Consider the following 56754-nt stretch of genomic DNA (forward strand, 5'->3'; position numbering starts at 1 on the left):
CCTACGAGGCGCGAAACTATGCCGGCGTCCAGCCCGTCGACAAGGATCCCGTCGGCTACGTCCGCGCGGCGGAGAAAAAGCTCCGGACCGCCGCGACCGGCTCACTGAGTGTCGGCAGCATGAAGCGGACCTGACTCGAAAGACCGGCCGCAGCGCAGATATCCGCCAAACCGCTACAACGACCCGTCCCCCACCGATCGACGACCGCGTGTGCCGACCGCATAGGCGGCCCTGCTGATCTGGCGCGACCGGCGCAACAACCCGCGGCAGCAGGAGAACACACAGGCTCAGGTCGAGAACGGAATCACCTTGCGGTATTGCACCAATTCGCCGTGGGGGTCGGGGGTTCCGGCGGGCAGGGTGGCCAGCTCGCCACGACCACGTAGCGCGCGCCGTCGCGCAGCAGCGGCAGGAACGCGTCGAGCATCCGTCGTGTGCCGTGGTTGTTGGTGTCGACGAAGCCGCGCACCTGGGCGGCGTTGTCGAGATCGGGGGAAATGCGCGCCGCCGCATTGGAGATGACGATATCGATGCCGCCGTGCCGCGCGGCGATTCGTTCCGCCGTCGAACGCCTCGGCAATTCGCACCGCGATGCCGCCTAGGGTGACCACCATGAACAGCTGCGCGGTCACCCAGGACTACCCCGGCTTCGTCCAGTGCAGTCTGGGCGAGGGATCCTCGTCGCTCACCCTCTACGAATGGGACGCGGCGGCCCAGGACGCCGGCGTCTCCCCGGAGGGCTCCGGATTCCGCGGTTCCTCGTTCCACTTCATCACCGACTCCCGCGACGCGGTGGACGAAGTCATGCGCGCGGCGGTGGCCGCGGGCGGCGCCGTCGTCCAAGAGGCGAGCGCCGCGGAGTGGGGTGGGTATTCGGGGTACTTCAGCGACCCCGACGGCTACTTGTGGAAGGTCGCCACCGCCGCCTGACCGGATGGCGCCTGCCCGGCAACCGTCACGGGAGTGAGAATGGCAGCGCGCCCACGGATCTGGTGTGATCGGTGTCAGGGAGGAGTTCGCGATGCCGAGTTCTGTGTGTGACCGCCGGTGGATTCTCGGCGTGGTCGGTGCCGCCGTAGTCGCCGCGACGGCGACCGCATGCGACACCAGCGGTAGTCCGAGCCCGTCGGCGAGCGCTCCCACCACGTCGCCGGTCGCGCCGCCGCCGTGGCCCCTGACCGATCTCACCTACCATCCGTGCAGCGTGCTCGGCCCGGACGAGATCGCCCGCTTCGTGCTCGAGCCGAGCGGCAAGCAGGCGACGCCGCCGAGGGAGCTGCCGAGCTGCTCCTGGTCGTCCATCCAGACCGGGCAGTCCGGCGGCTTCACCCTCCGATTCGCCCCGGCGACAAGCGATCTCAGCGATCTCGACCAGCGGAGGGTTCGCGATCCGCTCGAACGGACGATCACCATCGCGGGCCGCCGAGCCGCGCTGACACCGACCCTGCGGCCCGACGGGCGCAACGGCAGCTGCTCGCTGTACGCGTCCGTGCCTTCCGGCGGATCCTTCTACCTGGGCATCGCCGTCTCGGGCATCGCCACCGGCGTGGACTGGGACGTCTGCGCGAAAACCATCGACGTCGCTACCGTCATCGCCGCCCGCCTACGCTGAGCTGGGCAGTGACCACCGACCCATCTCCCTGGCGACCGGTCGAAGGATGTTGTCCACGTTCATCTCCTGATCGCGGGCGCCAGGTGGCGGTGCTTCAGAGGGCGAGCTCCCGGCCGATCAGCTCCTTCATGATCTCGTTGGAGCCCGCCCAGATCTTGGTCACGCGGGCATCCATCCACGCGCGCGCGACGCGATATTCGCGCATGTAGCCGTATCCGCCGTGCAACTGGACGCAATGGTCGAGGACCTCGTTCTGCACCTGCGCCGACCACCACTTCGCCTTCGCGGCGTCGACCGCCGTCAGGGCCCCTTCCGCGTGCGCCACCACGGCGGCATCGACATACGCCTGCGCGACCTCGATCTTCGTGACGAGTTCGGCGAGCAGGAATTTGTTGTGCTGGAACGACCCGATCGACGCACCGAAGGCCTTGCGCTCCTTGGTGTACTCGATCGTCTCCTGGAGAATCTGTTTCGCGTGCGCGACGTTGCAGACGGCCGCTCCGATCCGCTCCTGCGGCAGCCGCTCCATCATGTACGCGAATCCCCGATCGACTTCGCCGAGGATCGCGTCGGCCGGGAGCCGCACGTTGTCGAAGAACAGCTCGGCGGTGTCGGCTTCGGGCTGTCCGACCTTGTCCAGCTTGCGGCCGCGTTCGAATCCCGGCGCCGAAGCATCGACGAGGAACAGGCTGATTCCCTTGGCGCGCTGCTCCGGATTCGTCCGCGCCGCGACGACCACGAGGTCCGCGGTGTAGCCGTTGGTGATGAACGTCTTCGAACCGTTCAGGATCCAGTCCGAACCGTCACGGACCGCGGTGGTCTTCAGGTTGGCCAGGTCCGAACCAGCCGACGGCTCGGTCATCCCGATAGCACTGACCACCTCACCGGTGCAGAAACGGGGCAGCCACTGCTGCTTCTGCTCCGCCGAGGCCAGGTCGACCAGGTACGGCGCCACCACGTCGAAGTGGATGCTGAGGCTCGAGGCCAACGCCATCGAGACACCGGCCAACTCCTCGATGGCGACCGCGTTGAAACGGTAGTCACCCGCTTCGCCGCCGCCGTAGACCTCGGGAATCTCCAGCCCGAGCAGACCCTGCTTGCCCGCCTCCTGCCATACGGCGCGGGAAATGAGCTTGTTCTCGATGTACTCCTCCGCGTTCGGAACGACATCACGAGCAAGGAAGTCACGGACCGACTTGCGGAATTCCTGATGGTCTTCGGTGAACGCCGAACGCAGCATATCGATCCTCTCGAGCGCGGGTGGTGCTAAGCGATTGCTTACTATCGTGGACATCATGCGAAGATGTCAAGAAATTCTCGGACGGGAAGGTGGCCGGCTTGACGATGTCCACGACTACGCGGGGCGGCGGGGCCGACGCCGCTTCGACACCCCGCGAGCCCGCGGTCCAGCGACTGCTCGACGCCGCCCGTGACGCGTTCGCCGAGAAGGGGTATCACGGCACCTCCACGCGCGAGATCGCCACTCGCGCCGGCATGAGCCCGGCCGCGATGTACGTCCATTTCGAATCGAAACAGGACATACTGCTACACCTCACGACCGCGGGTCACACCGCGGCGCTCGCCGTGCTCGAGGAGGCGTCCGCGAGCCCGGGTAGTCCGACGAAACGGCTGCGAGCAGCGGTGTACGCCTTCGCGTACTGGCATGCCGAGCACCACACCACGGCCCGGATCGTGCAACACGAGTGGCACGCGTTGAGCGAGCAGTGCCGCGCCGAAGTGACGAAGTTGCGTCACCGGACCGTGGCGACGGTGCGCGACATCATCGCGGCGGGCGTACGCACGGGCGAGTTCGCGGTGGACAACATCGATACGACCACGCTGGCCGTGCTGTCGCTGTGCATCGACACGATGCGCTGGTACCCATCCCGCGAACTCCACACGCCCGCGAGCGTGGGATCGGCGTTCGCGAGTCTCGCGGAACGGATGGTCAAGGCCTCCGACTAAGCGATTGCTTATCTCCTTAGGTTTGCGAACCATGCCGGGGTCCTCGCCCCCGCCCGCAGAAGCGTTCGATGACCGGCGCCAGTTCGGCGGCATTGGTGATGAGATCGACGTGACCGCCGGGGTGGAGATGCACGGTGGGGTGCGGGAGAAGTCGTCGCATGATGCGGGGATTGGCGAGGGGAATGATCGGATCGTCGGTGCCCGCGATGATCAAGGTGGGCTGGCGGATCAATGGTAGGGCGGGGAGGCTGGTCCAGACCGAACCGGCGAGCAACTGGTGCAGGTAGCCGACATGGGATCCGGCCATGAGCTGACGGTCGAGCAGCCGCGCGATGACGCGTGGGTTGTCCCGCGCGCTGCCGCCGTAGATCTCGGCGGCGATCCGCGCGGCGTATTCGTGGTCCAGAAACCGCCGTGGGGTCAGCATTTTCAACAGGACCCTCGGCTTGCCGGGGACCATGAGAATGCCGGTGCCGGTGGCGACCAGGACGAGACGGCGGCAGCGGCGCGGGTTCTGGAAGGCGAACTGCTGGGCCAGTGCGCCGCCCCAAGAAAGGCCGAGGATATCGACCTGTCCGGGTAGGCCGATCTTGCGCAGCAGCTGGCCTACGACGGTCGCCAGATACGGAAACCCGTACGGCAGCGGAGAATTCGGCGACCCGCCGGTGCCGGGGACATCGAGGCGGACGACGGTGGTATCCGGATCCAGGTGCGCGACAAGCGGGTCGAGCACCTCCAAGCTGGCGCCGATGCCGTTGCACAACACGAGCGGAACGCCGGTTCCCCAGCGCACGTCGACCCGGATCTGTTGTCCCAGAACGGCGACCAGACGTTGCTCGCGCGGCCGCCCGGCGCCGGAACCCTCAGCGCTCGAGCACATAGGTTCCCGGCGCCTCTACGAGCGGAGGAAATTCGGCACTGCCCAGCGCGCTGGGCGCGTCGACTTCCGGACCGCTGCGCTCGGCGAGCCATGCGGCGTAGTTCGGCCACCACGAACCCTGTTGCGGCGCATGGGCTTCGGCCCATTCGCCGGGTTCGATCCGGTCGGTGGATCCGACGCGGAAGGACGCACGGGGGTTTCCCGGCGGATTCACCAGGGCGGCGATGTGACCGCTGGTGGACAGCACGAAGCGCAGATCCTTGCTGCCGAGCAGCCGTGCGCTGCGGTAGCAGGCTTGCCACGGCGAGATGTGATCGGCGATCCCGGCCACGACGTACGCGTCGACCGGCAGCATCGAGAGATCGACCTGGGTGCCGAGCATGGTCGCCTGGTTCGGCGCTGCCAACGTGTTGTGCACGCCCATCATGACCATGTCGCGATGCAGCGCGGCGGGCATCCGGGTGGTGTCGGCGTTCCAGAACAGCACGTCGAAGGGTTCGGGTCGGCGACCCTGCAGGTAGTTGTTGATCCAGTACCGCCACACCAGATCGGTCGGCCGCAAGAACGCGAACACCTCGGCCAGCGACCGCCCGTCGAGGTAGCCCTGCCTGGCCGACATCGCGATCGCGACATTCGCGGTGTCCTCGTCGAGCGCGGCCGCGGCCAGACCGGCGCGATGCTGATCGAGAACGGTCACCAGCAGCGTCAGCCCGGCCAGCCGCTCGACCTGATCGGTGGCCGCCAGATGGGCCGCGGTCATGGCGGCGAGGATCCCGCCGGAGCAGGACGCCTGCACGTGGGCGCGGTCGGATCCACTGATCCGCTCGACCGCGTCCAGCGCGTCGAGGACGGCCTGCCCGTAGTTGTCGAGACCCCAATCCCTTTGCTGGGCAGTGGGATTGCGCCAGGAGATGGTGAAGACCTGCTGGCCGCCGCGCACCAGGTATTCGATCATGCTGCGGTCCGGACTGATATCGAGGATGTAGAACTTGTTGATCATCGGCGGCACGATCAACAGCGGCACCGCCCGCACCTGATCGGTCTGCGGCGCGTATTGGATCAGCTCGAACATCTCCGTGCGGGCCACCACCGAACCCGGAGTGAGCGCGACGGTCTCGCCCACGGTGAACGCGTCCGGCGCCACCGTCGAGGGCACCCGCGGCGCGTCCGAGAAGTCGTCGAGGAAGTGTCGGAAGCCGCGGATGGCGCTCAGTCCGCCGGTGTCCACCAAGGCTTTCCAGGCCGGTGGGCTGAACAGCGGATTATTGCTCGGTGCGAGGGCCTCGAGGATGTTGTCCACCACGAACCGCATCCATTCGGCGTCGCGCCAGTCCAGATCGGCTTCGGCAAGCAGGGCGTGCACGGTGTCGTCGGCGGCGAGCCAGGTCTGCATGGCCCGCCGGAACAGTGGATTGGTCTGCCAGGCCGGATCGGCGAATCGCTTGTCCGCCTTGGCCGGTGCGCGGGTGCTCGCACCGCGCACGATGGCCGCCAGTTCGTCGCCGAGACCGCCCAGCTTGTCGACGACGAAGCGGGGGCGTTTGGCCAAGTCCAACGCGAGCCTGGACCATGAGCTGTTCGGCAGCATGCGGCGGCCCATACCCAGCGCGGAACCGGTCAGCAGCAGATCCAACGGCACGGCGTGCTCGTCGGAGAAAGCCGAATTGTCGACGACCATAGTTGATCTCCCCTTGTCGGCCGATGCCGACGGTTCAGTTTGTCGTGCGGTGTGGGGATCGGCGCGGCATCGGGTGGCGCCGCTCCGGTCCGAAGCTCGACGAGCGGCGACGGTCGTCGGGGAAACATGTCGGATGTCGCGAAAGTAGCCCGTGCACAGCACTGCGTCTTTGTCTTGCGAAGACAAACCCCGGCACGCGAATTGTCGATCGCGCGGCGGGGCGATTTCAGGTCACCGCGTCGGGCGCAGCACGGCCGACCCGTACCAGTGGCACGTCAGAAGTGCCAGTTCCACGTCGAGCCGGTCGTCCCCGATCGGCCGTCCGCGGCGCACGACGGCACGGCCGACGCGGTATTTGACCGTGTTGAAGTGCAGGTCCAGCTCGGCGGCGGCGGCCTTGTAACTGGACCCGGTGCGCAGGAAGACCCGCAGCGTCTCGCGCAGGCGGGCGTCGTTCTTGTTGTCACCGGACAGATCGCCGAGAACCTCGCACACCCACTCCCGGGTTTCGGCGAGATCGGCGCCAAGCAGCGCCGCGGTCGCCAGCCCGGGATCACTCGCGGCGACAACGGTCGCGGAAGGCAGTCCGCGCGCCAGCGCGACCGTGCGAGCGCGTTGGGCGCTGCGGTGCGAGCGACGGAATCCGTCGAGGCCGATCCCGAAGGTGCCGATGGCGATATCCGGCGCGTCCTGACGGGCGGCCACGAATTTCCGGATACCGCTGATCAGGTCGCCGGGCTGGGCCCGGTACGGCAGCCACGCCCATGCGCTGACCTGATCCGCCGCGACGATGAGCGGTTTCGCTGCGGTACAGGCCTTTTCGGCAAGTTCGCGCACCAGTCGCTGCAGGCGAGGTAGGGCGTCGCCGTCGGTCTCCGAGTCCGGATACCAGAGCACCAGCGCGAGGTGATGCCAGCGCAGCGGATACCGGATGACCTCGGTGACCGCGTCGACGTCGAGGTTCTTGCGACCACCGAGCACCTCGCGGACCCGCACCGCGCGGATGCTGTTCTGGTTCTCCAGCCAGCGGGCACGCTCAGCGTCGTAGATGGCCATGCCCTGTTCGGTGATGCGGTCGATGTACTCGGACATGATCGCCGTGATTCGCTCGATTACGGGAATGCGATCCGCCGGCGGGACCGTCGGCGTATGCAGTTCGGCGAAGACCAGCTCGGTCATGCGGCGCTGCCCGAGGCGGTAGCCCTGGATCAGCGCCATGGCCGGAATCCCTTGCCTGGCGGCTCGTTTGGAGTACTCCGCGGCGGCGTGGGGAACCTGAATGCCCGCGACCGACAGGCTGTAACGCAGGGCGTTCAGGATGGCGCCGACATTGGCTTCGATACTGGCGCAGAGCAACTCGTCGGTGCGTGGGTCGCCCCGAAGTTGGGCGATGTCGTCTTCCAGAGAGCTGCGGATGATCGCGCAGACGTCGGCCGCCCGTTCGGTCAGCCGGGCGGCGATCGCCGCGATGTAGCGGTCCGCGTCGATGTCGTCGTGACGCACGTTCGTCACACCTCCAAATGTGGACGTATGCCCACTTCGGGGCGAGATTTCGGTCAGCTGTTCTCCGGCGACAATGCCACTCTCTGACTACACGACCACCTCCGCGTGCACTTCGTCCGGATCCGCATCGCCGTCGACATCGCACGACGACGACCGATCGAGGAATTCGCACACCGCGTCGATCGCCCGCCCGGTCTGGGCGAACACACCGACCTCGGTGAAGAAGCCGTGGAACACCCCGTCGTAACGGATGACGGTGGCCGGGACCCCTTCCGCCTCGAGCCGCGCGGCATACGCCTCGGCATCGTCGCGGATCGGGTCGACCTCCGCCGTGACGACCAGTGCGGGCGGCAGGCCGCGCAGCGATTCCGCTCGCATCGGGGCGGCGAGAACGTCAGCGGGCACGCGTCGATCGGCTCCGACGTACTGCTCGTAGGACCACTTCGCGTCGGCGGCGGTGAGCAGCGGCGCGTCGGCGAATTCCGTCCAGGAGTCGCGCGCGAACCGATCGTCCACGGCGGGATAAGCGAGGACCTGTGCCGCGGGCATCGGCCCGCCGCCGTCCCGCTGCACGAGACACAGTGCGGCCGCGAGGTTTCCGCCCGCGGAGTCGCCGCCGACGGCGATCGTGCCGGGATCGATCCCGAGGCCGGTCGCCGACTCGTGGAGCCAGGCGAAGGCGTCGACGGCGTCCTCGAGCGCCGCGGGGTACGGGTTCTCGGGGGCGAGGCGGTATTCGAGCGAGAGCACGGCCCACCCGGATCGCGCGGCGATCGCGCGACACAACTCGTCGACGCCGTCCAGCGTGCCGAGCACGAATCCCCCGCCGTGCAGGTACAGCAGTGCGGGTGCGAGGCCGGACGGGTTCCGGCGGTACAGACGAGCGCCGATCTCACCCGCCCGTGTCGGAATCCGCATCGGTTCGACCACGTCGATCGGGGTGATCGGCTGGTCCGCCGGTCGCGTCGCGAGCAGGGTCCGAGCCAGATCCGGCCCGAGTTCGCGGAGCGAGGCGGGGACCGCCGCGGCGATCGCCGTCGCCACCGCTCGGGCGAGGTCGTCCAGGAGGTCCCAGCAGCGGGGAGTGCCGTCGGTCATCGCGGTGCGCCTTTCCAGACATTGACAAAGTGTGATCCGTACCTCACGATCATAGTCATATGACCCAGTCGGATGACTGCGAACGAGCGCGTCCGACACGAGATCCACCGCAGCCGGTCCGCGGCGCACGCGATCTTGCCGATACGAAAGGACTGGAGATGACCGAAACCATCGCGCCCGCGGTGCCGAGCGCCCGCGTGGCCGGAGACGTCGACATACGGATCGAGGACGACGCGAGCCCGATCGTCCGACTGATCGGCCGCGCGCTGCGCGATTCGGTTCGCGCGGGCCACGCCCTCTCCGCTTTGCGGGGCACGAACGCCGTGGCGGCTCTTCGTTCCCACGACACACCGCAGGCCGCGACCCTCGCCTTCGCGGACGGGGTGATCACGGTGTCGAGCGGCGTGTTCGTCGAGCCCGACGTCACGCTCACGGTCGACCTGAACGCGCGCTTCGCCCTCGCGGGCGAACCGGCGGGCGCCGCCGACCTGGCCACCGCCGTCTTGGACGCGCTCAACCCGCCGGTTCCGGACTGGCGCGAGGCAGCCAAGGGATTCTGGACCGCCGTGCGCTCGGTGCGCGGCATTCCCGACGTGCTGATCGCGGTCGCCGCCGACGAGTCGGGCGGTGTCGAGCCGCTGGTGCTCGGCGAGGGCGACACCCAGTACCTGATCGCCGGGCCCCCGGAGGTGCTTGCCGGGATCTTCAGCGGCGCCGACGATCTGCTCGCCGTGCTGTCCTCCGGCGTGATCGGCCTGCGCGGCACCATGTCCCACCTGTCGGTCATGGCCGGCGCTTCCTGGAAGGTTCGTTACGATGTCTGACCTGCTCACCGCCGCGACCGGCAACACCGTCCGGTCCTACCGCCTCGAGTCCACCAACCACGACGGCGCCTTTCACGGCAAGATCGTGGCGCCGAAGAAGTTCGAGGCGGGCGTGGACGCGGGTTTCGCCTTCGCCGATCTGCTGTTCGGGCTCGACCTGGGCAATATCCCCCACTTCGGGTACGCCTACCCGCAGTGGCGCGGCCACCTCGAGGACATCTACCTGCGCCCGGACCTGTCGACCGAGGTCGAGTGGAGCCAAGGCGTCCATTCGTTGATCGGCGACTTCTGGCTGAAAACCGGTGAGCCGGTTGGCATCTGCCCGCGCAACCTGGTCCGCAAGACGGTCGACCGGCTGGCCGGACTCGGCTACACCGCGACCATCGCCGTCGAGATCGAGATGACCCTGTTCGAGGAATCGATCCACGAGGCGCGCGCCAAGGGCTACCGCGACCTGACCCCGCTCGGCGGGACCGCGGGCACCGCGCTCAACCTGTCCCGGTCCTCGGACTGGGTCGACTACATGACCGCGGTCCAGCACCGTCTCGACGAGATCGGGATCGAGTGGGAGGCGTGGAGCGACGAGGACGCGCCGGGTCAGTCCGAGCTCAATCTCGTTCCCGGGTCACCGATCTCGGTCTGTGACGCGTGGGCCCGCGCCCGCCAGGTGCTGCGCGAGGTCGCGTTCGAGCAGGGCCACACGGTGACCTTCATGGCCAAGCCGACCGCGGGCTACGGCCAGGCCTCGCACATCAACCTGTCGCTGCGGCGCGACGGCGTGAACGCCTTCTTCGCCGAGGACGGCCCGTCGGAAACCATGCGGCACGCCATCGGCGGCCTGCTCCAGACGATGCCGGGCAACACCTCGATCGCCCTGCCACAGATCACCTCCTACCGGCGTCTTGTCGACCTGAGCGGCCCGCCGACCACCATCTCCTGGGGCATCAGCAACAAGACCACCTCGGTGCGCGCGGTCTGCGGGCACCCGAAGTACTCGCGCCTGGAATACCGCCTGCCGGGCGCCGACGCCAATCTCTACCTGGCCGTCGCCGGCGTGCTTGCCGGGGTGATCGCCGGACTGGAACGGCGGATCGAGCCGCCGGAGCCGGTGACCGACATGGCGTGGTGCCTGCCGCCGGGACTGGGTATCGAACGAATCCCCGACACCATGTCCAAGGCGGCCGACGCGCTCGAGGCCGATCCCCTCCTGCGCGAGATCCTCGGCGAGGAGTTCGTCGACTACTGGGTCGGTTCGCGCCGCTGGGAATGGATGCAGTTCCACACCGGAGGCGGCGACCCGTTCGCCGAGCTCTCGGAGTGGGAGTCCACCCGCTACTTCGAATTCCCGTGACCGCCACAGCTACCCGGGCGAAACCGCTGATCGGGCTCACCGGACGCCGGTTCCGGATGGAGCTGATCAGCGGCAGCCACCCGGGATACGGCCACCGCCTCACCGACAGCTTCATGTCCGATTTCGCGGAGCGGATCGCGCGCGCGGGCGGCGTGCCGGTGATGCTGCCGTACGACGCCGACCCAGAGGCACTGTGCGACTGGCTGTCCGGCGTGCTGATCACCGGCGGTCAGGACATGCATCCCAGCTGCTGGGGCGGGGACGAGTCGGTGGTCCGCGACATCGATCCACTGTCGGATCCGTCGGTCCATCACCCCGCAAGGGACGCGTTCGAGATCGCGCTGACCCGGGCCGCGCTGGACCGGGAGATCCCGCTGCTCGGTGTGTGCCGCGGCATGCAGGTACTCAATGTGACGCTCGGCGGAACGCTGATCCCCGACCTGCCCGCCGGGCCGGTGCGGCACCTCATGTCGACGGGGCCGCTGTCGGACGGCGGGCCGGATCACGTGGTCACCTTCGATACGGGGACGATCGCCCAGAAGGTGTTCGGCGATCGGCTGGTGACCAACTCGTGGCACCACCAGGCGGTCGACGTCTGCGGGAAGGGGCTCGTCGTCACCGGTCGTACGGACGACGGCGTCGCCGAGTCCATCGAATTCCCCGGGGCCGCGGTGCTCGGGGTCCAGTGGCACCCCGAGTGGATGGAGAGCGACGACGGCGCGCTGCGCTGGCTCGTCGAAGCGGCCGCCGAGAAGCGCGGTATCAGCCCCTGCCCACCCAGGACACGAGCGACCGCATAGCCGGCTCGGGCGCGACCTCCGCGGCACGGACCGACCGCCCCGCGACTTTGCCGAGATTGGTGGACATCCAGGCGTCGAGCACGCCGAGGGTGAGTTCGATCTGCGACATCGCCGCGGGGCGGTCGGTGAACACCAGCCAGTTGAGCGCGAATCCGTCGGACAGTGCGGACACGATGTAGGTCAGTTCGTCGATCGTGTCCGGGTCGACCGACTGACTCGCAGCGGCCGCGTTGGCCGCGAGGATCGTGCGCATGGTCGCGAACGCCTCGTTGTACACGACCTCGGCCTGCTTGTCCTCTTGCCGCTGGCCCCAGCTGATCAGCTCGATGATCGCCGCGCCGACGTCCGGATTCTCCCGGTACCACTCCATCACGCCGCGCAGCAAGGCCCGCGCGGTGGTTGCCACGTCGCCGTGGACATCGCTGCGCGTCAACACTTCTCGATACTGCGCGGCGACGTGCTCGAAGACCGCCGCGAAGAGCGCCTCCTTCGTGGCGAAGCAGTAGTGCAGCGTGGCGAGCGGAGCGTTCGCCTCCTCCGCGATGCGGCGCGTTGTGGCGCCGTCCACCCCGTGGGCGGCGATCACACGCACGGCCGCTGCCACCAATTCGGCGCGGCGTTCAGCGGCGGGTATGCGAGCCATGCGCTCCTCCAGTCGAACCAGTCATGAACGATTGATCAAGTCAATTCCAAACACTACCAGCCGGTCAGGCACACGAAAGCCACATGGAGCGGCCGCCTACTCGTCTTCATAGTCATTTGCCTTGATCATATGACCCAGATCCGTTATCGTTATGACTGGCATCACAGGCCGACCCGCGTAGCGGCTGCACTCCAACCCCCGCGGCGTTGCCAACGGCCCACCGAGGAAAGGCACGCCACGACGGCGTCAGGACGACCCGTCCGAAGCGCGACGACGACGCGTCGATCGACGAAGGCCTCCCCACCACAGTCTGAGAAAACCGCGAAGAGGACGACATGACCGAAGTCGAATCAGTCCACCCGGACCGCGCGATCGCACTCGATCGCATGGCCATGGACCCGCCGATCGACACCCTGATCGGCCTCCTGGCGAATCGGGCCGTGCGCTCCCCCGACCGCGAGTTCCTCCGGTTCGCGGAAGGGTCGTGGACCTTCGGCGAGATCGACGACTGGACCTCGCGCCTGGCGCGGCGACTGGTCGCCGACGACGGGGTCCGCGCGGGTGATCGGGTCGCGATCATGCTGCCCAACGTGGTGCAGTGGCCGATCGCCTGGCTCGCGATCCTCGGGGCAGGCGGCGTCGCGGTGCCGGTGAACTCGTCGTACCAGCGCGCCGACCTGGAATTCGTGCTCCGGGACTCCGGCGCTCGGGTGATGTTCACCGACGCCGAGCACGCCCCGCTCGTCGAAGAGGTGCGCGCCGCGAACGACGATCTGGCGGATCTCCGCATCGTCGAAGTCGCCTCGCGCGCCGAACTCGCGCACTACCCGGCGGACCTGCCGGATGTCGACATCTCCGGCGAGACGCTCGCGAACCTCCAATACACCTCGGGCACAACGGGTTTCCCGAAAGCGTGCATGTTGACCCACGACTACTGGGTCAGGCTGGGATCGATCTGCGCTGGCGCGGCGGGCCTCGGCTCCGACGACGTGGTACTCACCTCGCAGCCGTTCTCCTACATGGACCCCCAGTGGAACACCGCGCTGTGTCTGACGATCGGCGCCCCGCTGGTGGTGCTGCCCCGGTTCTCCGCCTCGGGTTTCATGGCGGACGTCCGCCGCCACCGGGCCACGTTCTGCTATGTGCTCGGCTCGATGCCAACGCTGCTGTTCAAGCAGCCGCCGCGCCCGGAGGACCGGGACAACGATCTGCGCCTCGTGCTGTGCTCGGCGATCCCCGTCGCGTTGCACGCCGAGCTCGAAAAGCGGTGGGGCGCACCGTGGCGGGAGATCTTCGGAATGACCGAAAGCGGGGCCGACCTGGTCAGCCTCCCCGAGCGCACGGCCGACGTCGGCAGCGGACGGCTTGGACAGCCGGTTCCCACCAAGCAGGTCCGGGTGGTCGACCCGGAGGGCCGGGAAGTGGCCGAGGGAGAACCGGGCGAGCTGATCACCTCGGGCAAACCGATGATGCTCGGCTACTGGAATCGCCCCGAGGACACCGCGAAGGTCCTGCGCGACGGCTGGCTGCATACCGGCGATGTTGCGGTCCGCGACGCGGACGGCTACCGCCTGGTCGGCCGGATCAAGGACATGGTCCGCCGCGGCGGGGAGAACATCGCCAGCGCCGAGGTCGAGCGCGTCCTCGAACGCGACGACACCGTCGTCGCCGCGGCGGTGGTCGGGGTCCCGGACGAACTGTTCGGCGAGGAGGTCAAGGCCTACGTGCAGCCGGCCCCCGGCGTCGAGCAGAGCCGCGCGACCGCGGAGCGGATCATCGGCGCCGCGCGAAACCAGTTGGCGCGCTTCAAGGTTCCGCGCTACGTCGAGTTCGTCGCCGATTTCCCGCGGACCCCGTCCGAGCGCATCGCCAAGCCCGCGCTGCAGGCGCGCGCCGCCGAGCATCCAGGCATCACCTACGACCTGCAGCCGTCGCGCACCGTCGGCAACGGCAACTGAGGAGTCAGACATGACCGACAACCATCTGGACGTGCACATCGCCGACGACGTCGCGGTGCTCACGCTGAACCGCCCGGAGAAGCTGAACGCGATGGACGTCGCCACGCGGGTGCGGCTGGCGCAGACGATCCGCCAGTTCGGGACGGGTGATCCGGTCCGCGGGATCGTGCTCACCGGCACCGGACGTGCCTTCTCGGCGGGCGAGGACCTGCAGACGGTGCCGACCTCGTACGCCGAGATCCGCGAGGCCTTCGCGACCTTCCACGACATCACCCGGGCGATTCTCGAGACGAAGGTTCCGGTGATCGCGGCGGTGAACGGGATCGCGGTCGGCGGCGCGTCGGAGATCACCCTGTGCTGCGACTCGCGGATCGGCTCCCCCGCCGCCGAGTACTACCAGCCGGAGAATCACCGCGGGATCATCATCTCGAACGCATCGAGCTTCCTCATGGGCCGCCTTGTCGGCAACCACGCGATGCGAATCATCTTGGGCTCGCAGCGGATCGACGCGGACGAGGCCCTGCGGATCGGGCTGCTCGACGAGATCGTGGCCACCGAGACACTGCTGGACCGCGCGGTCGAGGTGATCGCGCAGTGGAACTCCGATCCCCGCACCACCGCGCTGCACCTGGGCCTGCTGCGGCCGCGCCCCGAAGACATCGAGGCCGCGTTCACCCGGGAAGACGACGCCGCCCGCGAGTCGTGGGAGTCCGGCGCCTTCACCGAGGGGATCGCCGGCTTCTGGGCATCGAAGAACGCGGCGCCGACGGCGCCCGCGACGAGCAACTGAGATCGGAGACGATGTGATCACCACCGAAGCAGCACTTCTCACCGCGGTGAACGAGCCGCTGGAATTCACCGAGATCCTGGTCGACGATCCGGAGCCGAACGAGGTCCGCGTCGCGGTCTCGAACGTGGGCCTGTGCCACAGCGACCTGCACTATATGACCGGCACCGTGCACGCCGACCTGCCCGTGGTGGTCGGCCACGAGGTGGCGGGCGTCGTCGAGGCGGTCGGCTCCGCCGTGACCTCGTTGCGCCAGGGCGACCGCGTCGTCGGCGCGCTCACACCCTCGTGCGGGTTGTGCCGCAACTGCGCGGCGGGCCACTCGACGCAGTGCCAGCGCGTCGGGCAGATCCGGCAGCGGCCCCGGCCCGCGTTCCAGTTGCCCGACGGCCAGGTCGTCCATCGGCTCGGTGACATCGGCGCGTTCTCCCGCCACATCCTGATGCGCGAGAACTCGCTGGTGCGGGTGCCCGACGAGGTGGGGCTGCACGTCGGGTGTCTGCTCTCGTGCTGCATCGTCACCGGCGTCGGCGCCGTGTTCCGCGGCGCGAAGGTGCGCCCGGGCGCCACCGTGGCCGTAATCGGTTGCGGCGGAGTCGGATCGGCGATCATCCAGGGCGCGCGGCTCGCGGGCGCCTCGGCGATCGTCGCCGTCGATCTCGACGACGCCCGGCTCACGGCGGCCCGCGCGTACGGCGCAACGCACATCGTGAACGGCGCGGCCGATGTCCCCGCCGAGATCAGGGCGCTGCTCGGCGACGGCGTGGACTACTCGTTCGAGGCCGTCGGTTCCGCGCGCACCGCGGCTACCGCGCTGTCGGTTCTGCGCGCCACCGGTACCGCGTGCCTGGTGGGCATCGCACCGGACGGCACCGACCTCACGCTGCCCGCCTCGGACTTCTTCTTCGGCGAGAAGCGCCTCATCGGCTCGTACATGGGCTCGGGTCAGGCGCACGAGGACATCGCCCAGTTCGCGCGCCTCTACCTCCATGGCCGCCTGCTGCTCGACGAGATGGTCACCGACGTGATCCCGTTCCGCGAGGTCGACAAGGGCTTCGAGGCGATGAAGTCGGGCGAGGTCACCCGCATCGTCGCCGACCTCACCGTGTGATCACGCCGAATCCATCCACCTGCTCACGAAAGGGGCCGCAGATGACGAATACGCAACTGCCCCAACCGATCAACTACATCGCCGACGAGTGGTCCGAGTGCCGGACGGTTCCGGACACCTGGAATCTCGATCCCAACACGGGGCAACCCGTCCACCGCGCCGTCACCACCGGCCCCGACGACATCGAACGCGCCCTGCGGCATGCCGAGCGGTCGTACGGTTTCGAGCGCTGGGACGACGCCGCGAGCGAGGAACGCGCGGCGGCCATCGAGCGCGCGGCCGACCTCGTCGAGACCAGGATCGACGACATCGCCCGGACCGACGCCCTCACCAGCGGCGTCCCGATCACGACGACTCGGATGGCCGCGGCGTTCCTTCCGCACCGGATCCGCTCTGCCGCGGCGGACCTCCGCGCCACCCCGCGTCGCAAGGCGCTGGCGGCCGGTGGTCGCGACGTTCGGCTGTACAAGGTCCCGTGGGGCCCCGCGGCCATCCTCACCCCGTGGAACGGCCCCAGCTTCATCCCCGCCGCGAAGATGGTCAGCGCCCTCGCCGCAGGCTGCCCCGTCGTTCTCAAGCCGTCGGAACACGCGCCGAGCAGCGCCCAGATCATCGTCGAGTGCTTCGTCAAGGCCGGGTTGCCCGACGGTGCGCTGCAGCTCGTCCACGGCGCGGGTGACGTGGGCGCCGCGATCACCGGCGATCACCGGGTGAAGATCGTCTCCTTCACCGGCGGCCCGAACGCGGGTCGCGCGATCGCACGCGCGGCCGCGGAGGATTTCAAGGTGCTCCAGCTCGAGCTCGGCGGCAACAACCCGGCCCTCGTGCTCGGCGACGCCGACATCGACGTGGCGGCCGACGGGATCTTCGAGGGGATGACCAAGCTCAACGGTCAGTGGTGCGAGGGCCCCGGAAAGGTGCTGGCGCACAAGAGCCTCGTCGAGCCGTTGCTCGAGGCGCTGGTCGATCGCATCTCGCGCATCGACATCGGGCATTCGCTCGACGAGCAGACGCAGCTGGGCCCGATCTCGAACGCCCCGCATTTCGCCACGCTGCGGAGCCGGATCGAGGGGCTGCGGGCCCACGGCGCGACGATCCATCAGCCCGCGCGGCTTCCCGAGCTCGACGGGTTCTTCCTATCTCCCGCTGTCGCTTCGGGAGTCGACGCGTCGGTGGCGACCGCCGAGCTGTTCGGGCCGCTCGTCAGCCTGCACGCCGTGGAGTCCGACGAAGAGGCGCTGCGCGCGGCCAACGCCAATCCGTCGGGCCTCGATGCGTACGTATTCGGCGGCGATCTGGACCGCGCCATCGAGATCGGCTCCCGGGTGCTGTCGGGCGAGGTGCGCGTGAACGGCGCCAAGCTCGCCGATCTCGGCGACGATTCGGCGCAAAGCTTCTGGGGCACTTCCGGAATCGGCGGTCACGGGCCCGGCGAGTCCGTCCGGGTGTTCTGCGGTGACCGCGTGGTCGGCGTCGATTCCCCCGACCTTCCGCTGTAGCGACCGCGACATTCCTCGACCGGCAAGGGGACCACTCGTCTCCACTAACTGGGTCAGATGACCCAGTCTTCCGATCAAGACAACGAAAGCGAACAAGCAATGCACTCTCCTTCCACCGCGGACGCCGCGGTCGTCGACGTCATCGGCGTCGGCGCCGGCTTCACCGGCCTCTACCTCGCGCACCGGCTCACAACCGCCGGTTGGACCTTCGCGGGTTTCGAGGCCGGACCAAGCGTCGGCGGCACCTGGTTCTGGAACACCTACCCGGGCGCCCGCTGCGACGTCGAGAGCATCTACTACTCGTACTCGTTCGACGAGCAGCTCCAGCAGGACTGGACGTGGAGCCAGCGGTTCGCGCCGCAGGCCGAGATCCTCAGCTACATCGAACACGTCGCCGACCGCTTCGACCTGCGTAAGCACTTCACGTTCAACACCCGGGTCGTCGGCGCGAAATGGAACGCGGCCGACCGGCTCTGGGAGGTGCGGCTGGACAATGGCGAGACGCGCGGCTGCCGCTACCTGATCTCGGGTGCGGGCGGGCTGTCCACCCCCAAGGACTTCGACGTACCCGGCCTGTCGAACTTCGCCGGAATCCAGGTCTCCACCAGCCGGTGGAACATCTCGCTCGACGACCTCGCGGGCAAGCGCGTCGCCGTGATCGGAACCGGATCGTCCGGCGTGCAAGCCATTCCACTGATCGCCGAGGTCGCCGAACACCTCACGGTGTTCCAGCGCACCCCGAACTACGTGATGCCCGCGCGTAACAAGGAACTCTCCCCGGAGCAGGTCGAGGCGATCAAGGCCGACTACCCGACGATCCGTGAGGAGTGCAGGCACTCCCCCGGCGGCATCCCCGACCGGCCAGTGACGGACAAGGCATTCGACGTGTCGGCGGAGGAGCGTCAGCGGCGCTACGAGGAGGCCTACGAGCGCAGCGGCTTCCTCGGTGTCGGCGCCGAGTTCGCCGACCTGATCACCGACGCCGAGGCGAACCGGACCGCGTCGGAATTCATCCACGACAAGATCCGCGAGATCGTGAAGGATCCGGCCACCGCCGAGCTGCTGGTGCCCAAGTACCACCCGCTCGGCGCCAAGCGCAGCTGCTTCGGAACGGACTACTACGAGACCTTCAACCGGCCCAACGTGTCGCTGGTGTCGCTGCGCGAGGAGCCGATCGAGACGATGACCGCGAACGCGATCGTCACCTCGAAAGGCACGTACGAGGTGGACGCCGTGGTGCTCGCCATCGGGTTCGACGCCTTCACCGGCCCGCTGTACGGGCTCAACCTCACCGGCGCGTCCGGCAAGAAGCTGCAGGAGGCCTGGCGTGATGGCATCCGGTCCTACCTGGGGATCATGGCCGCGGACTTCCCCAACTTCTTCATGGTGGGCGGCCCGCTGAGCCCCGCGCTGGTCAGCAACGTGGTGGTGACGATCGAGCAGGCCGTCGACTGGATCGCCGACCTCATCGAACACGCCCGCGACACCGGCGCCACGCTGATCGAGGCCACCGCCGAGGCCGAGAACGAGTGGGTGGACATCACCGAGGCGACCGTCGCCCCCACGCTGTTCGCCACGACCGACTCCTGGTACCGCGGCTCCAACATCGAGGGCAAACCCAACACGTTCATGGGCTATGTGGGCGGTGTCGGCAAGTACCGCCGCATGTGCACCGAGATCGCCAAGCGCGGCTACCCCGGCGTCGCGATCGACGGCGAAGCGGAGTCCCGCAACCTCGGCCCGATCCACCTGGAGATCTCATGAGCAAGGCAGTACACCGGCGCTATGTCGCGTTCTCCGACGCCCACTACGCCGGAAACCTGGTCGACGGCGCCTTCGCCCTGAAGCTGTTCGGCGACGTCGGCACGAACCTATCGATCGAGATCGACGGCCACGAGGGGCTGTTCGCCGGCTACTCGTCGGTCGAGTTCCTCGCCCCGGTGCGCGGCGGCGACGTCGTGGAGGCCGAGGCCCGACTGGTGAAGAAGGGAAACCGCAGCCGCACAGTCGATTTCGAGCTCCGCGTGCTCTGCCGCGCGGGCGACGACTCCGGCCGCTCCCGGGTTCTCGAATCGCCGCTGGTCGCGGTGCGCGCCCGTGGCACCGCCGTCATCCCCGCCGAAGAGACGTGACCGCCATGGAACTGATCCACGAAACCGGCTGGGCCGCACCGCCCGCCACCGTCGAACAGCCGCTGAACGACGAGATCACCTGCGATGTCGTGGTGATCGGCGGCGGCGCTGGCGGCATGTCGGCCGCCCTCCGCGCGGCCGAGAACGGCGCCGACGTGGTCCTGCTCGAAGCGCGGACCCTCGGGTGGGGCGCCAGCTCCCGCAACGCCGGATACGTCACCAACTCCATCGCCGCCGATCCGGAGATGCTCGGACTGCTGCTGAAGCGCGAGCGCCTGCGCGACCTCTACCGGTACGCCGAGAACTCGGTGCACTTCGCCGAGGACGCGATCTCCCACCACGGGATCGAGTGCGACTATCAGCGGGCCGGAATCGTGATGGCCGCCGTGTCCAAGGGACAGCTGCGCCACGCGCGCCGCAACGCGAAGGTGATGGCCGCGGCCGGGTCGTCGGCCGAATTCGTCGACGGCCGGGAGGCGGGCCTTCCGGAAGGGTTCCTCGGCGGAGTGCGCGAGGGCGTCGGTGGCACGCTCAACCCGGGTGAGTTCGTGCTCGGCCTACGGGCCGCGACGATCGCGGCCGGCGTGCGCGTCTACGAGCACTCCCCCGCCTGCGACGTCGCGGACACCGGCGGCGGGGTCACCGTCTCGACCCCGGGCGGAAAGGTCTTGGCCCGCAAGGCGCTGCTGACCACCAACGCCTACAGCGCGGGTCTTTCCCTCGCGCCGAAGAACCTCGCCACTCCGGTGTGGACCTCCCTCGTCGAGACCGAACCCGTCGCACCCGAGCGGCTCGACGAGATCGGCTGGACCAGTCGCGCCCCGATGGTCACGCTGCACATGCTGCTCGAGAGCTACCGCGTCACCTCGCGGGGCACCATCGTCTTCGGCACCCGCCGCGTCCAGACCGGGCGGAACCCACTGCCGGACCGCACGCCCGACCGGCACGTCGCCGACGACCTCGTCCGCGGATTCCACGAGCGCTTCCCCGGCCTGCGGGATATCGAGCCGCGCAAGGCATGGGGCGGCTGGATCGGCATGAGCTCCACGTGGCTCCCGGTCGCGGGCGAGGCCTCCGACAACGTGCTCTACTCGCTCGCCTGCAACGGCCACGGCTTCGCCCAGGCACAGTACGTCGGCCACCTGCTGGCGGACCGCGTCGGCGGCGCGCCGCTGCACGAGGACCTGGCGGCGATCTGGCACGGCCGCAAGCGATTCTGGCCCAGCCTCGTCAGCGGTCCCGTGCTGTACGCGGGCTGGCTCGCCGATCGCGCCGCCGACCGTCTGGCCGCCCTCACGAAATGACCACCGGCTGAGGCCACCTCCAAGGAGAAAATCATGTCCATCAAAGAACTGCTCTTCGCGGTCGCGGACATCTGGATGATCGCCGTCGGATTCACCTACGGCATCAAGTTCATTCGGAACTACAAGAACTACCTGCTCGGCATCGAGTGGATCATCGTCGCGACGTCGGGGTCGAACTTCCTGCTCTACGGCCTCCTGAAGGCCGGCCACGACAGCCCGATGTACGCGTTCGCCTACTTCCTGGACGCCTTCTCCCGGTCCATCGGCATCACGCTGATCCTGGTGCTCGGACTGATGAAGGTCACCCACCGGTACAAGCCGTCCGCGGCGGTGGACATCGGCGCGTTCGCGCTCGCGGGTGTGGTTGGCTTCTTGCTCAGCGAGTTCGCCGAGGAGATCGGCACTCCCGGCAAGATCTTCTACATCGTGGTCAACGTGCTCACCACGATCTTCCTGATCTACTTCGTCAAGCGGCTGTGGGCGATCGGTGAACGCGGACACGCCGTCTGGTCCGCCGTCGCCACGGCCTGCGCGTTCGTCATCGCCGCGACCTACGACTTCGTCCACATCCCCGGCGACGACGCGGAGCACACGATCTTCTACATCTTCGCGCTGTCCACCTGGGGCCTGCAGATGTTCGTGTACTACCGCGCCTACCGGGCGTTCGACGCCTACAACAAGCGCGTCGACGCCCACGCGGTCAGCGGCGCGGCTCCGGCCCCGGCCTGAGATGTCGATCGTTGCGTCGCCACCCCATCCGTCCGCGGGAAACCCCGCTCCGGAATCGAAAACGAGTGCGCTACATCGTCGGCCAGGCCCGGACGCCGTCGGTAGCTTCGGCTGAACGGGAGTTCACGGTCAGTCCCCAGCGCACGGCGGTGGCGGCGGCGACGGTTCGATTCGGGACGCGGAGTTTTCGCAGTATGCGCTCGATGTGGGTGGCGATGGTGGACGGTTCGACCCGCAGATAGGCGGCGATGCGGGAATTGGAGCTGCCTTGTGGCAGCAGCGCGAGCACGTCCAGCTCACGAGGGGTGAGGCCGTGGGGCGGATCGACGCGACGGTAGGCGACCAGGGTTCCGCCGGAGCGCACCGGCCGCATGCGTGCTCGGTATACGACATCGCCGTCGAGTAACAAGTGGTCACCGAGTCGCCCGGACGCGGCGACCGCCCGCGCGAGTTCGACACCGGCACTGCCGGATACGAACGGGTGAGCCGTCGCCCGCACCATGAGCGGGTGCACCGTTCCGCTCGCGGTGACGATCACCACCGATTCCTCTCGGTCGACCGACGCCGCGACGCCGCGACAAGGATCGATAGCGGCACCGACCACGTCGGCCAGCAGCGCGAGCGCGGTCACGGACACCGTGGGGAACGGTGTGTTCGAGGTGGTGCTCATGTTCAGCATGCCGAGATAGCGGCCGTCGACGGCGAACAGGGGTTGGGTCAGGCCCTCCCGATAGCCGAGCGGAACGATGACCCGATCGAAGATCGGACCGGACCGCACCTCGGCCGGTACCTCGCGCAGCCGCATCGGCACATGATCGTGCTGGAGCCGGGTGAACAGGGGATGGGTGTGCAGGCAGGTGTTGGTGACCTCGAGCGCGGCCTGCGGATAGCCGACGCTGGCCGCGGTGACGTGCACCCCGGCGACCGGGTCCCACCGCGACAACGCGGCGTGCTGATAGGCGACGATCCGCGACAGCTCGAACAGCACCCGTCCCAGTCCCGACCGGTCCGGTGTGGCCGCCCTGATCGCGTCGCGCACTCGGACCGCGACAGCGGGGTCCAGATCTGGATCGGATGCGGCAACCACTCGGCCAGTATGACCCAGGTCACTACAGCCCGATCCGCCGGTCGCTGACGACGGACGCACATTCGTCGTCCAGCCGCGTCCGTCGATCGACGGATGCCGCTCCACCCGCGCCGTCCTAGGTTCTCCCGCACCAGCACAACGAACCGGGAGGTTTCCGATGGATGTCGCCGATTACGCAGGGCGGGACGCCACTGAGCTCGCCGAGCTGATTCGCCAGGGCCAGGTCGCCGCGGCCGAGGTGCACAGCGCGGCCGCCGCCGCGATCGCGCAGGTCGACCCGGAACTCGGCGCGGTCGTGGGCGAGGTGTTCGAGCGACCACTGGATTACGACGCGTCCGGCCCGTTCGCGGGGGTGCCCTTCGCGATCAAGGATCTGATCATTCACGCGGCAGGCGTGCCGCAGCGCAACGGCAGCCGGTTGTTCGGCCCCGGTGTGGTGCACGCCGACGACACGGCGTTGATGACCCGGTTCCGGCGAGCAGGTCTGGCGACGATGGCGGTGACCGCTTCCCCCGAGCTCGGCTTCAACGCCACCACCGAAGCCGTCGCCTATGGCGCACCGACGCGCAACCCCTGGGATCCGACGCGGAGTGCGGGCGGATCCAGCGGCGGCGCCGCGGCATTGGTCGCCGCAGGAGCGCTGCCCATGGCCCATGCCAACGACGGCGGCGGATCCATCCGCATCCCGGCAGCGGCGTGCGGGCTGGTCGGGCTCAAACCGAGCCGTGGCCGCGTCTCCGCCGGACCCGACTACGCCGATCCGCTGCTCGGCATGGGCGCGGAGTTCGCACTCACCCGCACCGTCCGCGACTGTGCGACGTTGCTCGACGCCGTGCACGGCAGCGAACCCGGCGACAAGTACCTGTTTCCCGCCGAGCGGGCGAGCTACCGCACCCTGATCTCGCGACCGGCACGCACACTGCGCATCGCTTTCACAGCCGACCAGGCCGACCGCGCCTGTGCCGACGCGGTCCACCGCGTCGCAGAACATTTGGCTTCGATGGGCCATCACGTCGAGGAAGCCGCTCCCCGCATCGATGCGGAGGCCTTCCACAAGGCCAATCTCGACGCCTGGTGCAGCTTCCTCGCCCACACCGTCGACACTGTCGCGAAAGCGCTTGGCATTGCTCCCGGAGCCGACCATCTGGAGGCCACCACTCGCGTGTGCGCCGCCTACGGCGCCACCCTGACGGCGGGCGACGTCTATGCCGTCGAGGAAACCTTCAATATCGCGCGCCGGGAGGTCGCCCGGTTCCTCACCGACTACGACCTCTACCTCACCCCGACCACTGCCAGCCCGAATCTGCCGCTGGGTCACCTCGACGCCGACGACCCGGCCTTGACCGCGCACGAGTGGTACCGCAAGATCTTCGCCTTCGCGCCCTTCACCGCCCTGTTCAATGCCACTGGTAATCCGGCGATCTCGCTGCCCCTTGCTCGCTCGGCCGAAGGCTGGCCGATCGGTGTGCAATTCGTCGCACCCTACGGCGACGAGGCCACCCTGCTGACCCTCGCCGCCGACCTCGAACGAGAGTTTCCCTGGCGCGAGCACCGGCCTGCGATCCACGCGCACTGACCGGAATCGTCGACTACCAGCGATCTGGGCGGCGCGCTATACACGCAGCAGGAGGTAGGCGGCGATTCCCGAGCCGACGATGGCGGCGCCGTAGCAGGCCACGGTGATCAACGTGCTGAACCGCTTCAGCCGCAAGCCGTCGTAGAGCGTGTACCGGAAGCGGTGCGCCCAATGGAACAGAGCCAGCGCGCAGAGCCCGAAGAGGACCAGCCGGGTGATCGGATGACGCAACACCGAGAGCAGATCGCCGTGGTCCGGCGCGGTCAGCCAGCCAAGCGGAAAGGCGAGTCCGAACAGCAACAGCAGCACCGGTATCAGCAGCGCCGCGGCCATCCCGCCGACGCTGAACAGCAGCCACGCAAACGGTTCCGGAGATTTCCTGTTCGTCATCGCAGCACCACCCACAACACGAGAGCCGTCAGCACCGCCCACAGGAGATAGTGCAGCCCGAGGACGACGACCGGTGCGACGCGCCGTCCCCGCACCCGCACCACCATCGCCTTGGGCGCGAGGTCGAACCAAGTGATCGCGTGCAGAAGCACGAACAACAGGGCGATCGTGTTCAGCGCGACCACCCACGGGCTTGCGCTCCAGTTCAGAAACCGTTGGTACTCGTCGTTTCCGGAACTCACCGCGTGGATCAGAAGCAGGAGGTACACCACGAACCAGGCGACGAAGACGCTGCTGAGTTCGCGCAGGACGAAGAGCAGGTACGAGCGGCGTTGCGCCCACCAGATCAGGGAGACCGGCTTGCGATACAACCGGGGTGCCGTGGTCATCGCGCCCGCCAAGGCATGAGGAGATCTCGCAGCGATTGCGTGGCCGCGGTCAGTTTGTAGCGTTGGATCGCACCGGCCGGGTCGACGCCCTTGGGGCAGGCGGTGGTGCACTCGCCGACGAAGGTGCAGGACCAGACTCCGTCGGCGGAGGCAAGCACGTCCCGCCGATCCTCGGCGCCCTCGTCGCGCGAGTCGAGGTTGTAGCGCTGGGCCAGCGCGATCGCCGCGGGACCGAGGAACCCGGGGTCGAGCGCGTAGACGGGGCAGGCCGAGTAGCAGAGCATGCAGTTGATACACATGCTGTACTTCTGGTACTCGTCCATTTCCTGTGGTGTCTGCAGGTATTCGCCGTCTTCGACGGGCCGCTGTTCCGACCTGATCAGCCACGGCTCGACCGCGGTCAGCTTGTTCATGAAGTCGCTGATCTCGACGACGAGATCCCGGACCACCGGGAAGTTGCGCAATGGCTCGACCCGTATCGGCCCCGGCGCGTAATCGGTCAGGAAGGTGGCGCAGCTGAGTTGCGGATCGCCGTTGACGGTCATGCCGCAGCTACCGCAGATGCCCATCCGGCAGGACCACCGGTAGGACACCGTTCCGTCGAGATAGTCCTTGATGTAGTTGAGGCCGTCGAGCACGGTCCATTCCTTGCGCAGCGGGACCTCGTACGACTGCGGCACCGGTTCGTTCTCTCGATCCGGTCGGTAGCGCGCGACCTGCAGGGTTATCCGGTCCACCATCGCCATCACCTCCCGTAAACACGTTCGCCGGGCGGCCAGCGCGTAATCGTGACCGGGAGGTACGAGACGCGGCCCGAGCCGTCCGGCTCCCGATGGATCATCGAATGGGCCAGATATCGCTGGTCGTTCCGTGCGGGGAAATCGGTCCGTTGGTGCGCGCCCCGGGATTCCTCCCGCGCGTGCGCGCAAGCGATGATGCATTCCGCGACATCGAGCATGCACGACAGCTCGAGCACCGCCACCAGTTCGGTGTTGAACGCCCGGCTGTGGTCGTCGAGGCCGACGTTGCCGAATCGGTCGCGGAGCTCGCGCAGCGTGTCGGCCGCCTTCGCGAGCGAGTCGCCGTCGCGGTAGATCCCGGCGCCGGTCTCCATCGTCTTGTGCATCTCGGTGCGGATGTCCGCGATGCGTTCGGATCCCTCGGCGTGGCGCATGAGCTCGCGTTCCAGCCGATCCTGTTCGTCGCGGCTGAGCGCGAGGACCGCCGAGGACCGGCCGTCGGTGGCCGAGCTCGCGTACTCGGCGGCGGCACGGCCTGCGCGCGCGCCGAAGACCAGCAACTCGGGCAGGGAGTTCGACCCGAGCCGGTTGGCGCCGTTGATGCTGACGCAGGCGGTCTCGCCGACGGCGTACAGACCTCGCACGGGTGTCGCGCCATGGATATCGGTGTGGATGCCGCCCATCATGTAGTGGACGACGGGACGTACCGGGATCAGCTCGCGGACCGGGTCGATGTTCTGGTACTTCGAGCACAGCTCGCGCACGAACGGCAGTTTCGTGTCGATGAGATCCGCACCGAGGTGACGCAGGTCCAGGTGGACGACGTGGCCGTACGGTGTGTCGATGGTCCGGCCCTTGTCGAGTTCGTGCACGAAGGCCTGCGAGAGCCGGTCGCGCGGCCCGAGTTCCATGCTGCGCATGACCGGCGTCGGGGCGGGCGTGCCGAGGTCGTAATCCTGCAGGTAGCGGTAGCCGTCCTTGTTGAGCAACCAGCCGCCCTCGGCGCGGGCGGCCTCGGTGATCAAGATGCCCGTGAACGGGAGGCCGGTCGGGTGGTACTGGACGAACTCCATGTCCTTGAGCGGCGCGCCCGCCCGGTACGCCAGCGCCATGCCATCGCCGGTGTTGATATTGGCGTTGGTGGTGAACGGGTACACCCGGCCGCAGCCACCGGTGCACACGATCACCGAGCTCGCGAGAATGGTGTCGACGCGTCCGGTGGCCAGTTCGATGGCAACGATGCCGCCCACCTTGCCTTCGTCGACGAGCAACGTCGTGGCGAACCACTCGTCGTACCGGACGATGTCCCGATACGACAGCGCCGTCTGGAACAGGGTGTGCAGCATGTGAAAGCCGGTCTTGTCAGCGGCGAACCAGGTGCGGTTGTTCTTCATGCCGCCGAACGCCCGCACCGCGATGTGCCCGTCCGGCTTGCGACTCCACGGGCAGCCCCAATGTTCCAGCTGGAGCAGTTCCCGCGGCGCCTCCTCGACGAAGGCCTCGACGGCGTCCTGGTCACAGAGCCAATCGCTGCCGGAGACCGTGTCGTAGGCGTGCTCGTCCAGGCTGTCGCCGCTACCGGCCACCCCGGCGGCGCCGCCCTCGGCCGAGACGGTGTGGCTGCGCATCGGATAGACCTTGGAGACGATCGCGATGCTCAGCTGCGGGTTGTGCTGCGCGATCGCGATGGCCGCGCGCAGGCCGGCGCCGCCCCCGCCAACGATCACAACGTCGTGAAAAGCGGTCATGGTGGCACCACCCTGGCGTCGTCGGTCAGGCCTCGTGGTCTCCGCTGTGCTCGTCCGCCAGGACCTTGCCGTCATGGCGGATGACTTGGATCCGAACGCTGCCGTCGTGGAATTCGCGCCGAATCCGGCGGCAGCCGCAGTCGTAGTGCAGATTGTCGATGACGAGGCCCTCTTCGTCGTCCTCGCGGTGGCGAGTCCCGCCCCTCAGTTTCCCGCACGGGGCCCGTTCCCCCAGGAACGGCTCGGTGGTGCACAGCATCTCCACCTCCCGGCAAACCGGTGGCATACCTAGATCTCAAGGGTACGCGCGGGTGCGCCGGTGCCACCAGGGGTCGAGCCGCCGCGCGAGATCAATGAGCGACCACGTCCTCGCCGAGGAATCCACCCGACTGATGCCGCCACAGCTGCGCGTAGGTCCCTTCCGAAGAGAGCAACTCCTTGTGGGTCCCCTCTTCGACGATTCGCCCGTGATCGAGCACCACCAGCCGGTCCATTCCGGCCACGGTGCTCAGCCGGTGCGCGACGACCAGCCCCGTGCGCCCATCCATCAAGTCCCAGAGCGCTTGTTGCACAAGCACTTCGCTTTCCGAGTCGAGGGCGCTGGTGGCCTCGTCCAGGAGCAGGATGGGCGCGTCCCGCAGGATGGCCCGAGCCAGCGCGACCCGCTGACGCTGGCCGCCGGACAGTTTCACGCCGCGTTCGCCGATCAGCGTCTCCATACCCTGCGGCAGCGCGTCCGCGAACTCGGTGACGTGGGCGGCCTCGGCGGCCCGCAGGATCTCCCGGTCCGTGGCGTCCGGGCGCGCGAACCGGATGTTCTCGCGCAGGGTCCGGTGGAACATGGCCGGATCCTGGGGGACGTAGGCGATCAGACTGCGCAGGTCCGCCTGCCGCAGCCGCGCGATGTCCTGCCCGCCGATGCGGATCGTTCCGGATTGGATGTCCATCAACCGCAGCAGCAGTTGGGTGATGGTGGTCTTGCCGCCGCCGGATCGTCCGACCAGGCCCACTTTGGCGCCGCTCGGCACGTGCAGATCCAAGTCGTGGAACAGCTGCCGCGCACCAGCGTGCGTGAAGTTCACTCTCTCGAACCGCACGTCGAAGCCCTTGGGCCGCAACGGTTCCGGGTGTTCTGTGTCGAGCACCTTCGGTTCGTCCAGCAGCAGTTCGGTGAACTGCGCCGCCTCGGTGAGCACGGTCTCCAGCCGCCGATAGATCTGGTTGAACCGGAACATGATCCCGGTGGCGTTGAAGTAGTAGGTGAATGCCACCACGATGGCCTCCACCCCCTTGTTCCCGCCACTGAGTCCCAACGCGATCAACAAGCCGATCACGTTGGTGAGCACCACGAGCGGCGCCACCAGCGTATCGATCCGCAGGTTCGCGTAGTCCCAGGAGCGCAACGTCTTTCGCCGCGACGAGGCGACCCGCCGCCGATGCTCGGCCGCCTCTTGCGGTTCGGCGGCGAAGGCGCGCACCACCTGCATATTGGCCAGGCTGTCGGCGACATGTCCGGAAACCCGCGCGACGGCGGCCTCGCGGTCGTCGACCAGCTTCTGGCGGCGCTGAATCAAGGGCATGATGATCAGCGCGGTCACCACGATCATCCCGATCAGCACGACGACCAACACGGGGTTGTAGCGCCACAACACCACCGAGGCGAACACCAGCGGGACCAGTGCGGCCAGAATCTCGAAGGCGAGGGTGTCCACGAACTGTTCGAACCGGCTCGCGAAGCTGAGCGAACGTTTCGTCAGCGAACCGGCGAAGTTGTTGTGGAAGAACGCCGCGTCCTTGGCCAGCAGCTCGTCCATGGCGAACACGTACAGGTGCTCGATACCGTAGGCGTCGACTCGGTTCAAGCAGTGAATCCCGATGCGCCACAGCACTTCCGCGAGCAGCAGGGCGCCGCCGAAGGCGAGGACGTACGGAGCGAGAGCCTCGAAACTCGTGTCCCCGGTCACCGCGACCCGGCCGACCATCGTGGCGACGATCAGCGGCGCGATGTACAGATTGCAGATGTTGCCGAGCGCCGGCCCCAGCAGCGCCGGAATCGCCGTGGTTTTGCGCGAGGCCATTTCCCGGCCGTAGAAACGCAGCACCAGCCTGACCGCCGTCGCGCGTGAACTCATGATCCCCCTCGTCTCGCATCGAACGGACGCAGGTGATCGATGATCCCGCATCCCGAGGGGCGACGGCCAGCGATTTTCGCCGACCGTGATCACCCAGCACCTCGCCGAGGCCGTCACCGGCTCCCGCTCCTCGTTCTCGTCGTGATCCTGCTGCTGTTCACCGGCAGCGGGCGCACCGCCGTCGCGGTCGGCGCTGTCTGGGCGGTGGCCGTCGTCGCGGGATACCGGATGACGAAGCGCGCCGTGCGTCCTGCGGGCCTCTCCGGAGAGGTCGAAGATGATTCGGCCAGGTTGCAGTGATGGCCCACTCACTCGTGTGATCCACGGAATTCGCCAACGCATAGAGAATCATCTTCATATTTATGGATCTGATCTCGCAGAATCTTCACACTTGAAACCCGAAGCGAACCCCACCGATAGGGAACCGCTCTGACCCCCGACCAGTGACGAGACGATCAGGAGTGCTGATGAAAATCGGGATCCCCCGCGAGGTCAAGAATCACGAATACCGGGTGGCGTGCACGCCCGCGGGTGTTGGTGAGCTTGTCTCTCGCGGACACGAAGTGTTCATCGAAGCGGATGCGGGCGCCGGATCGGCGTTCCCCGACACCGCGTACAGCTATGCCGGCGCGCACGTCCTGCCAACCGCGGACGAGGTCTGGGGCGTCGCGGATCTGGTGCTGAAGGTGAAAGAGCCGGTGGCCGAGGAGTATTCGCGCATGCGCGCCGGGCAGGTGCTGTTCACCTACCTGCATTTGGCCGCCTCCAAGGAATGCACCGACGCCCTCCTCGATTCCGGCATCACCTCGCTTGCCTACGAGACGGTGACCGGACGCGACGGGAGCCTGCCGCTGCTTGCCCCGATGAGCGAGGTGGCGGGCCGGCTCGCCCCGCAGGCGGGCGCCTACCACCTGATGCGCAGCGAGGGCGGCCGCGGCGTGCTCATGGGCGGGGTACCCGGTGTGCGACCCGCGAGGGTCGTGATCCTCGGCGCGGGCGTCGCGGGGCGCAATGCCCTCGCCGTCGCGGTGGGAATGCGCGCGGAGGTCACCGTGCTGGATCTGAACGTCGCCCGGCTGCGCGAGGTGGACGAGCAGTACCGCGGGCAGGTGCGCACCGTGGTATCCAACACCTATGAGGTCGAGAACTGCGTGCGCGAGGCGGACCTGGTGATCGGCGCGGTGCTGGTGCCCGGCGCCAAAGCTCCGAAGCTCATCTCCCACGATCTGGTCGAGCAGCTGAAGCCGGGCTCGGTGCTGGTCGACATCGCCATCGACCAAGGCGGCTGCTTCGCCGATTCCCGGCCGACCACGCACGCCGAACCCACCTACCGCGTGCACGATTCGGTGTTCTACTGCGTGGCGAACATGCCCGGCGCGGTGCCCAACACCTCGACGGTGGCGCTCACCAACGCCACCCTCCCCTATGTCCTCGCCTTGGCCGAACACGGTTGGCGCGACGCCGTCGCCGCGGATCTCGGCCTGGCCGCCGGACTGAGCACCCACCAAGGCTCCCTGCTGTCCGAATCCGTCGCCGCCGCACACGGATACACCGCCGAACGGCTCGTCGCGGCCTGAGCGTCGTCCGGAGCCTCGACCGATGTCCGAATCCGGACGCACATGTCACGGCGGCGGCATCCGGGCGTTTGCGCTTCGGTCGCCGAAGCGCCCCCGGCTCGGTCGCCGCGGCGGCCGAGCCGGGGGCGAGCAGCGGGCTTCGTGACCGGCGCGGCGGAGGTATCTCGCCGACGCGGCAGCATGCTGGGCGACACTAGAGGCGATGACCAGCAGCGCGAAGATCGAACCTCCGAAACGCCGACGCCCCCGTGATCGCCGGGCGTCCATTCTGCGCGCCGCGGGCGCAGCCTTCGCGCGCTCCGGCTATCACGGCACGTCGATGGCCGACATCGCGGCCGCGGAGGGAATTTCGGCGACCGCGCTGTACCGACACTTCCGCAACAAGCAGGAACTGCTCGGGCAGTGCCTGCTCACCGGGCTCGACACCACGCTCGCGCGGCTGGACCAGGCCGCCCGCGGCGAACAGCCGCGGACCCGAGTGCTGACCGAACTCGTGGCGGTCGCGCTGGAGCTGCGCGGGCTGCCGCGCCTGTGGCAGCTGGAATTCCGCAGCGTCAGCACGGAGGATCGCCAGGCCGTGCTGGTGCGGGTGGTGCGATTGACCGGGTATCTGCGTCGCGCCATCCGCGGACACCGCCCCGACCTGTCCGCCTCGGATGCCGAGCTGCTGAGCTGGTGCGTGCTGTCGGTGGCCGTCAGCCCCTCCTACCACCAGGTGGATCTGCCCGCCGCGACGTTCGTCGACGTGCTCGACGGAGCCGTACTGGCATTGATCACCGCGGATCTGCCCACGGAGGGACCGCACGCCCGACCGGCGAACCGCGCTCCGCAGCCCGGCGGAACCGCGGATTTCGAGCGCACGGTGCGGCCGGAGCGGATGATCGCGGCCGCGGCCCGCCTGTTCAACACCCGCGGATACGCGGCGGTCGGGATCGAGGACATCGGCGCGGCGGTGGGGGTCACCGGGCCCGCGCTCTACCACCATTTCGCAGGCAAATCCGATCTGCTGAACGAGATCATCGAACGCAACGACCAGTGGATTCGGCTCTACACCGCACGAGCACTGGCCGAGGGGCGCGACGCCGTGGAGTCGATGCGGCTGCTGCTGCGGTCCTACGTGCTTTTCGCGCTGGACGAACCGGATCTGCTCGGCACCACGGTGAGCGAGGTCGGCCATCTGCCGGCGCCTCAGGCGAGCCGGTATCGCCGTACGCACCGTGAGGGCGTGCTGAGCTGGGCTCGAATGCTGCAATCGGCGCGCACCGAGTTGTCGCTGCCGGTGGCGCGGGTGCTGATCCAGGCCATGTCGACCGTGGTCATCGACGCGGTCCGTAATCCGCGCTCCGTGCGCCGCGGCGACCTGCTCGACGCGCTGACCGCCGTCGGCGACCGGATCGCCTTCTCCGTCCCGCTCTCCCGAGCCGCCGCGCTGTCGGCACAGTAGAAGTTTATCGACGATTAACTTGTCCTTCGAATGCCCGTTGAAGTGCGGGAACTCGACCCACAGTTTGCGTCGACAGACTTAGTCGTCAGTAACTTACGGTTGCGTACCGGATTCCCGAGCACCAGAATCACCGCGGGGCGCAGCCATGTGCGCCCGCGATGCACTCGGCCGTCAGGCCGCATTCTCCGAAAGGACAGCGCCGGTGGGGCACTACAAGAGCAACGTCAGAGACCTCGAGTTCAACCTCTTCGAGGTGTTCGGTCTCGAGGAGATCTTGCGCGGCGGGTCCTTCGGCGACCTGGACGCCGACACCGTGCGCACGATGCTTGCCGAAGCCGCCCGGCTGGCCGAGGGACCGGTCGCGGAATCCTTCGCCGACACCGATCGCAACCCGCCGGTCTTCGACGCGCAGACCCACTCGGTGCGACTGCCCGAAGCGTTCAAGCGGTCGGTGCGCGCCTGGTACGACGGGGAATGGTGGCGCATCGGGAAGTCGGAAGCGATCGGCGGCGTCGCGGCGCCGCGGATGTTGGCTTGGGCCATCAGCGAATTCGTGCTCGGCGCGCAGCCTGCGGCCTACATGTACCTGACCGGACCCAACATGGCCGACATCGTCGATGCCATCGGCACGGAGGAGCAGCGGCGCTGGGCCGCGCTCGCGGTGGAGCGGAACTGGGGCGCCACCATGGTGCTGACCGAACCCGACGCCGGATCCGACGTCGGCGCGGGCCGCACCAAAGCGATCCGGCAAGAGGACGGCTCCTGGCACATCGAGGGCGTCAAGCGCTTCATCACCTCCGCCGACTCCGACGACCTGTTCGAGAACATCGTCCACCAGGTGCTGGCACGACCGGAGGGCGCAGGACCCGGCACCAAGGGGCTGAGCCTGTTCCTGGTGCCGAAATACCACTTCGACTCCGAGACCGGCGAAATCGGGGACCGCAACGGCGTTTTCGTCACCAATGTAGAGCACAAGATGGGCCTGAAGGCCTCTGCCACCTGCGAGCTGACCTTCGGCGGTCACGGCATTCCCGCCAAGGGCTGGCTGGTCGGCGAAGTGCACAACGGCATCGCGCAGATGTTCAGGGTGATCGAGGAAGCCCGGATGATGGTGGGCACCAAGGCCATCGCGACCCTGTCGACCGGATACCTCAACGCCCTCGACTACGCCAAGACGCGAGTCCAGGGCAGCGACCTCACCCAGATGGCCGACAAGACCGCCCCGAAGGTCACCATCACCCACCACCCCGACGTGCGCCGCTCCCTGATGATGCAGAAGGCCTACGCCGAAGGCCTGCGCGCGATCTACCTCTACACTGCCGCGCACCAGGATCCCGTTGTCGCCCAGCATGTTTCGGGTGCCGACGCCGAACTCGCCGCACGGGTCAACGATCTGCTGCTGCCGGTCGTCAAGGGCGTCGGCTCCGAGCGGGCCTACCAGTACCTCACCGAATCACTGCAGACCTTCGGCGGCTCCGGCTTCCTCCAGGACTACCCGATCGAGCAGTACATCCGCGACGCGAAGATCGACTCGCTCTACGAAGGCACCACCGCCATCCAGGCACAGGACTTCTTCTTCCGCAAGATCGCCCGCGACCACGGCGTCGCACTCGCCCACCTCGCGGGAAAGATCAGGGAAACCGCCGACTCCGACGCGGGCAACGGCCGCCTCAAAGCCGAGAAAATCCTGCTCGCAACCGCTTTGGAGGATGTGCAGGACATGGTGGGCAGGATGACCCGCCACCTCGTCGCCGCCAAGGAGAATCCCGCCGAACTGTACAAGGTCGGCCTTGGCTCGGTGCGCTTGCTGCTCGCGGTCGGCGACCTGCTGGTGGCATGGCGCCTCCTCGCTGCCGCCGAAATCGCTTACATCGCACTCGATTCCGGCGCAACAGACGCCGATCGAGCCTTCTACGAAGGCAAGATCGCCGTCGCGACGTTCTTCGCCAAGACCACGCTGCCACAGCTGAGCGCTGACTGGGCCGTCCTGTCCGACATCGACGCCTCGATCATGGAACTCGACGAAGCGGCGTTCTGAGCACCCCTCGCTTCCCGTGCCGGGGGTGGTTCAGCGGCGGACAGCCGCGAATGGCGGCAAACACCGCGACCCCCGGCGGGGCGGCGCGCACCTCGCCCGGCGTACCGGCAGGGACATAGAGCACTCGGCCTTGCCGCGGGGGTGGGAACTCGGTGAGTTCGGCGGTCCATTGCGCGGGTTGGCGGGTGTGGAAGACGAACGGCCCCGGGCAGTCGCCACACTTTTCGAAGCTGACCCACATGCTCTGATACCAGGTTTCGACCAGTCGGTCGGCGGCGACCAGCTTCAGGACGCTGCGACCGAGCGTTCACGACGGCGCCTTCGGTCCCGGGCCCTCGGGCACCGGGATGCCGTTGGTTCGGCACGGTTGTTGCGCTGTGCTCGCACACGACGGCAGCTGGTCGGCGTGCGGGTAGGGGGTGTAGCTGAGGACGACGCTCGATGGGCGGGCGCTGTCGAACCAGACGGTGTTGGTCGCAGGCGTGGTGTGGTTGCCGAACACCCAGTACCCGGTCGGCGCGGGCGTGTCGATGGTGATCCGGATGCTCGAGCCCGCGCGGAACACGTGCGCGAACTTGTTGATTTCGATGCGCATCGGGGTTGGTTCTCCCGGCACCAGTGGCCTCGCCGCGTCCCGGGTGAACTCACCCCATGGCCGCAACTCGGTCGAGCGGGTCTGGTCGAGGGCCCGCTGGGAGGCACGCAACCATCCCCGTTGCACATACATTTCTTGCCCGTCGGGCCGCACCTCCGACACGGTCACCTGGACGTCGGTGTCGGGCGCCGACGAGCTGAACCACAGATCGGCCGACCCGCTCCCGTAGAAGCTGAGGTCTTCGGGCAGCGCACCCGTAGTGAAGGTCAGCTGCCCGTCCGGTGCCGAGGGCGGGTTCCATCCCCCGGTGCCGGGCTGGTTCACCGCGGAAGCTGTGAACGGATAGCGGTACTGCGCGGATGCCGTTGCGAGGGTTGGCTGTTCGGTGCCGAGTCGGCCGTCCGGCTGCAGCCACATCCGCAGCGCTCGCACATCGACCGGCAGACGGCCGAACGTGGCGATCGAAGTCGGTGTGGTGCGCGGTATTTCGCCGCCGGTGTCGGTGACCTGCATTTCTTGCAGCAGCCGCACACGAGGTTCCCGCTCGAATCCGTTGTCTTCGCCCTTCACGAAGTGGGCGAGGAACCGCCTGATCACGGCATTGATCTCCGGCGAAGTCAGATCGGTGTGATGATCACCGTTCGAGCTGATCAACCACATCCTCTCCGGGTTCATCGTCTCTTCGTAATACCCGGACCGCGGCCCGACCTGCTCGTCCTGCCACGACTGCGTGCCGAGGGCGGGCACGTCGATCCCGCTGGTGTGCAGCATCGCGCTCCTGTCCGCGTAGCTGGGACCGTAGAACGGATCGGCGAGCCATCGGGTGAGGTCGATGTCGGGCCGCTGCGCATTGGTCGTGTTCTGCGCGACGATCGCGGCGCATTCGGTGTCGCCGTCCAACTCCTCGGCCCGCTGAGCCGCGTGCTGCCAGATAGCGGGAAACTCACTCCACCACTCGGCCGGGAACCCGATGTTCTGGATGCCGCCGGGGTATCCGACATCTCGATACGGGTCGGCGACATTCTTGCTCGGGGTGATCGCGCGAAGCCCCGACGGTCGCTGCGCGGCTGTCCAGAGTTGGTTGTAGCCGGAGTAGGAGTAGCCGATCATCCCGACTCGGCCGTTGGACCACGGCTGCCTGGCCGCCCATTCCACCGCAGCGGCGCCAGCGGCGCCCACCGCCTCGTCGAAGATGTGGTTCTCTCCCGTCGAGCAACCCGTTCCCGGCACGTTGACGCCGACGATCGCATAACCCTCGGACAACCATCCGCGTCCGACGTCGGGGTCGGATCCCGCGCTGTAGCCGTCGTATTCGACAAGAACCGGATGCGGTCCGTCCCCGGCGGGAAGCAACACCGAGTATCTGATGCGATTGCCGTCGGCCGGCAGATATCCCCACAGGCGCGAAGGATCTCCCGCGGCGTTCGAATCCCGCTCAGCTGAAACACATCCCGCACAGACGACCGCGACGACCGCGAGTACCGCCGCCCGCCACCCGCAACTGCCGGTCCTCGCCATGACTGTCTCCACTCTCCTCGCGATCACAACCTCGGTGGACCGCCGAACGCTTTGTCTTCCTGCGCCTTTCGCTCCGATGCTGCCAGGGCGACCCTACGGCCTCGATGGCCATCCGGTCGTCCGACGAACGGATGACGATCGATCACCCCCGCTGCGGAGGCCAACCCTGAGCCGACCCTGATGGACCACCGCGAACGCATCGGCGATACATCGCTCCAGGTTTGCGCCATCGGAAGCGACACGACCGTCGACTGCGCCCGCGGTGACACCTCACCGGACCGCGCACCGACGGCGCGCACCATGCGAGCGCCACTTGACAAGTTTTACATACATGCTTACATGTATCCCATGAAGCGGTCGGTTGACGAGGCCCGTGCGACTCGGGCGAACATCCTGGCGGCGGGTTTGGCGTCGTTTGCTGAAATCGGTTGGGAAAAAACGACATTCGTTGGTGTCGGTGCGCGGGCCGGGGTGACGCGGGGCGCGGTGCATCACCACTTTCCCGACAAGCTGGGACTGCTGACGGCAGCGCTGGACGAGGGATGGACCGATGCCGTGGCCCCGCTGCTGGCGGCGTTGGCCGAACCCGGCACACCGGGGCCGGAGCGGTTGGTCGCGTTCGTGTCGGGCTACGCGCGGTCGCTGACCGGCGATGAGCGGTTCCGCAGGCTCGCGATCGTGTCCACCATCGTCGCCCCGCAAGCGCTGGCGCTCGAGCCGGGCATCACCGCCAAGCAGCGCGCCATGTCGGCGTGGGAGGACGGGATCCGCGCGGCCTTGACCGACACGCGCTGTCGTCCGGGGGTCACCGTCGAGGTCGCCGTGCTGGTGATCATCACGCTCGTCCACGGCCTGACGATGACCGCCGCGACCCAGCCGGAACTGCTGCCCGCCAACGCCGAAAGCGCCCGCGCGCTGGCGTTGGCCTGCGTGCACGGCCTGGTGGCCTGAACCGATCGCGCGCCTCTCCTCGACCGGCCGCACACGCGCGCCGGTATCCAGCGACCGTCTCGGTCGTGTTTCCAGAAAGGCAACTTTCGTGTCCGCTCCTACGAGCGCCAAATCATCGACCGCGGCAGTGGTCGTCGCATGTGTGGCGCTGTTCACCGATATGTTCATCTACGGCCTGGCGATCCCGGTATTGCCGCTGCTCCCGGCGACCGTGGACGCGGGCCCCGCGGCGACCGGGCTGCTGTTCGCCAGCTACGCGGCCGCGATGCTGGCGGCCACGCCGGTAGCAGGCGCCCTTGTCGATCGCCGCGGTCCGCGTACCTCGCTGCTGCTCGGCTTGTTCGGGTTGGCCGCTGCCACAGTGGTTTTCGCGGTCGGCGCGCCGTTCTGGCTGCTGCTGGTCGGCCGCAGCCTGCAGGGCTTCGCGGCGGGCATGGCCTGGGTGGCGAGCCTGTCGTTGATCGCGGCGACCGTGCCCTTCGCCAAACGCGGACCGATGATGGGCGCGGCGATGAGCATGATCAGCGTCGGCATCCTGCTCGGGCCCCCGGTCGGCGGGCTGCTTGTCGAGCACTTCGGCACCGTGGTTCCGTTCCTGCTCGCCGCCGCGCTCGCGGTCCTCGACGGCATCGCGCGCGTGGTGTTCGTCCGCGTCGACCACCACGCCACCGACGACCCCACCGGGCCGGTCGCCGTCCTACGGGTTCCCGGGACCGGCCCTGTCGTGGTGGTCGTGCTGCTGAGCGCGGCGATGATCGCCGCGATCGAACCCGTTCTGCCGCTGCACCTTTCCCGCGCCTTCGGCACCTCCGCGCTCGGCATCGGCTTGCTGTTCGGCCTCACCGTCGTCGTCGGCGCTGTCCTCAACCCGATCGTCGGCGCGCTGATCGGCAAGGTCGACGCACGCGTCCTCGTCGTCATCGGAATCCTCACCGCCACCGCGGGTTTGGTGGTGCTCGGACGCAGCGACCTGCTGTGGCTGGTGATCGTCGCGATGGTCCTGCTCGGCCCGGCCGTCGCGTTCCTGTCCGCGCCCGCCACCACGTTGATCGGATTCCAAGGACAGCACACCGACCCGCCCGCACTCGGCGGCGCCTACACCCTGTTCAACCTCGCCTACGGCACCGGTCTGATGGCCGGTCCCGCGCTCGCGGGCGCATTGACCGACGCCTTCGATCTGCGTGTCGCGCTGCTGATTCTCGGCGCCGCGCTGTTGGCCACCGGGCTGACCGTCGCGGCGCGGCTACCCGACGGGCTCTCAGTATCCGGCGTCGCGGCGGCGGAATCCGGCGAACCCCGCCGCGAGCACAGCCGCGGCGGTAGTCGTGAGCACCAGTAGTGGTGCGGCGGTGAGGGTTTGCAGCGGTACTTGCGGTATGTGCGTGAAAGGCGAAGCGTCATCGAACCAGTCGGGGAAGTCAAAGGCCGTCGTGAAGAGCACGGCCACCACGCAGTAGGCGAACACCGCCCACGACACCGGACCGGCGGCTCGGGGGACCCAGCCGCACGCCAGCACGGCGACAGCGATGACCGCCCACACCGCGGGCAGGTACGCCAGCGCCGCACCGGTGACCCGCAGGAGCTGGCCCGCGTCGGCGACCGTCAGCCCATAGGCCAGCCCCATGCCGAAACCGCCTGCGCCCAAGACGATCACACCGCCGACAATGGCCACCGAGAGGTGGCTTGCCAGCCAGGCGTAGCGGCTGACGGGCGCGGCCAGGATCGGTTCGGCTCGGCCCGCGGTCTCCTCGCCCCTCGACCGCAGCACACTGGCGACGCCGAACGCGGCGCTGAGCACGGCGACTACCGAAATCGTCAGCGCCAGATACGAATCCACCGCACGCGCCGCGCCACCGGGAAGGTAGGCGGCGATCTCGGGGTTGTCGGTCAGATAGTCCTCGATGCTGTCGGCGAACGAGCCGTACGCCGCGCCGAGCCCGAACACACCCACCACCCACCCCGCCAGGGAACCGCGCTGCAATCGCCACGCCAGGCCCAGCGGCGAGCGCAGTGCCCAGGACGCGGTGGGCCGACCCGTTCGGTACCGAAGCAGTCCCGCCCCGAAGTCACGTCGATCGAGCAGCGCGAATGCCACGGCGGTCAGCGCGAGGGTCGCGACGGCGAACAGCAGCACCGTCCACCACCGGTCACCCGCGTACGGATAGCTGCGCTGACCCCACCCGATGGGGGAAGCCCAGGACAGCGCACCGTTGCCCACATCGCCGACAGCGCGCGCCACATAGGCGGCGGCCAGCGCGAGCCCGACCGCCCCGTAGACACTGCGGGGATTCTCGAACACCTGCGCGGCGAGGGCGGTGACGGCGGCGAAGGTGAGACCTACTCCCGCCGTGACGATTCCGAGCAGCACGGAACTGCCCACCGGCAGCCCGGTACCCACCGCGGCGGCGAACACGACCAGCGCCACGGCGACATCGGCCAGCCCCGCCAACGCGAGCGCCGCCACGGCGGGTGCCCGGCGTCCCACCCGCGCCGATCGGAGCAGTTCCGCGCGACCGGTTTCCTCGTCCGAACGGGTATGCCTGCCGACAAGCAACATGTTCAGCAACGCGACCACGATCGCGAGATAGGCGAAGATCTCGAAGACGATCTCCCCGCCGATGGTGTCCAGCAGCCTGGTCGGCCCGCCCATGGCGACGGCGGCGGCGCTGGCGCTCACCGTCTCGCGGAGCTGGGCGAGCTTCTGGGGTGTGTCGTAGAAGCGCTGGCTGGCGAGAGACTGGAAGACCAGCAGCGCGCCGGCGCCGAGCAACCAGCACGGCAGCCAGAATCGTTCGCGCCACAGCGCGAACCGCAGCAGAGTCCCGGCCCCGGATATGGTCTCGCCGAACGGTGCGGACGGAATCGAGGTGGTGGTCACGGCCCCTCCTCCCCCGCCGGTGCCGCGGTGTCCGTGTAGTGGCGCAGGAAGATGTCCTCCAGCGTCGGCGGTGTGCTGGTCAGGCTGCGCACGCCGAGGTCGGCGAGCACGCGCATGATGGTGTCCAGGTGTGCGGTGTCAACGTCGAACCTGACCCGCGTACCGTCACCGACGAGGTCGTGCACTCCGGCCATCGCATGCAGATCCTTTGCGGGCCGGACGGTTTCGACGCTGATCGTGGTGCGGGTCAGATGCCGCAACTCCGACAGTGTGCCGCTTTCGACGGTGCGTCCGCGCCGAATGATGCTCACCCGATCGCACAACGCCTCCACCTCGGCGAGGATGTGGCTCGACAGCAGCACGGTCCGGCCCTCGTTCCTGGCTTCGGTGATACAGCGCCGGAATTCGGCCTCCTTGAGCGGGTCGAGGCCTGCGGTCGGCTCGTCGAGCAGCAGCAGCTCCGCGTCCGAAGCCAGTGCCGCGATCAGCGCGACCTTCTGCCGGTTGCCTTTGGAGTACGCGCGCGCCTTCTGGCGGGGGTCGAGGTCGAACCTTTCCAACAGCTCGTCACATCGGCGCCGGTCGATGCCGCCGCGCAAGCGCCCCATCAGGTCGATGACCTCACCACCGGTGATCCCCGGCCACAGGATCACTTCGCCGGGCACGTAGGCCAGCCGTGCGTGCAGCGCGACCGCGTCCGACCACGGATCACCGCCGAGCATGCGCACCGTCCCGGAATCGGCGCGCAGCAAGCCGAGCAGGATCCGGATCGTGGTCGTCTTGCCCGAACCGTTCGGGCCCAGGAATCCGTGGATCTCACCGGTGCGCACGCTCAAATCCAGACCGTCGAGCGCTGTCGCCGCACCGAAGGATTTCCGCAGCCCTGCGATCGTTATCGCGGCACTGGTCATATCGACATCTTTCTCGGTCGCGCCCCCGCCGGGTAGTCCGACTCGCGGATCCACCGAATCGTGGCAGGCCTTCGGGCTTGCTGACCTTGGTCGGGGTTCTCGAGGACCAACGGCCCTGCTGGCGGACTCGCCCGTCGGGCACGGTGATCTCGGGGCCGCGGCACCTGCCGAGCCGCGGCCCGTCCCCACCGATGATCGAGGAAACACCGTGAGCGACATGGCATCCGGCCAGCCCTATCACGCCAACCCCGGCGACAGCCTCGCCGACCCCTACAACATCCCCGGCATCGTGCTGTTCATCGCCGGGGTGGTGGGTCTCGCGTCCACGCTGACCGCTGCGGGAAATGGAATCTCCGGTTGGGTGGTCATCGGCTCCGCGGCGACCGCGCTGTGCTTCGTCGCCAGCGTCACGGTGTTCTTCCTCGAACACGAGCGCCTGCGCCGCCTCGCCCTACGCCGCGTGCCGGTCGGAACCGAACCGCAAACCCCTGCGTGACCACGGGATACCACCAAGTTCGTCGCCGACGGCGGGCACGGGCTGGGCCGCGATGCCGGGACCAGCAGAACCACACGTACTGCGCCGCGCCGTCGGCCTACCGAGGTGTTGCGTTGTCGACGGGTGAGCTACTCGTGGCGACCTGGTCGAGCACGGCCCTCAGCGCGCGGCGAGCCTGGTCGGCGATCAGCGCCAAGGCGGTATGTCCGCTTTGGGTGAGCAGCTGCTGCGGGTCGCCGGCGTCGACGACGGTGGTGTCGCCATCGGCGCGCACGACGATGTTGCAGGGCAGCAGCAGCCCGATGCCGCGGTCGATGGCGAGCGCCCGAGCGGCCAGCTGCGGGTGGCAGGTGCCGACGATCACATAGTTCTCCATCGCCGCGTCGGCTGCCTCCTGCAGGGCCGCGCGCATGTCGACTTCGTTGAGCACGGCGAATCCGTGTTCGGTCAACGCGGTTCGCACGGCGATCACCGTGTCGGTGAACGGGCTCGTGGTCCGCACAGTCAGTGGTGCCGCGGCGACGGGGACGCGAATCTGGGTGAGCAGGTCGTGGGCGGCGACCGCCTCGTCGGGGCCGACCAGATACACCTCCGTCGGAGGACCGACCACCTGGTATCGACCCGCTCGCAACCATTGTTCGAGGGCTCGATAGGCCTCGCCGATGCGCTGATAGTCGCCGTGGTGGATGGTGTGCGCGAAGAGGCCGGGTTCGGTGCGCTGCAGCGAGATCTCTCCCGCGTCAGACCCGAACGAGGCCGCGGCGACCGGCAGGGTGAACACGACCTCGGCCGCGGCGCCCGGGGTGAAGTCACCGACGTAGGTTGTCGAGGCCGGTCCGGCCGGTGCCAGCCCGGTGACCGCGGCGAACTCCTGCAGGGCCCGCAGGCCTGCGCCGATGTCCTCGCCCGCATGCTCGGCGCGCACGCGGCGGCGCAGCTCGAGGACGGTCTGCGGTGTTTGCTGGTCGACGCCTACCTGATATCGCAATGGAGGCTCCTTCGGTCGATCCTGGCGGGAAGGCCGTTGCCGTTCGCTGCGTGCCGAGAGGCGCAGGACCGGGCCCGCTCGAGTTCGCCGCGACCCGGTCATACCCTCGACCCAACGCTAGTCGCGTACGCACCGGTCCCGTAGTGCCGAACAGACCGTGGGACAAGGACCTTCGTCCTCGCCGGCCCAACAGGCGCCACCGCCTGCCCGGCAAAGGACGAGTCGGGGGCCTTGGGCCCGTGCGCGGAGGACTTCCGACCCCCGCGACACGCCGCAGCGGGTTCTTAGCCTGGAATCAGACAGCCGCTTCGGCGAGGGAGGACATTGGTCACACCCCTGATCGACCCCGCTGAACAACCTCTTCGAGGAGAACCCGTGAACACCACCGCTTCCTCTTCCACCGTCGTCGTCGGCACCGACGGCTCGGACTCGGCCGCGTACGCCGTGCGCTGGGCCGCCCGGGACGCGGCCGCCCACCGCACACCGCTCCACATCGTCACCGCCATCGGTTCGATGATCGAGTTCGGCGCCGCGCTCGGCCCCGCCGCCATCGACTTCCAGGAAATCCGCCAGGACGGAGAACGCACCCTGGAACAAGCCCGGGCACTCGCCGAACAAGCCGTAGGCGACCAGCGCCTCGAGATCACCACCGCGCTCGTCGAATCCGCGCCGATTCCCGCGCTGAAGGACAGCTCCAAGGACGCCCGTCTGCTCGTGGTCGGCACCCGCGGCCACGGTGCACTGCGGCGCGGACTGCTCGGCTCGGTCAGCACCTCCCTGGCCCGCCACGCGCAGTGCCCGGTCGCGGTCATCCCCGACGAAGATCCCGTTCCCACCGACGGCGCGGTGGTTGTCGGTGTGGACGGCTCCGCCTGTAGCGCCCACGCCGTCCGGGTGGCCTACGACCAAGCGGCCGTCCGCAACGTCGAGCTGGTCGCCGTGCACACCTGGTCGGAGGTCTACCGCTACATTCCGCGCGAGGAGATGCTGCAAGAAGACTCCGCGCTGCTCGCCGAAAGCCTCGCGGGCTTCAGCGACCGCTACCCCGACGTGGCGGTTCGCCGCGTCGTCGTCGAGGACCGGCCCGCCCGACGACTCCTGCGCGAAGCCGAAGGTGCGCAACTGCTCGTCGTCGGCAGCCACGGACGCGGCGGGTTCGTCGGTATGACACTCGGCTCGGTCAGCCAGGCCGTCCTCCACGCCGCGCCATGCCCGGTCGTCATAGCCCGCTGCCAAGACTGATCACGCCCGTCTATTCGCCGCTTTCGAGATCGAGCACGGCGGTCAGCAGGTGGCGGAGACGGGCAAGGTCGTCCGCGCCGAGCGCCTGACGCCATCGCTGTTCGACCTGTTCGCCCGCTGCTCGCGTCACCCGCAGCGCGTGCCTGCCGCGGTCGGTGAGACACAAAAGTTTCGCGCGGGCGTCGGCGGGGTCGCTCACGCGCGACACATATCCGGCGCGCTCGAGCGTCACCGCGACCTGAGCCACGGCCTGCGGTGACACCCCGATGTCGGCAGCCAAATCCACCGCACGCCTGCCGCCGCCGAGCAGACGCACCAGCACCAGCACATGCGCCGGACGCAATCCGTCCAGTCCCTCGGCGGCGAAAACAGCCCGCAAAGTACGGGTGTTCGCCTCGGCCAGGGCTTGGACCAGGCCGGGAACGGTGCGGTGCGAGCGGATGGTCATGACGGCCACTCTGGCAGGCCTCGGCGCACCTCGACAAATAGACAAGACCCTTGTCTATAATCCCGTATGTCTTTGTCACGACCGCTGTCGACCGTCCTCACCACCGCGACTCTGCTGCTCACCGCCGCTGGCTGCGCCGCCCACCCCGGCGACGCGGCCGCCGAACCCGCGGCATCGACCGAGCACTCGCTGGAGAGCGGCGGAATCTCGCGCGACTACCGCGTCTACCGGCCCGCCGCCGCGCGCGACGGCGCTCCGCTCGTTGTCGTGCTGCACGGCGGGTACGGTTCCGGCGCTCAGGCCGAACGCGCCTACGGTTGGAACGAGCAGGCCGACGCCGACGGTTTCGTTGTCGCCTATCCCGACGGCCTGTCGCGCGCGTGGAACACCGAGGGTGGCGATTGTTGCGGACCCGCCGAACGCCGCTCCGTCGACGACGTCGCGTTCATCTCCGCGATGGTCGCCGCCATCACCCGCGAGCACGGAATCGATTCCGCCCGTGTCTATCTCACCGGTATGAGCAACGGCGGCATCATGGCCTACACCCTCGCCTGCCGCACCGCGCTCTTCGCCGCCGTCGCCCCCGTGGCCGCCACTCGGCTCGCCGACTGCCCCGCCCCGGCACCGGTCTCGGTCCTGCACATCCACGGCAGCGCCGACGAGGCCGTCCGCTACGACGGCGCCCCCGGCGACAACACAAGCACCGTCATCGACGGACCGCCCGTGCCCGAACTGCACGCCGAATGGCGCCGCCACCAGGGCTGCCCAGACCCGGTGATCACCGCCGCGGGCCCGGTCACCACCTCCCGCGCCACCTGCCCCGAGGACCGGGAAGTCACCCTGATCACCATCGACGGCGCCGGACACCAATGGCCAGGAGCCGACCGCACCCCGATGCGCGAACGCCTCCTCGGCACCGACCCGCCGAGCACGGCCATCGACGCCACCGCCACCATCGCGCAGTTCTTCGCCCGGCACCGTCGATGACGTTCGGCGCCAAAGCATTCCGGCCGTACCAATCGGACGGTGCCGCTAGCGCCGCGTCCAGAATGGTCGGCGCGGTAACCGACCGACGGCCGCCGTCATCCCGCCAGACCGACTGGACGTGACCTTCATTCATCCGGCCTGCGTGCACCGGTGAACCGACCGAGGGTGACCTTCAGCACGGTTGGCCGACCAATGGTGACCTTCGGTCGGCGTTGCTTGGCCACCCTGTGGACGGGGCACTAGCCGATTTCGACGACGCGCGCCCAGTCGGGCGGTCTGTCCGGGACGTAATCGGAATCGCGTTCACTCCACGACGGAGCCCGGCGGAACAGGCCAACGACGGTGCGACACCCCGGCTTGGCCGCAGGCCATGGTGTCTGACCGTCGGTGAGGACCACGACGACGTCCGGGCGTTGTTGGGCACGAAGGGCTTTGGCGAAACCGGTGCGGAGGTCGGTGCCGCCGCCGCCCACCAGCGGGATACCCTCGGCCGCGCACAGCGGGTGCGCGATCCGGGCGGCCGCGTCGCAGGACAACACGGTGACCAGGTCGCGGCGACCGCCCACCGCGCGGCAGATGGCGGTCACTTCGAGCAGGGCGCTCCCGAGTTCGGTGTCGCTGACCGAACCGGAGGTATCGATGATCACGCTGACGCGGGGCGGTGTGCGCCGCAGGCTCGGCAGGACGACACCCGGCACGCCGGCTGAGCGTCGCGCGGGTCTGCGATAGGTGTAGTCCTCCCCGACGCCGGGCGCCGAGACGGCCGCGCGCAGTGCCGCACCCAGCAGATCGCGCCACGGCTGCGGTGGATGGAACACTTCACGCGCCCAGCGCCGCCATCCTTCGGGCGCGTCGCCCGGGCGGCCGGTGATGCCCTGCGCCACCAGGAAGCGCACGCCGTCGCGTTCCTGTTCGCTGAGTCCGTCCGCGCCGAGCGGCCCCAGCTCCCACTCGCGCTCCGAGCCGTCGGCGCCGCTACCGCAATCGAGCCACGCCATCTCCGGTGTGTACGTTCCGAACCGGAACTCCCGCAGGTACTCCTCCATGAGTTTGCCCGCGGGCAAGTCGATGTCGGCGGGCAGGATCGCACCTTCCGGGCGGACCAGGCCGTCGCCGAAGATGTCGTCGTTGATCTCGAAGTCGGCGGCGATGTTCATGCGCAGCCGTTCCCCCGGCCCGCTCAGTTCGTGCTCGCGGGCGAAGCGCTCACCGCGGCCGTGATGATCGCGCAGCAGGTGCGACACCTCGTGCACCAGCACGCCGGCCAGTTCCTCGACCGGCATGCCGTCCACGAACGCGGGCGAAACATAGCAGCGCCAGTACCGGTCCACACTCATCGTCGGGACGCGGCGCGATTCGACGATGTGCAGCGCGAACAGCGCGGTCGCCAGGTAGGGCCGGACCCGCACCGCGTACAGCCTTGCGGCGAAGAGCTTCTCCAGATCCAGTTTCGGATCCGCTGCCCGCGCCGTCATCGGCCCGCTCGCACGAGGTCGGCGGCGCGATCCGCGCGCCGCGACACCGACACCACGCCCGTCAGCTTCTCGATCGACGCCGGTACCTCCCAATTGCCTTGGCGCAGTGTGGCGAGCGTGGTCGCGGCGACGACAACCAGATCCGGCGGCCCGGTTTCGATCGCCCGCACCAGCAGCGCCCACGCCGCATCCCAGCGGGACTTCTCCGGGCGCTTGCGCACCGCCGCAACCACACCGTCGAGCACGGCCTGGCGCAGATCCCCGCGCTCGGGGAGCTCGGCGCCCGCCGGATCGGCCAGCAGCATCTCCGGGTCCGGAAGGTCCATTCGGTCCATGCTGGTCAGCAGCTCGAAACCGGGTCCGTCCCCGACCGTCCCCCGAATCAACAGCGACAGCACGTCCTTGGAAGAGCCCGCGGCGGTGGCGAACGCGATCAGCCGCAGCGCCATCTCCCAGCTGCGAGGCGATGCCCACGCACCGCCCCGTCGCGCTTCACTGCTCGGCATCTGATGCACGAGCTTCGGGCGCGCCGCGAGCAGCACGCACACCGCGCGACGCGCGAATGCCACCGCCTCCGTGAGCTTTCCCGGATCGAGCTGCGGCAGAGTCGCGCGCGGCCAGGTACCGCCGAGACCACGCACGACCACATCGTGATCGTGCACCCACTGCAGGTGCACGAACCGATTGGCCAGCGGCGGGCTCAGCTCCCAGCCGTCCGCCGCCGACGAGCGCGGGTTGGCTGCCGCGACGATCCGGACGCCCGGCGGCAGCTTCAGCGCACCGATCCGCCGCTCCAGCACGAGCCGCAGCAGGGCGGCCTGCACGGCGGGCGGCGCGGTGGAGAGCTCGTCGAGGAACAGCAGCCCCCGGCCCGCCTTGACCAAGCGCACCGCCCAGTCCGGTGGCGCCATCGGAACACCGTGCTCCGCGGGGTCGTCGCCGACGATCGGCAGGCCCGAAAAGTCCGATGGCTCGTGCACGCTCGCGATCACCGTGGTCAACGGAAGCTCCAGTGTCTCGGCGAGCTGCGTGAGGGCGGCGGTCTTGCCGATTCCCGGTTCGCCCCAGAGCAGCACCGGCAGGTCGGCGGCTACCGCCAGGGTGAGGGCCTCGAGTTGGGTGTCGGTTCGCGGTTCGGTGGTGGTCTCGCCGAGGAGGGTCAGCAGATCGGCGGCGATATCGAGCTGGGAAGTGTGGGCAGCGAGGTCCGTGACAGCAGCAGACATGTGAATCACCTTGTGTTGTAGAAGGATTGATTGATTCGACGCGGGACGTGGTCGGGTCGCAGGTCGTCGGGTGGTAGTGCCGCGCGCCCGTGTGAAGCGGTCAGGAGCGCCAGGCGGTCGCACAGCGCCGCAGCGCACGGCGGAGGCGGTTTCAGTAGGTCGTCGCGTTGCGCGGGTGCGCGCGGCGGTCTCGTGGACGGCGAGCGCCGGGGTAGTTGGGGACGAGCTGCGATTCGGATAGCCCGGATCGATAGAGCCCGTAGGTGATTCGCTGTCGCGCGGTGGCTTCCAATGCGTCTCGGAGAGCGCCGTCGCGCAGGACCGCCTCGGGGCCGAGCAGGCCTTCGACGACGGCGAGCGCGCCCGCGGTGTCACCGTGTGCGAGCCGTTCGCGAACGCCCGTGAGGCAGTCCGGTTGGCGATGTGCCCGATCGATCGCCTGCAGGCAGGGCAGCGGGGTGCCGCTCAAGGCGGCCAGGAGTTCCTCGCGCCGAATCTCGGCCGGGTCGTGGTCCAGCGCGGACAGCACACCGTCGACCAAGCCGATACGGTGTTGCTCGCCGCCGCATTCCACCAAATGTGTTCGCTCCCACCGGGTCGGCCCTCGGACGGATTCGCTCGGCGAACAGTCCTGCGCCAGCGCGGCGGCGACCAGCGGATGCAGTCGTTCGAGCGAGATCGCGCCGGTGCGAAGCAGTTCCAGGTCGGGTGGTTGCCAGGTCGCGGCGTCGGGCAGCACCGGAAGCGCCGAGACAGCTCCGGCCGGATATGTCCTCACGATCCGCAAGCCGACAGTGCCCAGTTCGGCGATCACCCGTTGCCGAGCGCCCAACCGCACCAGGACGGTATTCTCCTGTCGCCCTTCGGCATCGAGCAGGATTCGGGCCTCGGCGGCCCAGCGATCAACGGCGTACCCGCGATCCCGCGACACGATCTCCAGCAGAGCGGGGTCCAGCGCCGACCGGTCGGCGTCCGGTCCGGCTCCGCACCGCAGCCGCAGCTCGTCGGACCTGCGCGCGTCCCAGAGGTGACGATGCAGGTCCATCCGGAAACGGCGGTCCGGCCGTGGATGCGGATGCGGACTCTCGAAGCCGGATCCATCCCACAGCGCGAGTGCCACCCGCTGCCCGGAATCCGCCCACGTCGGCGCCGTACGGACCACCAGGTGCACGAAATCGCCTGTGCCACAGGCGTAGCGAGCGAGCGTGATCGTCAACCCCGGCCGGAGCAGGCCGTCCGGAGCGACCCTCGGCAGGTGCCAGCGCAGCAGATCAGGAGCCAAATGCCGGAGATCGGACCGGATTTCAGCCGCCAGCTCACGGCCGTAAGTCCGTGCCACAGAACGTAAATCGATACCGACGTCGAAACCAGCAGCGGCACAAGCCCCCGCCCAATCCCCGGCGCGACGCAGAGCGGTAGCGGTCTCGATCATGGAGGGCGGCACAGCGAACTCACGCACGCGCGGCCAGAAGGAAAGGCGGGAATCGTCCCCATTCGTCTTCGCAGTGAGCATCAGCACTCACCTTGGACGAACGGGACCCCCAATCTGCGATCAGAAGGAATCATCATCGCGTCGATCATAGAGCGTGCCACCGAGACCCGCCAACCATGGGGCCGCGAAACCGGCTCGCCCTGGGTCCCGCACCCACGGGACCTGCTGCCCGAGCGGGCGACTTCCTGTTCTTCGTTCTGGAGGCCGCCTGACTCGGATCGTCCGGACCGCATGGTTCGGCCTACGAATCCGGCCTGGCAACACCGCACGCTCCTGGCCTTCAGGGCCGCATGGTTCGTACCCCACGCGGCGTTCAGTGGAGTGGCAACGCGCACGCTCGGATCTAGCGCGGCGGCTGGTTCTGGGGCGGATACTGGTGCGGCACAGGACCTCTCGGAGCGGGCGCCGTCCGCGCCGCAGCGGCGACCACCGTCGCGAGGGTGGCGGCGAATGCGGCGAGCGCGCACGGGATGGACAACCAGTAGGTGTCCTCGAAGAGGAATTCGAACTGTGCGGCGCCGAGCACCGCTTCCACCATGCCGGACAGGAGCATGCCCGCGGCCACCGCCGCGAGCGCGCGCAGCACGGGATATCGCGCGCCCATCCCCGCGAGCGCGCAGATACCGGTGAGGATCGCGAGCAGGATCATCAGCGCGAGCATGACGTCGGACCACAGGAAGCGGTAACTCGAGGAGAACGCGTTGGCGAGACGGAAGACGATGGCGAGCAACGCGGCGACCAGCAGTAGACCGCCCGCGACCCGCTCCATCGCACCGCCGCTCGACGGTCGGCTCGCCGGACCATAGCCGGGCGGCACCGCAGCGGGCATGCCGGGCGGCGGTGCGCCGTACGGATGCGGCTGACCGAGATAGGGCGGCGGAGGACTCTGCTGCGGATTCACTTGCCCGTGGTACGGATTCGACTGACCCGGCACGTACCCACCCTGACCCGGCGGCATCGGATTCCCCATCGGTAGTACTCCTCCCCGGCCCTCCGGCCGCACCAACGAACCGCTACGACGAAGGACCCTAGTGACTCGGGCCGTGCCACGCCGCATTACGTCGGCAGAGAGCCATATCCCTCCCTGAGTGTGTTCCCGTGACGCCGGGCCGAGCGTCGAGGACTTAGCGAGTCCGCGCGCCGCCCACTGCGCGCCCACCACGCGCGCACCAGTCCCTCGGCGCCCACACGAACACGCCGCCGGGTCCCGACGGTGGCACGATGGCCGAACACTTCGAAATCGCTGTCTTCGATGCGGTCCAAGATTTCCGAGTACAACAGCAGCGCGGTCGCCACGCAGGGACGAGAGCGTGGTGCCAGCCGCTCGATGCCACCGCGCGCGAAATCGTATATCCGCCTGGCGATCTCGTGCTGATCGGCAAGCGCGCGGCGCACGCGGGGCTCCCCCTTGCCATATCTACGACACCACACGAGTAGTTCCCGATCCACGCCGTGGACGGCCAGTTCGTCGGCGGGCAAGTAGACGCGATCGCGTGCCAGGTCCTCGTCGACATCGCGGAGGAAATTGGTGAGCTGGAACGCCTTGCCCAGCGCCGCCGCGTACGGCTCGGCTTCTGGACCGGGTACCGTCGTCCCCAGAATCGGCAGCAGCTGCAGACCGATCACCTCAGCCGATCCGTAGACATAGCGGTCCAGTGCACCGCGGTCCGGGTAAGTGGTCACCGACAGATCCATCCGCATCGATGTGAGGAATGCGTCGAATAGATGGTCCGGTATGCGGTAACGGTCGGCGGTGTGCAGCACTGCGGCCAACACCGGATCGCCGCCGACATCACGGGTTTTCAATTGCCCTGCCAAACTGTCCAATCGGGCGGCTCGGTCGGATGTCCCGAGTCGTGCATCGAGGTCGTCGACGATGTCGTCCGCGCGGCGGGCGAAGCCGTAGAGCGCGTGCACGCCGGGGCGCTGGTCGGGGGCGAGCAACCGCGTGGCCAGAAAGAACGTCTTACCGTGCCGGGCGTTGAGTGCCCGACAGTGTTCATACGACTGGCGTAGTGATCGATCGGTGATACCTGCCGCATCGAGTTCCGTACGTGTCATCTCGGGTGTCCCATCAGTGGTAGGAGTGTGCGGGATTTCCCGGACGGCGGGCCGCGCCGGAGCGCACCGGCCCGGTGACACGGTCAGCGGCAAGTCGCCCGGAGATCAGCACCGGTGGAATACCAACGCCCGGCACGGTGGATGCGCCCGCGAGCACCGCGTTGTCGATACCGCGAATCATGTTGGCGGGCCGAAAAGGTCCGGTTTGGGCAAAGGTATGTGCCAGAGCGAACGGACTCCCCGAGAGCATGTCTCGAGCGGCCCAGTCCGTCGGCGTGACCACGCGCAGGAGTTGGGCGCCGCGCAACGCGGATGGTCCCAGGCGTTTTCGCACGATATCGAGAACCTGCTCGGCGTAATCGATACCGAAGCGCGGCCAATCGATCCGCCCCCGTTCCAAATTCGGTACCGGCGCGAGAATGTAGAGCAGATCGCGCCCCTCCGGCGCCAATGTGGGGTCACCCGCCGTCGGCCGAGTCACCAGCAGTGATGGATCGGACGGGACCCGGCCGTCACCGATGATGTCGTGGAAGGCCGACTGCCAGGCCGCGCCGAACAGCAGAGAATGATGGGGGATCTCGAGCGGATCACACGAGACGTGCAGTACCGCCGCGGAGGGGGCTGCGACCACCGGGATCGGGCGCCGTGAACGGTGTCCGAGCAGCGCGTAGGTGCGATGCCGCTCGGTAGTCAGAACCACCGCGTCACAAGCGATTCGGTCGCCCCGGTCGGTGTGCACGGCATGGACGCGGGCCCCTTCGCGAGCCAAGGCCGTGACGGTGGTCTGGTAGTGGAATCGCACGCCTGCGGCTTCGGCCGCAGCGGCGAGCGCGTCGGGCACTGCGCGCATGCCACCTCGCGGAAAGTACACGCCCGCCACGGTGTCCATGTAGGCGATCACGGCGTAGGCGGCCAGTGCGCGGTCGGGTGCGACACCGGCATACAGCGACTGGAAGGTGAACACGCGTCGCAGGTCGGGATCGGTGATGAACCGAGCGACCCGCCGATCCCAGTTGCCGAAGCCGCCGAGTGCCGCCAATTTGGCGAGAGCCGGAGTCAGCATCGAGAGCGGCGAATCGAAATTCGTCGCGATGAAGCGGTCGAACTCGGCATGGTAGAGCCGGGTGAGCCAATCACGGAGTCGCCGATAGCCTTCGGCTTGGTCGGCGCCCGCGAACTCGGTGATGGCGTGCGCCATGGTGTGCTCGTCGCTGTGCACGTCGAGGGTGCGCCCGTCGGCGAACTGGGCGCGATAGGCCGGCACGACCGGCATCAGTTCCAGACGATCTCCGGTCTGTTCCCCGACCGCGTCGAAGATCTCGTCGATCAGCTCGGGCATCGTCAACACTGTCGGACCGGTGTCGATTCGACAGCCGTTCAGATCCAGCCGGCCCATCCGCCCGCCCGGCACCGCCGCGCGTTCGATCACCGTCACCGCCCGCCCTCGCCCGGCCAGGTGGATGGCGGCCGACAGGCCCGCCAGCCCTGCGCCTACCACCACTATGTGGTCGGGACGACCTTTGACAGTGCGCATCGTGTATCTCCTCTACAGCTTCCGCGCCGTGCACAACAGCGCCATCTGTTCCAGCGCCACCCGCAGCCCGGCGTCGAGCGAGCCCTCGTTCAGCGCGTGCATGGCCGCTTCGACGCGATCGGCGATCATCGCCTCGACGTACGCGGGAGCGCCGGATGCGGCGATCAGGGCACGACAGCGGTCGATCGCGACGCGATCGAGCACCGGGCGGCTCATCAGTTCCAGCAACTCGTCCCGCACCACGGGGTCGGCGAATTCGAGCGCGACGACCACGACGCTTGTGGCCTTGTGCTGACCGAGATCGCTGTCGGCGGGCTTTCCGGTGACCGCCGCCGAGCCGAAGATTCCCAGCAGATCGTCACGCAATTGGAACGCCTCGCCGACGCGAGTTCCGAAGCGGGCCAGCATGCTCAGCGTGTCCTGGCCGCACCCGGCCATCGCGGCGCCCAACTCCAGTGGGCGCCGGACGGTGTAGTTGCCGGACTTCGCGCGGGCGATGGCGAGGATGTCGTCGAGGTCGGGCCGATCGCGCACGTCGTTGATCAGGTCGGCGAACTGGCCGACCGCCAGCTCGATGCGCATCGCGTCGTAGCCCGGCCAGACACGGGCCAGAGCGGCGGGCTCGACGCCGCTGTCGCGCAGCATCTGCTCGGCCCACACCAGGCACATGTCGCCGAGCAACGTCGCCGCCGAAGCGCCGAAGCGAGCCGCCGAGCCAGCGTTGTGGTCGCGCCGGTGCTGCTCGGCCAGTCGCACATGCGCCGCCGACGCCCCGCGGCGCAGCACGGCATCGTCCATGACGTCGTCTTGCAGCAGCGCGAAGGCGTGCAGCAGTTCCAAGCTTGCCGCCGCACGCAACGCGGCGCCATCCGGCCCGGCACCGCAGAGCCAGCCCAGATACATCAACGTCGAGCGGAGGCATTTCCCGCCGGTGACGTACTGCATCAGGATGTCCTCGACGGCCCATGCGTCCAGCCCGGAAATTCGGAGATCGCGGAGGAAGCCGCTCAACTCAGCGAGTACTCGCCCCCGCACGTCCACGCGCCAGCGCTCGAATCCTTCGCCGAGATCAGAGCGCCCGTCCTCGCGCGGCGAACCCGCGGGCATCCACAGGACGGCGCTCACCGGTCTCCCCCTCTGGGACGTTCGAGGCAATGCGTCGCCCGCGGGCGGTTGTGAGCGGCCGGAGCGACTCGCGCCTCCGCAACGATCGCCGTCGTGGACGCCACACGTCGTGTACTCGGACTGGCAGCCAGTAAACAACGGCCCATGCCATCATCCCTCCGCAGAGCTTCAGAGCGTTCTCGCCCATCTTACGTCAAACGATGCAGTATTGATGCATAGTTTGCGAACGCTTTCCGCCCGCCGCCGAATCGCCACCGAAAATGGGTGGTCACCGCCCGGAGGGATCCGACTTACGATTCATAAGTGATGCGATAGTCGGACTGGCAACAGCAACGAACCAGGCCCCGCTCACAACGGGTGACCGCTCGCCGCCCAGCGAACCAGCGGCGGTTCTGTGCATTCGCAGTCGAGGGGGTAATCGAGTGGCGCTAGGGTAGAGGGGGGTGAGTGCGAGGAGTCGAAAGATGAGCACCACCGTTCTGATCATCATCATTGTCGCCGCTGTGGTTGTCTTGCTGGCCGTCGTATGGGCTTTGATGCGCAAACGGCGGGAACACCAGCGAGCCGAAGCCCGGGCTCTCCGTGACCGCGCGGCCGAACGGGAAGTCGAGGTCGCTCAGCGGGAGGCGCGGGCGGAGGAGACCGCCGCACGGAGCCGGGCGGCGAAGGCCGAAGGCGAGGCCAAGGTGGCACAAGCCGAGCAGCTTGCCCATCAAGCGCAGGCGCACAGCAGCGAGGCGGCGGAATCGCGGACCGAGTTGGACAAGGAGTGGGAGCGCGCGGACAAGGTCGATCCGGACTCGACATCACGCGAGAAGCAGCAGGGAGCCGACCCGGAACGGCCGCCGCGCAACCCCTGATCGACTTTCGAGGTCTTCTCTCGCTGTCCACGAAATATCCCTCGGTCCACTCCACGAACATCGATATGAGCACAGCGTCGCCCGCCGGCGCGCGTCAGCGCCAAGCCGGGAACGGTGCCATGTCGGCGAGCGGTGAACCGGTTGCTTGCAGCGAGGTACTGAACGCTGACATCAACCGGGCGATCATCGCCTGCAACTCCTCGCGGTCGATCGATTCCACCGTAGGGTCCGGTGCCCACGTGGTCCTGGACGTACAGGTGATCCGCACTTCGCCGCCGGTGGGGTGGAAGTACAGAGTGCGCTCGATTCCCTGACCGTACAGGTCGATCTCCCCAACGCGGTATGCGCGCAGATCGTCGAGGAGATCGGGCAGTTGTTCGACCAGTGTCGACAGGTCGTAGGCGACGTCCACCGCCCAGTCGTCGCTGCCGAAACCGCCGATGGTGAACGCGCAATCGGTTTCGGCGAGCACCTCGCACGCCATCATGACGAGCGAGGTGTAGTCCAGGTCGCTGTCCGGGGCAGCCGCGACCGTTCCGGACGGCTTCGTAGCGGGTGTGATCGAGAAGGAGAAGGGCATCTCGAGTGTCCGTCCAGAGGTGAGGTGGCGTGCCGCAGTTCTCAGTACAGGATGAACGCCTTGCGCAGCGCTGTCGCCGCTTCGGATCGGGCCCGCGCGCTGTCGTCGAAGGGGTGGCGGACGAATTCGTGGATCATCCCGGGATAGCGGCTGACGGTCACCGGGACGCCGGCCTCCTCGAGACGCCGCCCGTACTGTTCGCCCTCGTCTCGCAACGCGTCGTACTCGGCGGTGATGACGAGTGTTGGTGGGAGCCCGGACAAGTCGGGGGCGAGCAGGGGCGAGACTCGGGGGTCGAGCTTCTCCGCTTCGGTGGTCAGGTAATTGTCCATGAACCAGTGCTGGGTGGCCCTGCTGATATTGCCGTACTTACCCGCGAACTCGCGGATCGA

Annotated in this window: 54 protein-coding genes (2 of these 54 only partly in view); 26 read left to right on the top strand and 28 right to left on the bottom strand. The window is 68.3% G+C overall.

Annotated features, from left to right (window positions below):
- Positions 1-134, top strand: partial view of a hemerythrin domain-containing protein gene (locus CRP45_RS31000; protein WP_067788035.1) — the 3' end only. The gene continues 436 nt to the left of window position 1, outside the view; only the last 134 of its 570 coding nucleotides appear in the window; its start codon lies beyond the left edge, outside the window; its stop codon occupies positions 132-134.
- Between the two features lie 170 nt (positions 135-304).
- Here the strand turns inward: CRP45_RS31000 and CRP45_RS31005 are convergent, their stop codons facing one another.
- Entirely contained in the window at positions 305-580 is a 276-nt protein-coding gene (locus CRP45_RS31005) for a Rossmann-fold NAD(P)-binding domain-containing protein (RefSeq protein WP_097248192.1), read from the bottom strand.
- A 32-nt stretch (positions 581-612) separates the two neighbouring features.
- On the opposite strand from CRP45_RS31005, the gene CRP45_RS31010 reads away from it, so the two are divergent.
- Both CRP45_RS31010 and CRP45_RS31015 read left to right on the top strand, forming a co-directional pair.
- Positions 613-930: a VOC family protein gene (locus CRP45_RS31010; protein WP_245910625.1), complete on the top strand. Its 318-nt coding sequence runs from the start codon at positions 613-615 to the stop codon at positions 928-930.
- 91 nt (positions 931-1021) lie between these two features.
- The gene (locus tag CRP45_RS31015; protein WP_143861583.1) at positions 1022-1612 is read left to right on the top strand and encodes a DUF3558 family protein; all 591 of its coding nucleotides are present in this window, start codon (positions 1022-1024) and stop codon (positions 1610-1612) included.
- A 94-nt stretch (positions 1613-1706) separates the two neighbouring features.
- On the opposite strand, the gene CRP45_RS31020 is transcribed toward CRP45_RS31015, so the two are convergent.
- Positions 1707-2852: an acyl-CoA dehydrogenase family protein gene (locus CRP45_RS31020; protein ID WP_097248195.1), complete on the bottom strand. Its 1146-nt coding sequence runs from the start codon at positions 2850-2852 to the stop codon at positions 1707-1709.
- Positions 2853-2956: 104 nt separating this feature from the next.
- Here CRP45_RS31020 and CRP45_RS31025 point away from each other — a divergent pair, with 104 nt between their 5' ends.
- Entirely contained in the window at positions 2957-3577 is a 621-nt protein-coding gene (locus CRP45_RS31025) for a TetR-type transcription factor C-terminal domain-containing protein (protein WP_097248336.1), read from the top strand.
- Positions 3578-3593: 16 nt separating this feature from the next.
- Here the strand turns inward: CRP45_RS31025 and CRP45_RS31030 are convergent, their stop codons facing one another.
- From CRP45_RS31030 to CRP45_RS31045, 4 genes are all read right to left on the bottom strand, one after another.
- A complete protein-coding gene (locus CRP45_RS31030) occupies positions 3594-4457 on the bottom strand; it encodes an alpha/beta fold hydrolase (RefSeq protein WP_097248196.1) in 864 nt (287 codons plus the stop codon).
- A complete protein-coding gene (locus CRP45_RS31035) occupies positions 4441-6135 on the bottom strand; it encodes a PHA/PHB synthase family protein (RefSeq protein ID WP_097248197.1) in 1695 nt (564 codons plus the stop codon). Before CRP45_RS31035 ends, CRP45_RS31030 begins: the two co-directional genes overlap by 17 nt.
- A gap of 231 nt (positions 6136-6366) precedes the next feature.
- On the bottom strand, positions 6367-7647 hold the full coding sequence (locus CRP45_RS31040) for a PucR family transcriptional regulator (protein ID WP_097248198.1): 1281 nt from the start codon (positions 7645-7647) through the stop codon (positions 6367-6369).
- Between the two features lie 78 nt (positions 7648-7725).
- Complete coding sequence (locus tag CRP45_RS31045) at positions 7726-8736, bottom strand: alpha/beta hydrolase (protein WP_097248199.1); 1011 nt, start codon at positions 8734-8736, stop codon at positions 7726-7728.
- Between the two features lie 158 nt (positions 8737-8894).
- Here CRP45_RS31045 and CRP45_RS31050 point away from each other — a divergent pair, with 158 nt between their 5' ends.
- Genes CRP45_RS31050 through CRP45_RS31060 form a run of 3 tightly spaced genes read left to right on the top strand, consistent with a single transcriptional unit; the run spans position 8895 to position 11711 of the window.
- Complete coding sequence (locus CRP45_RS31050) at positions 8895-9560, top strand: hypothetical protein (protein ID WP_097248200.1); 666 nt, start codon at positions 8895-8897, stop codon at positions 9558-9560.
- Complete coding sequence (locus tag CRP45_RS31055; RefSeq protein WP_097248201.1) at positions 9553-10911, top strand: glutamine synthetase family protein; 1359 nt, start codon at positions 9553-9555, stop codon at positions 10909-10911. Before CRP45_RS31050 ends, CRP45_RS31055 begins: the two co-directional genes overlap by 8 nt.
- Positions 10912-10967: 56 nt before the next feature.
- On the top strand, positions 10968-11711 hold the full coding sequence (locus tag CRP45_RS31060; protein ID WP_245910654.1) for a gamma-glutamyl-gamma-aminobutyrate hydrolase family protein: 744 nt from the start codon (positions 10968-10970) through the stop codon (positions 11709-11711).
- Here CRP45_RS31060 and CRP45_RS31065 read toward each other — a convergent pair.
- On the bottom strand, positions 11674-12354 hold the full coding sequence (locus CRP45_RS31065; protein ID WP_097248203.1) for a TetR/AcrR family transcriptional regulator: 681 nt from the start codon (positions 12352-12354) through the stop codon (positions 11674-11676). The two genes, CRP45_RS31060 and CRP45_RS31065, sit on opposite strands and share 38 nt — an antisense overlap.
- 335 nt (positions 12355-12689) lie before the next feature.
- Between CRP45_RS31065 and CRP45_RS31070 the strand changes: the two genes are divergently transcribed.
- From CRP45_RS31070 to CRP45_RS31105, 8 genes are all read left to right on the top strand, one after another.
- The gene (locus tag CRP45_RS31070) at positions 12690-14312 is read left to right on the top strand and encodes a class I adenylate-forming enzyme family protein (RefSeq protein WP_097248204.1); all 1623 of its coding nucleotides are present in this window, start codon (positions 12690-12692) and stop codon (positions 14310-14312) included.
- Between the two features lie 10 nt (positions 14313-14322).
- Complete coding sequence (locus CRP45_RS31075; RefSeq protein ID WP_097248205.1) at positions 14323-15102, top strand: enoyl-CoA hydratase/isomerase family protein; 780 nt, start codon at positions 14323-14325, stop codon at positions 15100-15102.
- Positions 15103-15115: 13 nt separating this feature from the next.
- Positions 15116-16210, top strand: coding sequence for a Zn-dependent alcohol dehydrogenase (locus CRP45_RS31080; protein WP_097248206.1), 1095 nt, complete (start codon positions 15116-15118; stop codon positions 16208-16210).
- Between the two features lie 41 nt (positions 16211-16251).
- Positions 16252-17709, top strand: a complete 1458-nt coding sequence (locus tag CRP45_RS31085; protein WP_097248207.1) for an aldehyde dehydrogenase family protein — start codon at positions 16252-16254, stop codon at positions 17707-17709.
- 99 nt (positions 17710-17808) lie between these two features.
- Positions 17809-19473, top strand: a complete 1665-nt coding sequence (locus CRP45_RS31090) for a flavin-containing monooxygenase (protein WP_097248208.1) — start codon at positions 17809-17811, stop codon at positions 19471-19473.
- Complete coding sequence (locus CRP45_RS31095) at positions 19470-19841, top strand: hotdog fold domain-containing protein (protein WP_097248209.1); 372 nt, start codon at positions 19470-19472, stop codon at positions 19839-19841. The genes CRP45_RS31090 and CRP45_RS31095 overlap by 4 nt, the downstream gene beginning before the upstream one ends.
- Before the next feature lie 5 nt (positions 19842-19846).
- Positions 19847-21145, top strand: coding sequence for an NAD(P)/FAD-dependent oxidoreductase (locus CRP45_RS31100; RefSeq protein WP_097248337.1), 1299 nt, complete (start codon positions 19847-19849; stop codon positions 21143-21145).
- Between the two features lie 33 nt (positions 21146-21178).
- The gene (locus tag CRP45_RS31105; RefSeq protein ID WP_097248210.1) at positions 21179-21874 is read left to right on the top strand and encodes a transporter; all 696 of its coding nucleotides are present in this window, start codon (positions 21179-21181) and stop codon (positions 21872-21874) included.
- Positions 21875-21944: 70 nt separating this feature from the next.
- Here CRP45_RS31105 and CRP45_RS31110 read toward each other — a convergent pair whose 3' ends face one another.
- Positions 21945-22961: a helix-turn-helix transcriptional regulator gene (locus CRP45_RS31110; protein ID WP_143861584.1), complete on the bottom strand. Its 1017-nt coding sequence runs from the start codon at positions 22959-22961 to the stop codon at positions 21945-21947.
- Between the two features lie 157 nt (positions 22962-23118).
- On the opposite strand from CRP45_RS31110, the gene CRP45_RS31115 reads away from it, so the two are divergent.
- Positions 23119-24537 (top strand): amidase, encoded by a 1419-nt coding sequence (locus CRP45_RS31115; protein ID WP_097248212.1) that lies wholly within the window; start codon positions 23119-23121, stop codon positions 24535-24537.
- Between the two features lie 36 nt (positions 24538-24573).
- Here the strand turns inward: CRP45_RS31115 and frdD are convergent, their stop codons facing one another.
- From frdD to CRP45_RS31145, 6 genes are all read right to left on the bottom strand, one after another.
- Entirely contained in the window at positions 24574-24927 is a 354-nt protein-coding gene (frdD, locus tag CRP45_RS31120) for a fumarate reductase subunit FrdD (RefSeq protein WP_097248213.1), read from the bottom strand.
- Entirely contained in the window at positions 24924-25316 is a 393-nt protein-coding gene (locus tag CRP45_RS31125; RefSeq protein ID WP_097248339.1) for a succinate dehydrogenase/fumarate reductase transmembrane subunit, read from the bottom strand. Before CRP45_RS31125 ends, frdD begins: the two co-directional genes overlap by 4 nt.
- Positions 25313-26056 carry a succinate dehydrogenase/fumarate reductase iron-sulfur subunit gene (locus CRP45_RS31130; protein WP_097248338.1) on the bottom strand — a complete coding sequence of 248 codons (744 nt, stop codon included), beginning with the start codon at positions 26054-26056 and terminating at the stop codon, positions 25313-25315. Before CRP45_RS31130 ends, CRP45_RS31125 begins: the two co-directional genes overlap by 4 nt.
- A 5-nt stretch (positions 26057-26061) precedes the next feature.
- Positions 26062-27804 carry a fumarate reductase (quinol) flavoprotein subunit gene (gene frdA / locus CRP45_RS31135; RefSeq protein WP_097248214.1) on the bottom strand — a complete coding sequence of 581 codons (1743 nt, stop codon included), beginning with the start codon at positions 27802-27804 and terminating at the stop codon, positions 26062-26064.
- A gap of 25 nt (positions 27805-27829) precedes the next feature.
- Complete coding sequence (locus CRP45_RS31140; protein WP_245910627.1) at positions 27830-28063, bottom strand: hypothetical protein; 234 nt, start codon at positions 28061-28063, stop codon at positions 27830-27832.
- Between the two features lie 91 nt (positions 28064-28154).
- Positions 28155-29936: an ABC transporter ATP-binding protein gene (locus CRP45_RS31145; RefSeq protein ID WP_097248215.1), complete on the bottom strand. Its 1782-nt coding sequence runs from the start codon at positions 29934-29936 to the stop codon at positions 28155-28157.
- Between the two features lie 141 nt (positions 29937-30077).
- Here CRP45_RS31145 and CRP45_RS34095 point away from each other — a divergent pair, with 141 nt between their 5' ends.
- From CRP45_RS34095 to CRP45_RS31160, 4 genes are all read left to right on the top strand, one after another.
- Positions 30078-30236: a hypothetical protein gene (locus tag CRP45_RS34095; RefSeq protein WP_179831074.1), complete on the top strand. Its 159-nt coding sequence runs from the start codon at positions 30078-30080 to the stop codon at positions 30234-30236.
- Between the two features lie 167 nt (positions 30237-30403).
- Positions 30404-31513, top strand: a complete 1110-nt coding sequence (ald, locus tag CRP45_RS31150; RefSeq protein ID WP_097248341.1) for an alanine dehydrogenase — start codon at positions 30404-30406, stop codon at positions 31511-31513.
- A 202-nt stretch (positions 31514-31715) separates the two neighbouring features.
- Positions 31716-32957, top strand: coding sequence for a TetR/AcrR family transcriptional regulator (locus tag CRP45_RS31155; RefSeq protein WP_097248216.1), 1242 nt, complete (start codon positions 31716-31718; stop codon positions 32955-32957).
- Positions 32958-33159: 202 nt separating this feature from the next.
- Entirely contained in the window at positions 33160-34995 is a 1836-nt protein-coding gene (locus tag CRP45_RS31160) for an acyl-CoA dehydrogenase (protein ID WP_097248217.1), read from the top strand.
- 307 nt (positions 34996-35302) lie between these two features.
- Here CRP45_RS31160 and CRP45_RS31165 read toward each other — a convergent pair whose 3' ends face one another.
- Complete coding sequence (locus tag CRP45_RS31165; protein ID WP_097248218.1) at positions 35303-37108, bottom strand: CocE/NonD family hydrolase; 1806 nt, start codon at positions 37106-37108, stop codon at positions 35303-35305.
- A 180-nt stretch (positions 37109-37288) separates the two neighbouring features.
- Here CRP45_RS31165 and CRP45_RS31170 point away from each other — a divergent pair, with 180 nt between their 5' ends.
- Both CRP45_RS31170 and CRP45_RS31175 read left to right on the top strand, forming a co-directional pair.
- Positions 37289-38059, top strand: a complete 771-nt coding sequence (locus CRP45_RS31170) for a TetR/AcrR family transcriptional regulator (protein ID WP_097248219.1) — start codon at positions 37289-37291, stop codon at positions 38057-38059.
- 88 nt (positions 38060-38147) lie between these two features.
- Positions 38148-39398 carry an MFS transporter gene (locus tag CRP45_RS31175; protein WP_218841210.1) on the top strand — a complete coding sequence of 417 codons (1251 nt, stop codon included), beginning with the start codon at positions 38148-38150 and terminating at the stop codon, positions 39396-39398.
- Here the strand turns inward: CRP45_RS31175 and CRP45_RS31180 are convergent.
- Together CRP45_RS31180 and CRP45_RS31185 are read right to left on the bottom strand one after the other, a co-directional pair.
- Positions 39318-40937 (bottom strand): ABC transporter permease, encoded by a 1620-nt coding sequence (locus CRP45_RS31180; RefSeq protein ID WP_245910629.1) that lies wholly within the window; start codon positions 40935-40937, stop codon positions 39318-39320. The two genes, CRP45_RS31175 and CRP45_RS31180, sit on opposite strands and share 81 nt — an antisense overlap.
- Positions 40934-41848 carry an ABC transporter ATP-binding protein gene (locus tag CRP45_RS31185; RefSeq protein ID WP_097248220.1) on the bottom strand — a complete coding sequence of 305 codons (915 nt, stop codon included), beginning with the start codon at positions 41846-41848 and terminating at the stop codon, positions 40934-40936. Before CRP45_RS31185 ends, CRP45_RS31180 begins: the two co-directional genes overlap by 4 nt.
- Before the next feature lie 208 nt (positions 41849-42056).
- On the opposite strand from CRP45_RS31185, the gene CRP45_RS31190 reads away from it, so the two are divergent.
- Positions 42057-42344, top strand: coding sequence for a hypothetical protein (locus tag CRP45_RS31190; RefSeq protein ID WP_143861585.1), 288 nt, complete (start codon positions 42057-42059; stop codon positions 42342-42344).
- A gap of 97 nt (positions 42345-42441) precedes the next feature.
- On the opposite strand, the gene CRP45_RS34830 is transcribed toward CRP45_RS31190, so the two are convergent.
- Entirely contained in the window at positions 42442-43332 is an 891-nt protein-coding gene (locus CRP45_RS34830; protein WP_245910631.1) for a DUF302 domain-containing protein, read from the bottom strand.
- 375 nt (positions 43333-43707) lie between these two features.
- Here CRP45_RS34830 and CRP45_RS31200 point away from each other — a divergent pair, with 375 nt between their 5' ends.
- Positions 43708-44574: a universal stress protein gene (locus tag CRP45_RS31200; RefSeq protein ID WP_097248223.1), complete on the top strand. Its 867-nt coding sequence runs from the start codon at positions 43708-43710 to the stop codon at positions 44572-44574.
- A gap of 10 nt (positions 44575-44584) precedes the next feature.
- On the opposite strand, the gene CRP45_RS31205 is transcribed toward CRP45_RS31200, so the two are convergent.
- A complete protein-coding gene (locus CRP45_RS31205) occupies positions 44585-45022 on the bottom strand; it encodes a MarR family winged helix-turn-helix transcriptional regulator (protein WP_097248344.1) in 438 nt (145 codons plus the stop codon).
- 66 nt (positions 45023-45088) lie between these two features.
- On the opposite strand from CRP45_RS31205, the gene CRP45_RS31210 reads away from it, so the two are divergent.
- Entirely contained in the window at positions 45089-46009 is a 921-nt protein-coding gene (locus CRP45_RS31210) for an extracellular catalytic domain type 1 short-chain-length polyhydroxyalkanoate depolymerase (protein ID WP_097248224.1), read from the top strand.
- 239 nt (positions 46010-46248) lie between these two features.
- Here the strand turns inward: CRP45_RS31210 and CRP45_RS31215 are convergent, their stop codons facing one another.
- From CRP45_RS31215 to CRP45_RS31245, 7 genes are all read right to left on the bottom strand, one after another.
- On the bottom strand, positions 46249-47484 hold the full coding sequence (locus tag CRP45_RS31215; RefSeq protein WP_097248225.1) for a vWA domain-containing protein: 1236 nt from the start codon (positions 47482-47484) through the stop codon (positions 46249-46251).
- Positions 47481-48710, bottom strand: a complete 1230-nt coding sequence (locus CRP45_RS31220; RefSeq protein WP_097248226.1) for an AAA family ATPase — start codon at positions 48708-48710, stop codon at positions 47481-47483. The genes CRP45_RS31215 and CRP45_RS31220 overlap by 4 nt, the downstream gene beginning before the upstream one ends.
- Positions 48711-48861: 151 nt before the next feature.
- Complete coding sequence (locus CRP45_RS31225) at positions 48862-50049, bottom strand: hypothetical protein (RefSeq protein WP_342747054.1); 1188 nt, start codon at positions 50047-50049, stop codon at positions 48862-48864.
- Positions 50050-50545: 496 nt separating this feature from the next.
- Positions 50546-51172, bottom strand: a complete 627-nt coding sequence (locus CRP45_RS31230) for a hypothetical protein (protein ID WP_143861586.1) — start codon at positions 51170-51172, stop codon at positions 50546-50548.
- A gap of 86 nt (positions 51173-51258) precedes the next feature.
- Complete coding sequence (locus tag CRP45_RS31235; protein WP_097248228.1) at positions 51259-52263, bottom strand: phytoene/squalene synthase family protein; 1005 nt, start codon at positions 52261-52263, stop codon at positions 51259-51261.
- A gap of 13 nt (positions 52264-52276) precedes the next feature.
- Entirely contained in the window at positions 52277-53797 is a 1521-nt protein-coding gene (gene crtI, locus CRP45_RS31240; RefSeq protein WP_097248229.1) for a phytoene desaturase family protein, read from the bottom strand.
- A 12-nt stretch (positions 53798-53809) separates the two neighbouring features.
- On the bottom strand, positions 53810-54904 hold the full coding sequence (locus CRP45_RS31245; protein WP_097248346.1) for a polyprenyl synthetase family protein: 1095 nt from the start codon (positions 54902-54904) through the stop codon (positions 53810-53812).
- A 482-nt stretch (positions 54905-55386) separates the two neighbouring features.
- Here CRP45_RS31245 and CRP45_RS31250 point away from each other — a divergent pair, with 482 nt between their 5' ends.
- The gene (locus CRP45_RS31250; protein WP_067788071.1) at positions 55387-55782 is read left to right on the top strand and encodes a hypothetical protein; all 396 of its coding nucleotides are present in this window, start codon (positions 55387-55389) and stop codon (positions 55780-55782) included.
- 94 nt (positions 55783-55876) lie between these two features.
- Here CRP45_RS31250 and CRP45_RS31255 read toward each other — a convergent pair whose 3' ends face one another.
- On the bottom strand, positions 55877-56362 hold the full coding sequence (locus tag CRP45_RS31255; protein WP_097248230.1) for a hypothetical protein: 486 nt from the start codon (positions 56360-56362) through the stop codon (positions 55877-55879).
- Between the two features lie 41 nt (positions 56363-56403).
- On the bottom strand, positions 56404-56754 hold the 3' portion of the coding sequence (locus CRP45_RS31260; RefSeq protein WP_245910633.1) for an alpha/beta hydrolase. 606 nt of this gene lie beyond the right edge of the window; the window shows 351 of its 957 coding nt (coding positions 607-957); its start codon lies beyond the right edge, outside the window — the gene reads right to left on this strand; its stop codon occupies positions 56404-56406.

Origin of the sequence: Nocardia amikacinitolerans, assembly GCF_900215415.1 — a bacterium.
GTDB lineage: Bacteria > Actinomycetota > Actinomycetes > Mycobacteriales > Mycobacteriaceae > Nocardia > Nocardia amikacinitolerans.

Excerpts from the sequence above, each read along its gene's own strand:
- CRP45_RS31010 (WP_245910625.1), top strand. The coding sequence starts at position 613 with ATGAACAGCTGCGCGGTCACCCAGGACTACCCCGGCTTCGTCCAGTGC.
- CRP45_RS31015 (WP_143861583.1), top strand. The coding sequence starts at position 1,022 with ATGCCGAGTTCTGTGTGTGACCGCCGGTGGATTCTCGGCGTGGTCGGT.
- CRP45_RS31020 (WP_097248195.1), bottom strand. The coding sequence starts at position 2,852 with ATGCTGCGTTCGGCGTTCACCGAAGACCATCAGGAATTCCGCAAGTCG.
- CRP45_RS31025 (WP_097248336.1), top strand. The coding sequence starts at position 2,957 with ATGTCCACGACTACGCGGGGCGGCGGGGCCGACGCCGCTTCGACACCC.
- CRP45_RS31030 (WP_097248196.1), bottom strand. The coding sequence starts at position 4,457 with ATGTGCTCGAGCGCTGAGGGTTCCGGCGCCGGGCGGCCGCGCGAGCAA.
- CRP45_RS31035 (WP_097248197.1), bottom strand. The coding sequence starts at position 6,135 with ATGGTCGTCGACAATTCGGCTTTCTCCGACGAGCACGCCGTGCCGTTG.
- CRP45_RS31045 (WP_097248199.1), bottom strand. The coding sequence starts at position 8,736 with ATGACCGACGGCACTCCCCGCTGCTGGGACCTCCTGGACGACCTCGCC.
- CRP45_RS31050 (WP_097248200.1), top strand. The coding sequence starts at position 8,895 with ATGACCGAAACCATCGCGCCCGCGGTGCCGAGCGCCCGCGTGGCCGGA.
- CRP45_RS31055 (WP_097248201.1), top strand. The coding sequence starts at position 9,553 with ATGTCTGACCTGCTCACCGCCGCGACCGGCAACACCGTCCGGTCCTAC.
- CRP45_RS31060 (WP_245910654.1), top strand. The coding sequence starts at position 10,968 with ATGGAGCTGATCAGCGGCAGCCACCCGGGATACGGCCACCGCCTCACC.
- CRP45_RS31065 (WP_097248203.1), bottom strand. The coding sequence starts at position 12,354 with ATGGCTCGCATACCCGCCGCTGAACGCCGCGCCGAATTGGTGGCAGCG.
- CRP45_RS31070 (WP_097248204.1), top strand. The coding sequence starts at position 12,690 with ATGACCGAAGTCGAATCAGTCCACCCGGACCGCGCGATCGCACTCGAT.
- CRP45_RS31075 (WP_097248205.1), top strand. The coding sequence starts at position 14,323 with ATGACCGACAACCATCTGGACGTGCACATCGCCGACGACGTCGCGGTG.
- CRP45_RS31085 (WP_097248207.1), top strand. The coding sequence starts at position 16,252 with ATGACGAATACGCAACTGCCCCAACCGATCAACTACATCGCCGACGAG.
- CRP45_RS31090 (WP_097248208.1), top strand. The coding sequence starts at position 17,809 with ATGCACTCTCCTTCCACCGCGGACGCCGCGGTCGTCGACGTCATCGGC.
- CRP45_RS31095 (WP_097248209.1), top strand. The coding sequence starts at position 19,470 with ATGAGCAAGGCAGTACACCGGCGCTATGTCGCGTTCTCCGACGCCCAC.
- CRP45_RS31100 (WP_097248337.1), top strand. The coding sequence starts at position 19,847 with ATGGAACTGATCCACGAAACCGGCTGGGCCGCACCGCCCGCCACCGTC.
- CRP45_RS31105 (WP_097248210.1), top strand. The coding sequence starts at position 21,179 with ATGTCCATCAAAGAACTGCTCTTCGCGGTCGCGGACATCTGGATGATC.
- CRP45_RS31115 (WP_097248212.1), top strand. The coding sequence starts at position 23,119 with ATGGATGTCGCCGATTACGCAGGGCGGGACGCCACTGAGCTCGCCGAG.
- frdD (WP_097248213.1), bottom strand. The coding sequence starts at position 24,927 with ATGACGAACAGGAAATCTCCGGAACCGTTTGCGTGGCTGCTGTTCAGC.
- CRP45_RS31125 (WP_097248339.1), bottom strand. The coding sequence starts at position 25,316 with ATGACCACGGCACCCCGGTTGTATCGCAAGCCGGTCTCCCTGATCTGG.
- CRP45_RS31130 (WP_097248338.1), bottom strand. The coding sequence starts at position 26,056 with ATGGTGGACCGGATAACCCTGCAGGTCGCGCGCTACCGACCGGATCGA.
- frdA (WP_097248214.1), bottom strand. The coding sequence starts at position 27,804 with ATGACCGCTTTTCACGACGTTGTGATCGTTGGCGGGGGCGGCGCCGGC.
- CRP45_RS31140 (WP_245910627.1), bottom strand. The coding sequence starts at position 28,063 with ATGCTGTGCACCACCGAGCCGTTCCTGGGGGAACGGGCCCCGTGCGGG.
- CRP45_RS31145 (WP_097248215.1), bottom strand. The coding sequence starts at position 29,936 with ATGAGTTCACGCGCGACGGCGGTCAGGCTGGTGCTGCGTTTCTACGGC.
- ald (WP_097248341.1), top strand. The coding sequence starts at position 30,404 with ATGAAAATCGGGATCCCCCGCGAGGTCAAGAATCACGAATACCGGGTG.
- CRP45_RS31155 (WP_097248216.1), top strand. The coding sequence starts at position 31,716 with ATGACCAGCAGCGCGAAGATCGAACCTCCGAAACGCCGACGCCCCCGT.
- CRP45_RS31165 (WP_097248218.1), bottom strand. The coding sequence starts at position 37,108 with ATGGCGAGGACCGGCAGTTGCGGGTGGCGGGCGGCGGTACTCGCGGTC.
- CRP45_RS31170 (WP_097248219.1), top strand. The coding sequence starts at position 37,289 with ATGGACCACCGCGAACGCATCGGCGATACATCGCTCCAGGTTTGCGCC.
- CRP45_RS31185 (WP_097248220.1), bottom strand. The coding sequence starts at position 41,848 with ATGACCAGTGCCGCGATAACGATCGCAGGGCTGCGGAAATCCTTCGGT.
- CRP45_RS31205 (WP_097248344.1), bottom strand. The coding sequence starts at position 45,022 with ATGACCATCCGCTCGCACCGCACCGTTCCCGGCCTGGTCCAAGCCCTG.
- CRP45_RS31210 (WP_097248224.1), top strand. The coding sequence starts at position 45,089 with ATGTCTTTGTCACGACCGCTGTCGACCGTCCTCACCACCGCGACTCTG.
- CRP45_RS31215 (WP_097248225.1), bottom strand. The coding sequence starts at position 47,484 with ATGACGGCGCGGGCAGCGGATCCGAAACTGGATCTGGAGAAGCTCTTC.
- CRP45_RS31220 (WP_097248226.1), bottom strand. The coding sequence starts at position 48,710 with ATGTCTGCTGCTGTCACGGACCTCGCTGCCCACACTTCCCAGCTCGAT.
- CRP45_RS31230 (WP_143861586.1), bottom strand. The coding sequence starts at position 51,172 with ATGGGGAATCCGATGCCGCCGGGTCAGGGTGGGTACGTGCCGGGTCAG.
- CRP45_RS31235 (WP_097248228.1), bottom strand. The coding sequence starts at position 52,263 with ATGACACGTACGGAACTCGATGCGGCAGGTATCACCGATCGATCACTA.
- crtI (WP_097248229.1), bottom strand. The coding sequence starts at position 53,797 with ATGCGCACTGTCAAAGGTCGTCCCGACCACATAGTGGTGGTAGGCGCA.
- CRP45_RS31245 (WP_097248346.1), bottom strand. The coding sequence starts at position 54,904 with ATGCCCGCGGGTTCGCCGCGCGAGGACGGGCGCTCTGATCTCGGCGAA.
- CRP45_RS31250 (WP_067788071.1), top strand. The coding sequence starts at position 55,387 with ATGAGCACCACCGTTCTGATCATCATCATTGTCGCCGCTGTGGTTGTC.
- CRP45_RS31255 (WP_097248230.1), bottom strand. The coding sequence starts at position 56,362 with ATGCCCTTCTCCTTCTCGATCACACCCGCTACGAAGCCGTCCGGAACG.